49 protein-coding genes and 2 tRNA genes (1 of these 51 only partly in view) are annotated in these 57,483 nt (G+C 64.6%); 23 read left to right on the top strand and 28 right to left on the bottom strand.

What is annotated here, in order from left to right; genetic code table 11:
• A protein-coding gene (gene fdnG, locus ALII_RS0100265) for a formate dehydrogenase-N subunit alpha (RefSeq protein WP_152529491.1) crosses the window boundary here: on the bottom strand, positions 1-2,552 show its 5' portion. Its footprint begins 529 nt before the window's first position; the window shows 2,552 of its 3,081 coding nt (coding positions 1-2,552); the start codon lies at positions 2,550-2,552; its stop codon lies off the left edge, out of view.
• Between the two features lie 199 nt (positions 2,553-2,751).
• Between fdnG and selD the strand changes: the two genes are divergently transcribed.
• Both selD and ALII_RS21445 read left to right on the top strand, forming a co-directional pair.
• A complete protein-coding gene (selD, locus tag ALII_RS0100255; protein ID WP_024585339.1) occupies positions 2,752-3,804 on the top strand; it encodes a selenide, water dikinase SelD in 1,053 nt (350 codons plus the stop codon).
• A 54-nt stretch (positions 3,805-3,858) separates the two neighbouring features.
• The gene (locus ALII_RS21445) at positions 3,859-4,512 is read left to right on the top strand and encodes a hypothetical protein (RefSeq protein WP_024585338.1); all 654 of its coding nucleotides are present in this window, start codon (positions 3,859-3,861) and stop codon (positions 4,510-4,512) included.
• Positions 4,513-4,631: 119 nt separating this feature from the next.
• Here the strand turns inward: ALII_RS21445 and ALII_RS0100245 are convergent, their stop codons facing one another.
• From ALII_RS0100245 to ALII_RS0100215, 7 genes are all read right to left on the bottom strand, one after another.
• A complete protein-coding gene (locus ALII_RS0100245) occupies positions 4,632-5,303 on the bottom strand; it encodes a 4-carboxy-4-hydroxy-2-oxoadipate aldolase/oxaloacetate decarboxylase (RefSeq protein ID WP_201767701.1) in 672 nt (223 codons plus the stop codon).
• Positions 5,303-6,034 (bottom strand): PIG-L deacetylase family protein, encoded by a 732-nt coding sequence (locus ALII_RS0100240; RefSeq protein WP_024585336.1) that lies wholly within the window; start codon positions 6,032-6,034, stop codon positions 5,303-5,305. The genes ALII_RS0100245 and ALII_RS0100240 overlap by 1 nt, the downstream gene beginning before the upstream one ends.
• Positions 6,035-6,047: 13 nt before the next feature.
• Positions 6,048-6,950 (bottom strand): amidohydrolase family protein, encoded by a 903-nt coding sequence (locus ALII_RS0100235; protein WP_244437233.1) that lies wholly within the window; start codon positions 6,948-6,950, stop codon positions 6,048-6,050.
• A 9-nt stretch (positions 6,951-6,959) separates the two neighbouring features.
• A complete protein-coding gene (locus ALII_RS0100230) occupies positions 6,960-8,885 on the bottom strand; it encodes a TRAP transporter fused permease subunit (protein WP_024585334.1) in 1,926 nt (641 codons plus the stop codon).
• An 88-nt stretch (positions 8,886-8,973) separates the two neighbouring features.
• A complete protein-coding gene (locus tag ALII_RS0100225; RefSeq protein ID WP_024585333.1) occupies positions 8,974-9,903 on the bottom strand; it encodes a TAXI family TRAP transporter solute-binding subunit in 930 nt (309 codons plus the stop codon).
• A gap of 42 nt (positions 9,904-9,945) precedes the next feature.
• Positions 9,946-10,602, bottom strand: coding sequence for a TetR/AcrR family transcriptional regulator (locus ALII_RS0100220; protein WP_024585332.1), 657 nt, complete (start codon positions 10,600-10,602; stop codon positions 9,946-9,948).
• A 359-nt stretch (positions 10,603-10,961) separates the two neighbouring features.
• Positions 10,962-11,051 (bottom strand) — tRNA-Ser (locus ALII_RS0100215).
• Between the two features lie 156 nt (positions 11,052-11,207).
• On the opposite strand from ALII_RS0100215, the gene ALII_RS0100210 reads away from it, so the two are divergent.
• From ALII_RS0100210 to ALII_RS0100185, 6 genes are all read left to right on the top strand, one after another.
• Positions 11,208-12,179 carry a glutaminase gene (locus ALII_RS0100210; protein ID WP_051375741.1) on the top strand — a complete coding sequence of 324 codons (972 nt, stop codon included), beginning with the start codon at positions 11,208-11,210 and terminating at the stop codon, positions 12,177-12,179.
• A 5-nt stretch (positions 12,180-12,184) separates the two neighbouring features.
• Positions 12,185-12,931 (top strand): class I SAM-dependent methyltransferase, encoded by a 747-nt coding sequence (locus ALII_RS0100205; RefSeq protein ID WP_024585330.1) that lies wholly within the window; start codon positions 12,185-12,187, stop codon positions 12,929-12,931.
• A 113-nt stretch (positions 12,932-13,044) separates the two neighbouring features.
• On the top strand, positions 13,045-14,505 hold the full coding sequence (locus tag ALII_RS0100200; protein WP_024585329.1) for a deoxyribodipyrimidine photo-lyase: 1,461 nt from the start codon (positions 13,045-13,047) through the stop codon (positions 14,503-14,505).
• On the top strand, positions 14,502-15,842 hold the full coding sequence (locus ALII_RS0100195; protein ID WP_024585328.1) for an FAD-dependent oxidoreductase: 1,341 nt from the start codon (positions 14,502-14,504) through the stop codon (positions 15,840-15,842). Before ALII_RS0100200 ends, ALII_RS0100195 begins: the two co-directional genes overlap by 4 nt.
• Before the next feature lie 8 nt (positions 15,843-15,850).
• Positions 15,851-16,699 carry a DUF1365 domain-containing protein gene (locus ALII_RS0100190; protein WP_024585327.1) on the top strand — a complete coding sequence of 283 codons (849 nt, stop codon included), beginning with the start codon at positions 15,851-15,853 and terminating at the stop codon, positions 16,697-16,699.
• A 26-nt stretch (positions 16,700-16,725) separates the two neighbouring features.
• Positions 16,726-17,979 (top strand): cyclopropane-fatty-acyl-phospholipid synthase family protein, encoded by a 1,254-nt coding sequence (locus ALII_RS0100185; RefSeq protein WP_244437232.1) that lies wholly within the window; start codon positions 16,726-16,728, stop codon positions 17,977-17,979.
• Positions 17,980-18,161: 182 nt separating this feature from the next.
• Here ALII_RS0100185 and ALII_RS0100180 read toward each other — a convergent pair whose 3' ends face one another.
• Entirely contained in the window at positions 18,162-20,138 is a 1,977-nt protein-coding gene (locus tag ALII_RS0100180; RefSeq protein ID WP_024585325.1) for a bifunctional 2',3'-cyclic-nucleotide 2'-phosphodiesterase/3'-nucleotidase, read from the bottom strand.
• A gap of 113 nt (positions 20,139-20,251) precedes the next feature.
• Between ALII_RS0100180 and ALII_RS0100175 the strand changes: the two genes are divergently transcribed.
• Entirely contained in the window at positions 20,252-20,566 is a 315-nt protein-coding gene (locus ALII_RS0100175) for a type II toxin-antitoxin system Phd/YefM family antitoxin (RefSeq protein ID WP_244437230.1), read from the top strand.
• An 8-nt stretch (positions 20,567-20,574) separates the two neighbouring features.
• Positions 20,575-20,982, top strand: coding sequence for a type II toxin-antitoxin system VapC family toxin (locus ALII_RS0100170; RefSeq protein WP_024585323.1), 408 nt, complete (start codon positions 20,575-20,577; stop codon positions 20,980-20,982).
• Between the two features lie 3 nt (positions 20,983-20,985).
• Here the strand turns inward: ALII_RS0100170 and ALII_RS0100165 are convergent, their stop codons facing one another.
• Positions 20,986-21,459 (bottom strand): Lrp/AsnC family transcriptional regulator, encoded by a 474-nt coding sequence (locus ALII_RS0100165; RefSeq protein WP_024585322.1) that lies wholly within the window; start codon positions 21,457-21,459, stop codon positions 20,986-20,988.
• 140 nt (positions 21,460-21,599) lie between these two features.
• Here ALII_RS0100165 and ald point away from each other — a divergent pair, with 140 nt between their 5' ends.
• A complete protein-coding gene (gene ald, locus ALII_RS0100160; RefSeq protein ID WP_024585321.1) occupies positions 21,600-22,715 on the top strand; it encodes an alanine dehydrogenase in 1,116 nt (371 codons plus the stop codon).
• Between the two features lie 122 nt (positions 22,716-22,837).
• Here the strand turns inward: ald and ALII_RS0100155 are convergent, their stop codons facing one another.
• Genes ALII_RS0100155 through ALII_RS0100140 form a run of 4 tightly spaced genes read right to left on the bottom strand, consistent with a single transcriptional unit; the run spans position 22,838 to position 25,982 of the window.
• The gene (locus ALII_RS0100155; RefSeq protein ID WP_024585320.1) at positions 22,838-23,359 is read right to left on the bottom strand and encodes a GNAT family N-acetyltransferase; all 522 of its coding nucleotides are present in this window, start codon (positions 23,357-23,359) and stop codon (positions 22,838-22,840) included.
• On the bottom strand, positions 23,359-24,198 hold the full coding sequence (gene sseA / locus ALII_RS0100150; RefSeq protein ID WP_024585319.1) for a 3-mercaptopyruvate sulfurtransferase: 840 nt from the start codon (positions 24,196-24,198) through the stop codon (positions 23,359-23,361). The genes ALII_RS0100155 and sseA overlap by 1 nt, the downstream gene beginning before the upstream one ends.
• A 12-nt stretch (positions 24,199-24,210) precedes the next feature.
• Positions 24,211-24,951 (bottom strand): alanyl-tRNA editing protein, encoded by a 741-nt coding sequence (locus ALII_RS0100145; protein ID WP_024585318.1) that lies wholly within the window; start codon positions 24,949-24,951, stop codon positions 24,211-24,213.
• Complete coding sequence (locus ALII_RS0100140; RefSeq protein ID WP_024585317.1) at positions 24,948-25,982, bottom strand: cysteine synthase A; 1,035 nt, start codon at positions 25,980-25,982, stop codon at positions 24,948-24,950. Before ALII_RS0100140 ends, ALII_RS0100145 begins: the two co-directional genes overlap by 4 nt.
• Positions 25,983-26,217: 235 nt before the next feature.
• Here ALII_RS0100140 and ALII_RS0100135 point away from each other — a divergent pair, with 235 nt between their 5' ends.
• On the top strand, positions 26,218-26,856 hold the full coding sequence (locus ALII_RS0100135; protein ID WP_024585316.1) for a ChrR family anti-sigma-E factor: 639 nt from the start codon (positions 26,218-26,220) through the stop codon (positions 26,854-26,856).
• Between the two features lie 25 nt (positions 26,857-26,881).
• Positions 26,882-27,709, top strand: a complete 828-nt coding sequence (locus ALII_RS0100130; RefSeq protein WP_024585315.1) for an SDR family NAD(P)-dependent oxidoreductase — start codon at positions 26,882-26,884, stop codon at positions 27,707-27,709.
• Here ALII_RS0100130 and ALII_RS0100125 read toward each other — a convergent pair.
• Positions 27,702-29,012 carry an MFS transporter gene (locus ALII_RS0100125; protein WP_024585314.1) on the bottom strand — a complete coding sequence of 437 codons (1,311 nt, stop codon included), beginning with the start codon at positions 29,010-29,012 and terminating at the stop codon, positions 27,702-27,704. The genes ALII_RS0100130 and ALII_RS0100125 overlap by 8 nt on opposite strands.
• Before the next feature lie 93 nt (positions 29,013-29,105).
• Between ALII_RS0100125 and ALII_RS0100120 the strand changes: the two genes are divergently transcribed.
• Positions 29,106-30,113 (top strand): alpha/beta fold hydrolase, encoded by a 1,008-nt coding sequence (locus ALII_RS0100120; protein ID WP_024585313.1) that lies wholly within the window; start codon positions 29,106-29,108, stop codon positions 30,111-30,113.
• Here ALII_RS0100120 and ALII_RS0100115 read toward each other — a convergent pair.
• The 3 genes from ALII_RS0100115 to ilvA form a co-directional block, all read right to left on the bottom strand.
• Positions 30,110-31,318: an MFS transporter gene (locus ALII_RS0100115; RefSeq protein WP_024585312.1), complete on the bottom strand. Its 1,209-nt coding sequence runs from the start codon at positions 31,316-31,318 to the stop codon at positions 30,110-30,112. The genes ALII_RS0100120 and ALII_RS0100115 overlap by 4 nt on opposite strands.
• 81 nt (positions 31,319-31,399) lie before the next feature.
• Positions 31,400-32,761 carry a DEAD/DEAH box helicase gene (locus tag ALII_RS0100110; protein ID WP_024585311.1) on the bottom strand — a complete coding sequence of 454 codons (1,362 nt, stop codon included), beginning with the start codon at positions 32,759-32,761 and terminating at the stop codon, positions 31,400-31,402.
• A gap of 305 nt (positions 32,762-33,066) precedes the next feature.
• Positions 33,067-34,320, bottom strand: coding sequence for a threonine ammonia-lyase IlvA (gene ilvA, locus ALII_RS0100105; RefSeq protein ID WP_029660038.1), 1,254 nt, complete (start codon positions 34,318-34,320; stop codon positions 33,067-33,069).
• Between the two features lie 113 nt (positions 34,321-34,433).
• Between ilvA and ALII_RS0100100 the strand changes: the two genes are divergently transcribed.
• Complete coding sequence (locus tag ALII_RS0100100; protein WP_024585309.1) at positions 34,434-35,891, top strand: TrkH family potassium uptake protein; 1,458 nt, start codon at positions 34,434-34,436, stop codon at positions 35,889-35,891.
• A gap of 151 nt (positions 35,892-36,042) precedes the next feature.
• Here the strand turns inward: ALII_RS0100100 and ade are convergent, their stop codons facing one another.
• From ade to ALII_RS0100080, 4 genes are all read right to left on the bottom strand, one after another.
• A complete protein-coding gene (gene ade / locus ALII_RS0100095; protein ID WP_024585308.1) occupies positions 36,043-37,851 on the bottom strand; it encodes an adenine deaminase in 1,809 nt (602 codons plus the stop codon).
• Between the two features lie 90 nt (positions 37,852-37,941).
• Positions 37,942-40,110: a TRAP transporter permease gene (locus tag ALII_RS0100090; protein WP_024585307.1), complete on the bottom strand. Its 2,169-nt coding sequence runs from the start codon at positions 40,108-40,110 to the stop codon at positions 37,942-37,944.
• 86 nt (positions 40,111-40,196) lie between these two features.
• A complete protein-coding gene (locus tag ALII_RS0100085; protein WP_024585306.1) occupies positions 40,197-41,177 on the bottom strand; it encodes a TAXI family TRAP transporter solute-binding subunit in 981 nt (326 codons plus the stop codon).
• Positions 41,178-41,276: 99 nt separating this feature from the next.
• Positions 41,277-41,361 (bottom strand) — tRNA-Leu (locus tag ALII_RS0100080).
• Positions 41,362-41,467: 106 nt separating this feature from the next.
• On the opposite strand from ALII_RS0100080, the gene ALII_RS22600 reads away from it, so the two are divergent.
• Positions 41,468-41,635, top strand: coding sequence for a hypothetical protein (locus ALII_RS22600; protein ID WP_161632220.1), 168 nt, complete (start codon positions 41,468-41,470; stop codon positions 41,633-41,635).
• A gap of 2 nt (positions 41,636-41,637) precedes the next feature.
• On the opposite strand, the gene ALII_RS0100070 is transcribed toward ALII_RS22600, so the two are convergent.
• Positions 41,638-42,621 (bottom strand): alpha/beta fold hydrolase, encoded by a 984-nt coding sequence (locus ALII_RS0100070; protein ID WP_024585304.1) that lies wholly within the window; start codon positions 42,619-42,621, stop codon positions 41,638-41,640.
• 128 nt (positions 42,622-42,749) lie between these two features.
• On the opposite strand from ALII_RS0100070, the gene ALII_RS0100065 reads away from it, so the two are divergent.
• The gene (locus tag ALII_RS0100065; RefSeq protein ID WP_024585303.1) at positions 42,750-43,490 is read left to right on the top strand and encodes a competence/damage-inducible protein A; all 741 of its coding nucleotides are present in this window, start codon (positions 42,750-42,752) and stop codon (positions 43,488-43,490) included.
• 67 nt (positions 43,491-43,557) lie between these two features.
• Positions 43,558-44,394 (top strand): universal stress protein, encoded by an 837-nt coding sequence (locus ALII_RS0100060; protein ID WP_024585302.1) that lies wholly within the window; start codon positions 43,558-43,560, stop codon positions 44,392-44,394.
• Here the strand turns inward: ALII_RS0100060 and ALII_RS0100055 are convergent.
• Entirely contained in the window at positions 44,391-45,428 is a 1,038-nt protein-coding gene (locus ALII_RS0100055; protein WP_024585301.1) for a phosphatidylglycerol lysyltransferase domain-containing protein, read from the bottom strand. The genes ALII_RS0100060 and ALII_RS0100055 overlap by 4 nt on opposite strands.
• Entirely contained in the window at positions 45,425-46,105 is a 681-nt protein-coding gene (locus ALII_RS0100050) for a class I SAM-dependent methyltransferase (RefSeq protein ID WP_024585300.1), read from the bottom strand. The genes ALII_RS0100055 and ALII_RS0100050 overlap by 4 nt, the downstream gene beginning before the upstream one ends.
• A 172-nt stretch (positions 46,106-46,277) precedes the next feature.
• On the opposite strand from ALII_RS0100050, the gene gpt reads away from it, so the two are divergent.
• From gpt to ALII_RS0100030, 4 genes are all read left to right on the top strand, one after another.
• Positions 46,278-46,775: a xanthine phosphoribosyltransferase gene (gene gpt / locus ALII_RS0100045; protein WP_024585299.1), complete on the top strand. Its 498-nt coding sequence runs from the start codon at positions 46,278-46,280 to the stop codon at positions 46,773-46,775.
• A gap of 165 nt (positions 46,776-46,940) precedes the next feature.
• Positions 46,941-47,432: an NUDIX domain-containing protein gene (locus ALII_RS0100040; RefSeq protein WP_024585298.1), complete on the top strand. Its 492-nt coding sequence runs from the start codon at positions 46,941-46,943 to the stop codon at positions 47,430-47,432.
• A 76-nt stretch (positions 47,433-47,508) separates the two neighbouring features.
• Positions 47,509-49,107, top strand: coding sequence for an inorganic phosphate transporter (locus tag ALII_RS0100035; protein ID WP_024585297.1), 1,599 nt, complete (start codon positions 47,509-47,511; stop codon positions 49,105-49,107).
• A gap of 758 nt (positions 49,108-49,865) precedes the next feature.
• A complete protein-coding gene (locus ALII_RS0100030) occupies positions 49,866-53,633 on the top strand; it encodes a vitamin B12-dependent ribonucleotide reductase (protein WP_024585296.1) in 3,768 nt (1,255 codons plus the stop codon).
• Positions 53,634-54,354: 721 nt separating this feature from the next.
• Here the strand turns inward: ALII_RS0100030 and ALII_RS0100020 are convergent.
• Positions 54,355-54,633: a GIY-YIG nuclease family protein gene (locus ALII_RS0100020; protein WP_024585295.1), complete on the bottom strand. Its 279-nt coding sequence runs from the start codon at positions 54,631-54,633 to the stop codon at positions 54,355-54,357.
• 584 nt (positions 54,634-55,217) lie between these two features.
• Between ALII_RS0100020 and ALII_RS0100015 the strand changes: the two genes are divergently transcribed.
• Positions 55,218-56,138 (top strand): DMT family transporter, encoded by a 921-nt coding sequence (locus tag ALII_RS0100015; protein ID WP_024585294.1) that lies wholly within the window; start codon positions 55,218-55,220, stop codon positions 56,136-56,138.
• Here ALII_RS0100015 and ALII_RS0100010 read toward each other — a convergent pair.
• Complete coding sequence (locus ALII_RS0100010) at positions 56,135-56,383, bottom strand: ParB N-terminal domain-containing protein (protein WP_024585293.1); 249 nt, start codon at positions 56,381-56,383, stop codon at positions 56,135-56,137. The two genes, ALII_RS0100015 and ALII_RS0100010, sit on opposite strands and share 4 nt — an antisense overlap.
• Positions 56,384-56,489: 106 nt before the next feature.
• Positions 56,490-57,269: an SDR family oxidoreductase gene (locus ALII_RS0100005; RefSeq protein WP_024585292.1), complete on the bottom strand. Its 780-nt coding sequence runs from the start codon at positions 57,267-57,269 to the stop codon at positions 56,490-56,492.
• Positions 57,270-57,483 lie beyond the last annotated feature (214 nt).

Here is a 57,483-nt window from a genome sequence, read left to right as displayed (position 1 = left end):
GGCCCGTCGCGCATCATGCCCCTCGAGAACAGCCGCGACTGCCCCTCCGGGTTCATGATGAACGGACCGACATCGCGCGGGTTCGATGTCGGCGGAATGTCGGGCACGTCGTAGCCCGCCCACTTCTCGCCGTCCCACTCGATGAGCTTGCGCTCGGGGTCCCACGCCTTTCCGTCGAGATCGGCCGAGGCGCGGTTGTAGAGGATGCGCCGGTTGGCCGGCCAGGCGAATGCCCAGTTCAGATAGGCGCCGGTCGCGTCGGGGTCGGAATTGTCCCGCCGCGCCATGTTGTTGCCGTTCTGGTTGTAGCAGCCGGAATAGATCCAGCAGCCGGCGGCCGTGGAGCCGTCGTCTCGCAGCGCGGCGAAGCCCGGCACCTGCTGCCCTGCCTCGACCGTAACCTTGGTCGGATCGTTGGGATCGCGCAGCGTCTCGACGGCATAGCCGTTCAATTCGCGGGCGATCTCGTCCGCCTTCGGGTCGCCCGGATCGGCATAGGGCCAGTGCAGGTTCAGGATCGGGTCGGGGAACTTGCCGCCCTCTTCCTGATAGAGCTGCTTCAGCTTCAGATGTATCTGCGCCATGATCCAGGTGTCGTGCTTGGCTTGCCCCGGCAGGTTCTGCGCCGGCCAGTGCCATTGCAGCCAGCGCCCGGAATTGACCAGCGCGCCCTCGTCCTCGGCAAAGCAGCTCGTCGGGAGCTGATAGACCTCGGTCTCGATCGACGCCGAATCCACGTCGTTGAACTCGCCGTGATTCTCCCAGAAACGGGCTGTTTCCGTCTCCAGCGGGTCCATCACCACCAGATATTTCAGCTTCGAGAGCGACCGCGTGATCTTGCCCCGATCCGGGAACGAGAGCAGCGGATTGAAGCCCTGGCAGAAGTAGCCGAACATCTGCCCCTGATCCATCATCTCGAACGCGCGCAGCACGTCATAGGCCGGCAGGTCGAGCTTGGGCAGATAGTCGTAGGCGAAGCTGTTTTCCGGCGTCGCGGCCGTGCCCCACATCGCCTTCATGAAGGACACGAAGAACTTCGGATAGTTCTGCCAGTAGCTGACCTGGTTCGGTCGTAGCGGCTTGAAGCCGCGGCTCGAAATATAGGTCGGGTAGTCCACTTCCCTTTCGGTCGGGATGTTGAGATAGCCCGGGATCAGGTTCGACATCAGGCCGATATCGGTCAGACCCTGGATGTTGGAGTGCCCGCGCAGCGCATTCATGCCGCCGCCGCGCACGCCGATATTGCCGAGGATCAACTGCAACATCGCCATCGAGCGGATGTTCTGCGAACCCTTGGAGTGCTGGGTCCAGCCCAGCGCATACATCGACGTCATCGTCTTGGTCGGCGTCGAGCATTCCGAGATCATCTCGGCAACCTTCAGGAACTTCTCCTGAGGCGTGCCGCAGATGCGCTCCACCATCTCCGGCGTGTAGATGGCGATATGCTCCTTGAGCATGTTCCACACGCAACGGGGATTTTGCAGCGTCTCGTCCATGACGACGAAGCCGTCCTCGCCGATCTCGTAATCCCAGGTCGCGCGGTCATATTCGCGCTTTTCCGGGTCATAGCCGGTGAAGAGGCCGTCCTGATAGGCGAAGCCCTCCTTGACGATGTAGGCCGCATTGGTGAACGCGTTGACGTAGTCCCACTGCACCTTGTCGTTGTCGATGCAGTATTTGATGACGCCGAGCAGGAACGCGATGTCCGAGCCCTGCCGGATCGGCGCGTAATAATCCGCGACCGAGGCCGAGCGCGTGTAGCGCGGATCGACGACGATGAGCTTGGCGCCGCGGTTGGCTTTCGCCTCCGTCACCCATTTGAAGCCGCAAGGATGCGCTTCTGCGGCATTGCCGCCCATGATCACGACCAGATCCGTGTTCCGAATGTCGGTCCACGAATTCGTCATTGCACCACGACCGAAAGTTGGGCCCAGACTGGACACCGTGGGGCCGTGTCAGACTCTCGCTTGGTTGTCGAAAGCCACCATGCCGGCCGAGCGAACGGCCTTGTAGGTCAAAAACGCGGTCTCGTTCGTCGTCGCGGACGCGGCCAGGAAGCCGGTCGTCGTCCAGCGATTCACCGGAACGCCATCCATGTTGCGTTCGATGAAATTGGCGTCGCGATCGTCCTTCATGTGGCGTGCGATGCCGTCGATCGCCTCGTCCCACGAAATCTCCTCGAAGGCGTTCGAGCCGGGACGGCGAACCTTCGGGTTCATGAGGCGGGTATCGGCCTTGATGAAGTCGAGCAGCGCCGCGCCCTTCGGGCAAAGCGTTCCGCGATTGGTCGGATGATCGACATCGCCCTCGAGGTGGATCGCTTCCGCGGTACCCTGCGTCAGATCACCCTTCGAATAGATGATGACGCCGCAGGCGACGGAGCAATACGGGCAGGTGTTGCGCGTCTCCGTCGTCCCGGCGAGCTTGTAGGGCCGCAGCCCCTCGACGAACGCCGCTTCCGCTTCCCCGAAGCCGAAGGCGCCAAGTGTCGTTGCTGCGACACCCGCGCCCGCGCCCTTCAGAAAGCTGCGGCGTGAGAGTTCCATATTCATGCGGAAGCCTCCTCCCTGCCTGTTCCCGGAATCCCGGATTCATTCTCGCGTGAAACGTTACAGTCGCGCCCAAGTTGTGTCAAAGCACTAAAACATGAGTGTTTTTATCATATTAAATACATCAAAGGTCGGGGATGCACGGCTTTGCTTGAAACGATAAAGGATATGCTTCGAAAGTATGAGACCGAGGAGGTAGAAGATGGACGCCAGCACCGAAAAACCGCGCCTGACCAGTCTTGCCCATGGAGGCGGATGCGGCTGCAAGCTGGCGCCGGCCGTTCTTCAAGATTTGTTGAGCGGGATGCCGAAGGCCGGTCCCTATGCCGGTCTCCTCGTCGGAACGGAGACGGCGGACGACGCCGCCGTCTGGGATCTCGACGGCACCACCTCGATCATCGCCACGACGGATTTCTTCATGCCGATGGTCGACGATCCCCATGCCTTCGGCCGCATCGCCGCGACGAACGCGATCTCCGACATCTATGCCATGGGCGGAAAACCGATCTTCGCGCTCGCCATCGTCGGCATGCCGATCGACAAGATGAACCCGGAAGACATCCGCCAGGTCCTCGCCGGCGGCGCCTCGATATGCGTGGAGGCCGGAATTCCGGTCGCCGGCGGACATTCGATCGACTGCCCCGAGCCCGTCTACGGCCTGGCGGTGATCGGCACCTGCCCGACGGCGCAGGTCAAGCGCAATTCCATGGCGCGGGCGGGCGACGTCCTGATCCTGACCAAGGGGATCGGCGTCGGCATCTACTCGGCCGCGATCAAGAAGGCGGCGCTCGACCGCGCGGGCCTCGACGAGATGATCGCCTCGACGACCCTCTTGAATCGAATCGGACCGGAGCTCGCCGCGGACGAGGCCGTTCATGCGATGACCGACGTGACCGGTTTCGGCATCCTCGGTCACGGCCTCGAAATGGCCCGCGGCTCGAACGCGACGCTCACTCTCGACCTCGCCGCCCTGCCCTTCCTCGACGAGGCCGAGCGTCTGGCGCAGTCGGGTTTCGTGACCGGCGCCTCGCATCGCAACTGGAAGAGCTATGGCGACGAGGTGGTTCTGCCGGACGGTCTCGAAGACTGGCGCCGCCACCTCCTCACCGACCCGCAGACATCGGGCGGACTGCTCGTCGCCGTCGAGCCGGGCAAAGCGGACGCCCTCTTGGCACGCATTCGCGAAGCCGGCTATCCGCGCGCCGCGATCGTCGGCACGGTCGAGGCCGGCGAGCCGCGCCTCGTCGTCGCCTAGCAACGAAATGCGGTTTCGCGTGTTTTACCGGTCACTGATTTATGGAGGAATGGCATGAAACGGTCCCTGTTCGCCCTGCCGCTCGCCGGCGCCATGATGACGGCCTCGCTCGTCTATGCCCAGACGCCGCCGCCTGCCGCCGCGCCGCAGGCCGACCAGACGGAACCCGCCGCGCCCGCCGGCGAAGCCGCCTCGGCCACCACGCAGGACGAGACGCAGCCCGAACGCGGCGACTGCATCGAACCTGCCGGCCAGTCGGCCACCGATGGATCGACCGACGACATGCAGGCGTCGCTCGAAACAGCAGAAGACGCTGACGAGCCTGCTGCCGCAGTGGATTCGCCCGCTACCGAAGCGGATGCACCCGCTGCCGATGATGAGCCGGAACCCGAAAACGCCGCTGGCGAAGAGGCCTCCGCCGAGCAGTCCGAATCCGAAACACAGCCGGTCGCGGGCCCTGACGCCGGCACCGCACCCGGCGGCTCGGGCTCCAGCGGCTGGACCGGCGGTCTCGGCGGCTCCGACATCGGCACCAGCCAGTCGGAAGAGCTTGATTCCTCGCCCCAGCAGGAACACCCAGAGGTCGCCTCCGGCCTCGACCCGATCAGCGGCGAAACCGCCGTCGAAGGACCGCAAGCCCCCGCCCAGCCCGACGAAGACGCCGCAGTGACCCCGACCGCGCCGGACGAAGACGCCGCCGACTGTTGATATCGACGGCAGGCTGACATACGGCAGAAGCTAATCGCCGATCCGGCACTCGGCGCCAACCGGCGTGGAGGCTCCACCAGCGCGCCCTTAAGGTCCTGGAAGTATTTACGACTGCGTCGTCAGATGTACTTCAAGCCCCTTTCAGCAAGCCGCTCGCGCATTCTATAGATATCGAGACCCAGCTCCCCGGCTGCGAGCCGTTGGCGCTTTTCCTCTTCGGCGGCCAAGCGCGCCTCGGCCTTTTTCGCGACCTCTTCGGCCTCGGCGCGGGCGACGACGCAAACGCCGTCATCATCGGCGATGATCACGTCGCCCGGATTGACCAGAGCACCCGCGCACACGACCGGAACGTTGACCGAGCCCAGCGTCTCCTTGACCGTGCCCTGCGCAAAGATCGCCTTCGACCAGACCGGAAAGCCCATCTGCGTCAGGTCCGCGACGTCCCGCACGCCTGCGTCGATGATCAAGCCGCGGCAGCCGCGCGCCATGGCCGATGTCGCCAGAAGATCACCGAAATAACCATCCTCGCATGGGCTGGTCGGCGCGAGCACCAGAATGTCGCCGTCGCGGAGCTGCTCGATCGCGACATGCAGCATCCAGTTGTCACCCGGCGGGGCCGAGATCGTCACCGCGCTGGCAGCGCTGCGCGCGCCGCGATAGATGGGCCGCATATAGGAGGCAAGCAGCCCTTTTCGCCCTTGCGCCTCGTGGACAGTGGCGACGCCGCAGGCGCCCAGCCGCGCGACGATTGCCGGATCGGCCCGCTCGATGTTCTGAACGACGACGCCCATCACAGCTCATCCACGGTGCGCGGAAAGATTGACTGGAAGCCTTCCGCATGGGTCGACTTGCGCCCTCCGGACTGGCCGCCTGAATTACGCATGAAGTGGTTGCCGCGGTTCTGGGCGACGTTTTCGTAATAGTGCCACAGATGTTCCTGGCCCTCCATGCACTGGATCGCGGCCCATTTCTTCTCCCAGACCTGCGAAATGTCGAGGAAGGTGTCGGGCTTCCATTCCATCTGCTCGCTCTGGTGCGGCTCGAACAGATAGACCTGCGGCGCGCCGAGGACTTTCTGACCGGGCTTGTGGCCCCAGGCCTGCGCGATGGCGCGGCATTCCAGCGTCCACTGCGATACGTACATGTGGTCGGTATTGTAAGGGTCGAATTTTGAGTGAGTCAGCATGAACTCCGGCTGCACGGCGCGCATGACATCGACGAGCCGATCCTTCGCTTCGCGCGTCATCTCGAGCGGGTAGTCGCCGAGGTCGAAGAACTGGATGTCGTGCACGCCGAGCGCGCTGGCTGCCTTTTCCGCCTCGCGCCGCCGCTCTGTCTTGACGGTGTCCAGCGTCATGCCGTCCTTCTTCCACAGCTTGGCGCTTTCGCCACGCTCTCCATAGGAAAGGCACACCACCGTGACGTCGTAGCCCTTGTCGGCGTGCAGCGCGATCGCCCCGCCGCACCGCCAGACGAAGTCGGCCGAGTGGGCGCTGATGACGAGTGCTGTCTTGTTGCTCATGAGGCGGTCTCCTTCAAAGAGTCTCGGGCCAGTAGAGGCGCGTCGGGTTGTCGACGAGAAGTTTCTGCATCAGCTCGGGTCGCGGCGCGATGATCTTCAGGAGATCGACCAGCGCCCCGTCATCCGGCATGTGCTTCTTGATGTTTGGATGCGGCCAGTCCGTGCCCCACAGAACCCTGTCGGGAAACTTCTCGACCAGGATGGCACCGAAGATCGCCGCATCCTCGAAGGGCGGCCCGGCGCGGGAAATGCGCTCCGAGCCGCAGACCTTCACCCAGAAGCGCTCGTCCTGCATCAGGTCGAGAAGCAGTTGGAAGGCGGGCTGCTCGGGGCCGGCCGAGGCATCGATGCGGCCCATATGGTCGATCACCATCGGCAATTGCAGCGCGCGCAGGAAGGGCGCAAGGCCCTCGAGCCGATGCGCATCGAAATGCACGACAGCATGCCAGCCGAGCGGGATGATCTTGGCCGTGATCTCGCGGATCGCGTCGAGATCGGCCGGTTTGCCAAGATGCGTGACGAAGTTGAAGCGAACGCCACGCACGCCGCCTTCGTGCAACCGCTCCAGTTCGCTCTGGTCGATGTCGCGCTCGACCATGGCGATCCCGCGATAGCGCCCTTCCCCTGCGGCGATCGCGTCCAGCATGGCCGCATTTTCGGTGCCGTGGCAGCTCGCCTGCACCAGTACCGAGCGCTCGAGCCCGAGATGGCGGTGCAGCGCGAACAGCTTCTCCTTCGGCGCGTCGATCGGCGTATAGGTGCGCTGCGCGGCAAAGGGAAAGCGCGCGGCCGGCCCGAAGACGTGGCAATGCGCGTCGCAGGCGCCCTGCGGCAGCGCGATGTCCGGCTTCTTCGGCTTGGGGTGGAAGGGCAGCGGCTCAGGCGTCATCGATCGTTCCTGCATGTTGTCGTTCATCAGTTGTGTTCAAGGACGGGCGGCGGCGGGGTCCGGCCTGTACGTGCTGCTCATCAGGCGCATGGTCATCACGACGAGGATGACGAGGCCTGCCGCCCGCGCCAGAAGCGTCGTCAGATCATGAGCGTCGACTGGCGAAGGCCATAGAACGAGCAGCGATCCGGCGGCCACGACAGCGCGGTCGAGCCAGCCCATCGGGCGCACCAGCCAGCCTGCGAACGCCACCGAAAGCCCGGTCAGCCCGATCGTGGCGAGCGGGATCGCGAGCCAGATGTTGATGACGTCGTCGCGCAGGAGCAGGCCGGGCATCGTCACGAACAGGAACGGCACGAGGAGCTTCACGAAACCGAGCCGGATCGATTCCACCGCCGTCGCATTGGCATCGGCGCCTGAGATGCTGGCGGCTGCATAGGCGGCCAGCGCCACGGGCGGCGTGATGGCCGAGACGAGGCCGTAATAGAAGATGAACATGTGCGCGACGATCGGATCGATGCCGAGCCGCACGAGCGCGGGGGCGATCAGTACCGCAAGGAGAAGGTACGCCGCCGATGTCGGCAATCCGAGGCCCAGAATGAAGGCGGCGAATGCGGTGAGGATCAGGACCAGCCAGATGTTGGAACCGCCGACCTCGATGATCAGGCTCGAGACCATCAGGCCCATGCCGGTCAGGTTGAGGACACCGATGACGATGCCCGCTGCCGCCACGGCCGCAACGATCGGCAGGATCGACACGAGCGTGGCGCGGCAGATGTCGATCAGCGACATCAGCCCCAGCCGCGTGTTCGCGGCGAACGGGCTGATCGCAAGGGCGATCAGAAGGCAGTAGACGGCCGCGCGTGTGGGCGTCGTGCCGGTCATCAGGAGCGCGATGAGGCCGACCAGTGGCAGAAGCAGATAGCCGCGCGTCTTCAGCGTCTCACCCAGGAACCGAAGGCCGCCCGACATGTCGCGCTCGAGGTTCAGCCGACCCGCTTCAAGGCGCACCGCGACCATCAGGGCAAGAACGTAAAGAAGGCCCGGCACCAGCGCGGCAAGGGCGATCTGGCTATAGGGCACGCCGATGATCTCGGCCATGAGGAAGGCGGCGGCGCCCATGACGGGGGGAAGGATCTGGCCCGCGGACGAGGCGGCGGCCTCGATGGCGCCGGCGGTGACGGGCGTGAAGCCCGTGCGGCGCATCAGGGGAATTGTGAAGGTGCCGGAGGTGACGACGTTGGCGACCGCGCTTCCGTTGATCGTGCCCAGCATGGCGCTCGCCAGCGTCGCCGACAGCCCGGCGCCGCCCTGCACCCGGCCCGTCATGCCGCGCGCGATGTCGACGAAGACCTGGCCGGTGCCCATGCGCATCAACACGTTGCCGAGCAGCGCGAACAACAGGATGTACTCGACCGCAACCCCCATCGGGACGCCGTAGAAGCCTTCGGTCGACAGGAAGAGCGTCGATGCCAGACGCGAGATGTCATAGCCGCCATGCCCGTATTTGCCCGGGATCAGGTAGCCCCAATACGCATAGGCAAGCGCCACGGCGGACAGGATGACCAGCGACCAGCCGATCGTCAGGCGCACAAGGAGCATCACGACGACGAGCGTGGTGACGAACATGATCTCGTCCATGCGCGTGGCGATCGCGCCGCGCATGATGATGTCGAGATAGGACTGGTAGAGATACGGCCCTGGAACGAGGGCGATGAGGGCGAGTGCGTAGAGCAGCGTGCGAACGACAGGCGGGCGCATGCGCAACGCGGCTGCCATCAGGCCTGCGGCAGCCACGACCGAAAGGAAGAGCGAGCGCAAGAGCAGCGCGGTGATGTTGCCGAAGAACGCGCCATGAATGACGAGCGCGGTGGCGGTGATCGCCAGGATGGCGAAGATCACCGAAACGGTCCTGACTTCCATTTCACCGGCACTTTCGGCCGGTTGCCGGAGTTCATCCATTGCTCGAACCATCTCGTCCTCGCTGGTGCTTACGTTTCTTGACAGGTCGGGAAAGGAGCGCGCCCGAACTGGCGGGCGCGCTTGCCAGTTACTGGCCGGCTTCGTCGAAATAGCGCCGGGCGCCCGGATGCAGGTCGATCGGTGCGTCGGTCGCGGTCTCGAGCGCGATCGCCGCGGCCTGCGGATGCACCTGGCCCAGCTCGTCCAGATTGTCGAAGATTGCCTTGGTGATCTGGTAGACCGTCTCTTCATTCGCCGACGTGCTGGTGAAGATCGTGGCCGGATCGTTGATCGCGAGCACGGTTTCGTCCTGGCCGGAATAGGTGCCGGCTTCGATCTCGTAGAACTGGTAGAACGGATACTGCTCAAGCAGCGGCGCGACCGTTTCCTGGTCCACCGAAATCAGGCGCATGTCGCGCTGCGCGCCAAGATCGATCAGCGCCGCCGTCGGCGCGCCGGCCAGGACCACCGTCGCCTCGATCGTGCCGTTAATGAGCGCGGTCGCGCCCTCGGTATAGGACAGGAACTGCGCGTTGCCGGGCTCGAAAACCCCATAGGCCTCCATCAGGCGCTGGACGAGGACGGCCGAGTTCGATCCGGGAGGCCCGAGGTTGATGCGCTTTCCGGCAAGGTCGGACATGGTCTGGATGCCCGTGCTCTCGATCGTCGCGATCTGGAGGACGGCGGGGTAGAGATACGCCATCGCGGCAACATCGAGCGCTTCTTCGAACGGGCCTTCGGCGACCGTCGCCTCGTAAAGCGTCGAGGAGGAGGAGAAGCCGAACGTCATTTGGCCGGCCGCCACGCGACGGATGTTCTCGACCGATGCGCCCGTGACTTCGGCGCGGGCGGTGGTGTCCGGCATGTTCTGATTGAGAAGCTCGGCCATGCCGGCGCCGATGACGTAGAACAGGCCGCCCGTTCCGCCGGTGCCGATGGAAACGCGTTCCGCCGCAACCGACGGCGTGACGAGGCTGAGTGCCAGCCCCATGGCGGCAATTGTCTTCAAGAGTTTCATTTTAGTCCTCCCTGTGTTGAACCGATTGGGTGAAGTGTGCCGTCAGATTGCGCCGGTGCGCGCGTCCTGCGCTGGCGCCAGAGCGAGGAAGGAGGCATGCGCCGCCTCCACGATTTCATCGATCGCGCGCTGGTGGTCGTGACCATCGACGCGCCCATCCGACAGACGGCTGATCCGTTCCGGGTTGATGAGCGCGTAGTAGAGCGAACCCAGCAGGAACTGGCTGCGCCAGATCAGCCCTTCGAGAGGCGCGCCCGGCACGCACTCGCCGATCGCCTCGATGAAGGCACGGCTCGTTGTGTCGAACGCCTGGGCGATGATCGAGCGGGCATCCTCGTTGCCCTCCGCCGACAGGATCGCCCGCATCCGGGTGAACTCGGCACCGCCGCCATCCGAACCGGTCGACGATGAGAAGGCCGGCACCACATAGGCGCGCAGGATCGCGTGCAGCCGGTCGCTGCGATCATGGATACGCCGCGCTTCGCCCAGCAATTCCAACCGTCGCGCGTTCATCGGCGCGGTGCGGCTCTCGTAGATCTCCCGCAGGAGATTGGCCTTGGTGCCGAAATGATAGGTGAGACTTCCCACATTGGCATTCGCCGCCTTGGCGATCTCGCGCATGGAGACGGCGCTGTAGCCATTGCGAGAAAACAGTCGTGCTGCGCAATCGATCAGGTTCTGACGCACATCGCCTGCCATCTCTTCCTCCCATTGACCAACGTCCTTGTACGTTTGTACAAATAATTTGGGCATGTCAACGATGTTAATGAAATGCGGGCTCCTGTGGAATTAAAAGGCAATCTTGAACCACCAGCGCTCTCCGGAGGCTCCAACCCCTGAGCCGGAGAGCGATCATGAGCCGGACGACGGAGCAAATTTTTCCCCGTAAGCGCGCCAGCGAGCTGTGCTGCCGGTGCTGGACGTCCAAGAGCGATTGCGCGGACTGGACGGCTGGACGAGTGGATGCAGAAGGCTAAGGTCGATGCCGGCAAGCATTGACGATCACCGTTGGAGGGAGAACGAATAAAATTCTTATACAGTGATAAGCTGAGGGTTTATGGCGGAGGGAGTGGGATTCGAACCCACGGAGACATCGCTGCCTCGCCGGTTTTCAAGACCGGTGCCTTAAACCGCTCGGCCATCCCTCCGCTGCCGGTGCCAATGTGCGGCAGACGAGGCATTTAGGTGATCCGGCCCGCAGCGGTCAACATCTGCGTTCGACCCTTGCGACACCGGGCGCCGGCGCTATGTTGCCGTTCCTATCGGAACACGGCCGCACTGGTGCGCGGCGCAAGAGGGGCGGCATGACGGTCAGGGGCAAGACGGACATCGACCACGAGCTTTTGAAGAAGGTGGTCGACGGGATCGCGATCGAGATCGGCAATGCGACCGAATGGGGCAAGGCCGCGGATTACATCCCGGAACTCGCCAAGGTCGACACCCGGCAGTTCGGCATCGCCGTCCTGACGCGGGACGGCCAGATGATCGCCGGCGGCGCATCCGACACGCAATTCTCGATCCAGAGCATTTCCAAGGTCTTCGCGCTGACGCTTGCCCTCAAGCTTCATGGCGAGAAGGTGTGGAAGCGCGTCGGCAAGGAGCCGTCGGGCGATCCCTACAATTCCATCGTCGACATGGAGCGACACGAGGGCATCCCGCGCAATCCCTTCATCAATGCCGGCGCACTCGTCGTCGACGACATGCTGCTCGACGGGCGAACCGGCGACGACATTCCCGACACGGTGCGCGACTTCATCGCCGAGATGATCGGTGATGGCGAGATCGGCATCGACGAGGACGTCGTCGCCTCCGAGCATACGTCCGGCTACACCAACAAGGCGCTGGCCAATCTGGCGAAATCCTTCGACAACCTCACCCACGAGGTCGACGACGTGATGCACATCTATGTCCGCCAGTGCGCCGTCGCCCTCTCCTGCAGCCAGCTCGCCCGCGCCGGCCGCTATCTGATGCTCGACCGCGAGGACATCGACGACAAGGTCTCGAAGGAAGACGCCGAGCGCGCGCGTCGCGTCAACGCGATCATGCTGACCTGCGGCCAGTATGACGGCTCGGGCGATTTCGCCTACCGGGTCGGCCTGCCGGCGAAAAGCGGCGTCGGCGGCGGCATCCTCGCCATCGTGCCGAATACGGCATCGATCGCGGTCTGGTCGCCCGGTCTCGACGAAAACGGCAATTCACTTCTGGGAACGCTCGCGCTTGAGCGGCTTTCAAAGCGCATGGACTGGTCGATCTTCGGCGCCATCCGCCGCGTCTGAAAATCATGTCCCTCATCTTCGACCACATCGCCGAGCTGAACTCCGCGCGCCCATGGGGGCGCGTGCTCGACGCGGGGACGGGCATTAACTCGCTGCGCTGGCTTCGCACCCTGCCCGCCGACGATCTGACCGCCGTCACCGGCGCCGACCTGATGGTCCGGCGCATGCGCGATGCGCTCGGCCCCTCGCCCGCGCACGAACGCATCCTCACCGGCAACTGGGCCGATCCGGCGTTTCTCGCCGGAACGACGTTCGACACGGTCGTCGCCGACTATCTGATCGGCGCGATCGAAGGCTTCGCGCCCTATTTCCAGGAAGCGATGATCGCCCGGTTGCGCCAGCTCACGGCGGGCCGGCTCTATCTTGTCGGGCTCGAACCCTATGTGGTGGAAAAGCCGAAGACGCCGGCCGAGGACGTCGTCTTCCGGATCGGCCGGCTGCGCGACACGTTCCTGCTCCTGTCGGGCCAGAAGCCCTATCGCGAGTTTCCGCTGGCATGGATCGAGGAAAGGCTGGCAGCCACCGGCTTTGCCGTCGTCGCCACCAGACGGTTCCCGATCCGCTACCGCGCGCGCTTCGTCAACGCCCAGCTCGACATGTGCGTCAACCGGCTTCACCTCGTTCCCGAAGATCTGCGCCCCTCTCTCGCCGCCCATGTCGAGGCCCTGCGAAAGGAGGCCCTGGCGCTCGAAGCCCGGCTGGACGGGCTGCGCTGCGGCTTCGACTACGTGATCGCCGCCGAACCCCGCTAAGCTGCACATATTTGTGAGTGAAATCGCCCACTTGCGGCGATCCGGTCCGCTCCTGTTCGCGTAAAGGAGAGCATTGCTCGACAATGGCTCGCACAGGACCCGCTTCCCGACCGATGGCATCCAAAGACCCCACATCCGACCGGCCTGCGCTCGTCCTTTTCCGTCATGATTTGCGGCTGGCCGACAATGGCGCGTTGCGCGCCGCCGTCGAGGCCGGCCGGCCGGTGATACCCGTCTTCATCTTCGACGAGATGAGCGAAGGCGTGCGGCCGATCGGTGGTGCGCGGCGCTGGTGGCTGCACCATTCGCTCGAAGCCCTCTCCGCCTCTTTGAAGAAGGCCGGTGTCGAGCTCGTCCTGCGCGCCGGTCCGATGGCGGATGTCGCCGCCGACCTCGTGAAGGAAACCGGCGCCGAAGCCGTCTACTGGAACCGGCGCTACGATCCGCCGGCCATCGCCGCCGACACGGAAATGAAGGCGCGCCTCGTCGAAAGCGGCATCGAAGCGCAAAGCTTCGATGGCCATCTCCTTCACGAGCCATGGCAGGTGAAGACCAAGACCGGCGGATTCTACAAGGTCTACACACCCTTCTGGCGCGCGATGACGGCGCAGATCGACCCCCGCGAGCCGGTCCCGCGGCCGCGCGAGATCAAACCGTCCGCAACGACGGTGAAATCCGAAAAACTCGCCGACTGGAAGCTTTTGCCGGAGAAGCCCGACTGGGCCGGCGGACTTCGCAGGATGTGGCAGCCCGGCGAGGACGGCGCGCATCAGGCGCTCGACGCGTTCCTGTCCGGCCCCATCAAGAACTATGGCGAAAACCGCGACCGGCCCGATTTCCACTCCACCTCGCGCCTGTCGCCCTACCTCGCCCATGGCGAGATCACGCCGTTCCAGATCTGGCACGCGCTCGAAACACGCAGGATCGACGCCGCGCCCGGCGATGTCGAGAAGTTCCGCAAGGAAGTCGCGTGGCGCGAATTCTCCTACCACCTCCTCTTCCACAACCCGGACCTCGGCGCGACCAACTTCAACCGCGACTTCGACGCCTTCGCCTGGAAGAAAGACCCAAAAGCCCTGCACGGCTGGCAGCGCGGCCAGACCGGCTATCCGCTGGTCGATGCCGGCATGCGCCAATTGTGGCAGACGGGCTGGGTCCACAACCGCGTGCGCATGGTCGTCGCGTCCTTCCTGGTCAAGCATCTCCTGCAGGACTGGCGTGCCGGCGAGGCCTGGTTCTGGGACACGCTGGTCGACGCAGACCCGGCGAACAACACGGCGAGCTGGCAGTGGGTCGCCGGCTCCGGCGCCGATGCCGCACCCTATTTTCGCGTCTTCAACCCCATGCTCCAGGGCGAAAAGTTCGACCCCGACGGCAAATATGTTCACGAATTTCTGCCAGAGCTCCAGGGCCTCGAGGGGGGCGATCTGCAGGCGCCGTGGACTGCGTCCAAAGACACACTTTCGGCAGCCGGCGTGAAACTCGGCACCGATTATCCCGTACCTGTCGTCGACCATTCCAAAGCCCGCGACCGGGCGCTTGAAGCCTATCAAGAGATGCGAGGGAATTCATGAACATCGTTCCGATCAGCCGAACGAATGACGGCCGCAAGAAGATCGCCGTCATCGGCTCCGGAATTTCGGGCGCGTCGGCGGCATGGGCCCTGCGCGACGTCGCGGAGGTGACGCTGTTCGAGGCCGACGCCCGCCCCGGCGGCCACACCGCCACGGTCGACATCGACTATGATAGAACGCCCATTTCGGTCGACACCGGCTTCATCGTCTACAACGAGCACAACTACCACGATCTGACCGCCCTCTTCGCACATCTGGATGTCGCCACGCATGCGAGCGACATGGGCTTTTCGCTTTCGCTCGATGGCGGCAAGCTCGAATGGAGCGGCCAGAGCTACGCGTCGATCTTCGCCCAGCGCCGCAACCTCTTTTCGCCGCGCTTTTTGAAGATGCTCGGCGAGATCCTGCGCTTCAACAAGCAGTGCGTCGCCGACCGCGACGGCGGCCGCCTCGCCGGCATGACGATCGGCGACTATCTCGTCGAGCGCCGCTTCTCGCCCGGCTTCCGCGACAATTATCTGATCCCGATGGCCGCCGCGATCTGGTCGACCCCGCGCATCAAGATGCTCGACTACCCGGCCGCCACCTTCGTCAATTTCTTCCAGAACCACCGCCTCATCCATCACGAGCGCCCAATGTGGCGCACGGTCACCGGCGGCGCGAAGACCTATCTGGAAAAGCTGCTCGCCCCGCTTCAGGGCCGCGTCCAGCTCGCGAGCCCCGTCGAGACCATCATCCGCGACGCGCTCGGCGTCACGATCTGGGCCAAGGACGCCGCGCCCGGGCGCTTCGACGCCGTCATCGTCGCCACCCATTCCGACCAGGCGCTCAAGCTCCTCGGCGACGCATCGCCGCTCGAGCAGACGATCCTCGGCGACGTCCACTACCGCCCGAACCGCATCATCCTCCATCGCGATGAGAGCCTGATGCCGCGCCGCCGCATCGCATGGTCGGCGTGGAACTACCTGCGCGCCAGCGGCGACGAGGAAGAGCGCGAGGTCTCGGTCACCTACTGGATGAACCGACTCCAGGGCATCGATCCGGCCAAGCCCCTCTTCGTCTCGCTCAATCCCGCCATTGACCCCGCCCCCGACACGATCTTCGGCGAATGGTCGTACGAACATCCCCAATTCGACGCCCGTGCACTCACCGCACAATCGCGCCTCGACGAAATCCAGGGTGTGCGCCACACCTGGTTCGCCGGCGCGTGGACCGGCTACGGCTTCCACGAGGACGGCCTTCGCTCCGGCCTTGACGCGGCCGTGGCCCTCGGCGCTACCATCCCCTGGCCGCGCGGCGAGACTGGCGTCGCCGAACTGCCGCTGGCCGCCGAGTAGGCGCGATCATGATCCGCAAGGAGCGCATCACCACCATGGAAGCAAACGGCGCGGCGCCCGCCGCCGCCGCATCGCTTTACGCCGGCGAGGTGATGCACGCGCGCATGAAGCCCTTCGCGCACCGCTTCACCTACCGCGTCTTCTCGCTGCTCCTCGATCTCGACCGCCTTCAAGAGGCCGGCCGCCAGTCGGCGCTGTTTTCCGTCGACCGCCCCGGCCTCGTCTCGTTCCACCAGACGGACCACGCCGATCGCGAAGGCGAGACGCTGCGCCAGAAGGCCGACCGGCTTCTCGCCGATGCCGGCCTGCCCGCACGCGCCAGCCGCATGCTGCTCCTCGCCTATCCGCGCATCCTTGGCTACGTCTTCAACCCCATCTCGGTCTACTTCGCCTATGACGCGGACGACGAGCTCGTCGCCCTGATCTACGCCGTCCGCAACACCTTCGGCGAAAGCCACACCTATGTCGCCCGGGTCGAGGACGGCGACCTGACGCAAGCCGGCATCCGGCAGGAGCGCACCAAGATCTTCCACGTCTCGCCCTTCATCGACATGGGCGCGCGCTACCATTTCCGCGTCCTGCCGCCGGGCGAGGTCGTGCGCCTGCGCATCCATGAGACCGAAGCTGGCGCGCCGCTCCTGTCGGCAACCTTCGCCGGAGAGCACCGCGAGCTGACGACGCGCGGCCTTGCGCGCACCCTCTTGCGCACGCCGCTGATGACATGGAAAGTGATCGCGGGGATACATTACGAAGCGCTGAAGCTCTGGCTCAAGGGCGCGCGCTTCCACACGAGCCCGCCACCGCCGAAGCCGGTCAGCTTCCGCGACGAGGCACCGGCTCTGCCGGCCGGAAAATGACGGCCGACGACATGAGGTTGGAGGGAATGGAAGACATCGCGACATTGCAGCCGAAGGCCGATCCCACGGTCCTGACCGAGGCGAATTTCGTTCAGGCAACACGCGGCCTGCCGACCCGCGCCCGCATGGCGCTGAAGGTCGGCATGTCGATGCCGCACGGCGCGCTCACCGTCGAGCTTCCCGACGGCCGCGCCCTGAAAGTCGGCGGCAACGGACCCGGTCCCGACGCTCATGTCCGCCTCAACAACTGGAATCTCGTCGGCCGCGCCTTTTCCGGCGCCACGATCGGCGTTGCCGAATCCTATGTCGATGGCGACTGGGAAAGCGCCGACGTCACCGCCTTCCTCGAACTCTTCGTCGTCAACGAAGAGGCGGGCGAGAAGGTCGCCGGCGGCGCGAACTTCATGCTGACTCTCTTCCAGCGCCTGCGTCACTGGTTTCACCAGAACTCCAAGTCCGGCTCGAAGCGCAACATCTCCGCCCATTACGACCTCGGCAACGCCTTCTACCGGGAATGGCTCGACCCCTCGATGACCTATTCCTCGGCGCTCTACGCCTCCGGCGCGAACGACCTCGAAGGCGCGCAGGCGGAAAAATACCGGGCGCTTGCCCGCGACACCGGGATCGGCCCGAACGATCACGTGCTGGAGATCGGCTGCGGCTGGGGCGGCTTTGCCGAGTTCGCCGCCCGCGAGATCGGCTGCAAGGTCACCGGCCTGACGATCAGCCGCGAACAGCACGACTTCGCCACCGCCCGCATCGCCAAAGCGGGCCTGTCCGACAGGGTCGAAATCAGGTTCCAGGACTACCGCGACGAGACCGGCCGCTACGACCGCATCGCCTCGATCGAAATGTTCGAGGCCGTCGGCGAGAAATACTGGCCGGTCTTCTTCTCCAAGATGCGCGATTGCCTCAAGCCCGGCGGCGCGGCCGGCCTCCAGATCATCACCATCAAGGACGAGATTTTCCCGTCATACCGCGCGCGGCCGGACTTCATCCAGCGCTACGTCTTTCCCGGCGGCATGCTCCCTTCGCCGCAGATCCTGCGCTCCCTTGGCGCCGATCACGGCCTGAAACTCGCCGCCGAGCGCGTCTTCCCGCAGGACTACGCCCGCACCCTCGCCGAATGGCGCGACCGCTTCCACGCCTCCTGGCACAAGATCGTCCCTCTCGGCTTCGACGACCGCTTCAAACGGCTCTGGGAGTTCTACCTCCACTATTGCGAGGCGGGCTTCCGCGCCGAATATATCGACGTCCGCCAGGTCATCTACCAGAAGTAACGGGCCAGAAGACCCCGGCCACCCGACACACGCCCATCGCAGGCTGCGTTGAGATTCGGGTCTGTGCGTGCCGAAAATGGCAGATTTCGAGAACCGGAGCAGAATGTACATTTGGGTACATGAGCACCGGAAGCGCAGAAATCTGCCATTTGCAGGCCGCTCAGGCCGAATATCGGCCCGCCCTAGAGTGTGATGCGATACCGGGCGAACCCGTTCTCGCCCTCGCCTGCCTCCTCGATCGTCACGCCTTCGACCTCGGCCATGAATTCGCGTGCCTTCGGTCCTGTGTCGAACACGACGGTCGTGCCCTCCATCGGCGCAAACGACCAGTTGGCGTCGGCGGCCGGGTTGATCGTGCCTTCCTCGACGATGTAGCGCACGATCACGTCGCGGTTCGTGTCCGGCGCCTCGTAGACCACCTTGTCGGCCGCGATGTCGGGGAAGTTGCCGCCGCCACCAGCGCGGTAATTGTTGGTCGCGACGACGAAGCGCGCTTCAGGGTCGATCGGCTGCCCGTCGAAGGAAAGGTCGACGATGCGGTTTGCCTCCGCATTCACCGCCTCCCCGTCCTTGTTGTATTTCGCCGGCTGCGACAGGTCGATCTTGTAGGTCACCCCGTCGATCACGTCGAAATTGTAGGAGGGGAAGTCCGGGTTGATCAGCGGCGCGTCGCTCGCCCCCGCCTCGACCTGGTTGAACATGCCGGCCGACATTTCCAGCCACTCCTTCACCTGCGCGCCGGTGATCACCACCGCCTGCACCGTGTTGGGGTAGAGATAGAGGTCCGCCACGTTGCGGATCGCCACGTCGCCGGCCGGAACGTCCGTATAGTACTCCGGCCCGCCCCGACCGCCCGCCTTGAACGGCGCCGCCGCCGAAAGCACCGGCAGGTCGGCATATTCGGTCGAAGACAGCATGTCGGTGATGTACCAGATCTGCGCCTGGCTCACGATCTGCACCGATGGGTCGTCGGCGACGAGCGCGAAATAGGAATGGAGCGGCGCCGAGGTCTGGCCGACCGGCGTGCGCACATATTCGATCGTGGCGTCGTGGTCTTCCTGAACCGCCGCCTCGACGTCCGTCTTGCTCTCGACCAGCGGCTTAACCTCGCGTTCCACGCGCTCGAAGATCGGCCGCGCCTCGGACGTCGACGCGACCACCTTCCACGCCTCTCCGTCGCGCTCCAGCATCAGGTCGATGAGGCCGAGATGCGAGCCCCAGAACCCGCCCATCACGCCCGGCTTGCCGCCGATGAGCCCGGCCGAATTGTCGAGCCCTTCGGTCTCCTCGAAATCGGCGCCGGGGAAGACCAGATGCGCATGACCCGTCACGATCGCGTCGATGCCCTCGACGCCCGCGATCAGGATCGAGGCGTTTTCGAGGTTCTCGGCATATTCGGTCGGCCCCATGCCCGAATGCGAAAGCGCGATCACGATGTCGGCGCCTTCCTCGCGGATTTTCGGCACCCAGGCCTCCGCCGCCTTCACCATGTCGCGCGCCTCGACATTGCCGACGAGATGGCGCGAATCCCAGGTCATGATCTGCGGCGGCACGAAGCCGATCAGCCCGACCTTGATCGGATGCTCCTCGCCCGCGCCGTCGACCACCGTCTTTTCCAGGATGATGTAGGGCTCGACCAGAAGATCGTCGTCGAGCGGGCTGTCGGCCAGCGTTCCCCTGGCGACATTGGCGCAAACGAACGGGAAATCGGCCCCGTCCAGCACCTTCTGCATGTATTCGAGCCCGTAATTGAACTCGTGATTGCCCAGCGTCGAGCAGTCGTAGCCGAGCACGTTCATCGCCTTGATGATCGGGTGCACGTCGCCGTCGTTCATGCCGCGCTCATAGGCGTAATAGTCGCCCATCGGATTGCCCTGCAGGAAATCGCCATTGTCGACCAGCATCGAGTTCGTCGCCTCGGCGCGAATCTCGTCGATGATCGTCGCGGTACGCGCAACGCCCATCGTGTCGTTCGGCCGGTCGCCGTAATAATCATAGGGGAACACGTGCACGTGGAGATCGGTCGTCTCCATGATGCGCAGATGCGCCTGGTTGGCTTGCGCCCGCGCCGAGAAGGGATGAAGCGCGATCAGCGCGCCGGCGGCAGCCGACCCTGCAAGAAACGCGCGGCGTGACAGCGGGTGAAGCGTGGCGGACATGGGGTTCTCCGTCTGAAGATTTTCGTTGGTCGAATGACGACGCCGCGATTTGAACGTCGCAAGAACCGCTAGTCCAGCAATTTTTGGTGACGGGGGAATGACGAGGCGCAATCTTGCAACTCGCGCTGCCGGCAATTAAACTAGTCTCCAGACTAGTCAGGATGATACTCATGAAGAGCTGGCCCGTTCAGGATGCAAAGGCTCGTTTCAGCGACCTGTTGGCGACAACCGTAAAGGAAGGCCCGCAGATGGTGACCCGCCGCGGCGTCGACATGGCGGTCATGGTGCCTATCGACGAATGGAAGCGACTGACCGGCGCCGCGCCACGCACGCTGAAGGAACTTCTTCTAGCCGAGCAGCCGCGTTTCGATTTCGAGATTCCGGAGCGCGGCCAGGGAAATTGGCGCAAGCCTCCGCATTTCGAATAAGACGCGCGATGTACCTTCTTGATACGAACGTCATTTCAGAGACGCGTCGGCTGCGCCCGCATGGCGCAGTCTTGTCGTGGCTGGAATCGGTCAATAATTCTGCACTTCACATTTCGGCGGTTTCGGCTGGAGAAATCCAATGGGGCATCGAACTCACTCGCCAGCGCGATCCGGCCAAGAGCGAGAGCCTCGACGTCTGGCTTGAAGAGATACTTCGAACGTTCAACGTCCTGCCTATGGACGCCCAAACCTTTCGTATTTGGGCGCAATTGAAGCTCGGACGGTCCGCGACGCTGTACGAAGACGCGATGATTGCTGCGACTGCAACGGTTCATGGGTTGACCGTCGTCACCCGCAACACACGAGACTTCCAATCATTCGCTATCGAGACATTCGACCCCTTTGTAGCAACCTGATCGTCACGCCAGTTCCGGATCGATGCCCATCGTCGTCCGGTCGATCACCTCGCGCAGCGCGAAGGACGAGTTGATCTTGGTCACGTGCGGCATCGCCGTCAGCCAATCGCGGTGTATGCGCTCATAGTCGGCGAGGTCCTTCGCTGCGATGCGCAGGATGTAGTCGTATTCGCCGGACATCAGATGGCACGACAAGACGTTCGGGCAGCGCTTCACCGCGCTCTCGAAATCGGCCAGCGTCTTTTCGAACTGGCCGGACAGCGAGATGTGCACGATCGCCGTCATCTTGTGGCCGAGCGCGGCGTTGGAAAGCCGCGCATGATAGCCGCGCACCACGCCGTTCTTTTCCAAGATGTCGAGGCGGCGCGAGCAGGCCGATTGCGACAGCCCCACCTTGTCCGCAAGCGCAGCGTTCGAAATTCGCCCCTCCGCCTGAAGCGTCTCCAGAATGGCGACATCCGTCTTGTCGAGCTGCATCATTCGCAGGAATCACCTATTTTCGTGCGCAAGGCGCAACGATACGCCGTTTCGCCATGATTCCGCAATCGTCGCCGCAAGCCCGTTCGACGCTTCCGGCCTTAGACTCGCGCGCAATTCAGGGACAGAGGAGAACTCCCATGCGCGTCGGTTGCCCGAAGGAAATCAAGAACCACGAATATCGCGTCGGGCTTACCCCCGGTTCGGTGCGCGAATACATCGCGCACGGCCATGACGTGATCGTGGAAACCGGCGCAGGCGCGGGCATCGGCGCCGACGACAACGCCTACCGAGCTGCCGGCGCGACCATCGCGAAGACCGCCGCCGAGGTCTTCACCAAGGCCGACATGATTGTGAAGGTGAAGGAGCCGCAGCCCTCCGAATGGGTGCAGCTTCGCGAAGGTCAGATTCTCTACACCTATCTCCACCTCGCGCCCGATCCGGAACAGACCAGGGGCCTGATCGAATCCGGCGTCACCGCCGTCGCATATGAGACCGTGACCGACGATCGCGGCGGCCTGCCGCTCCTCGCGCCGATGTCGGAAGTCGCCGGTCGCCTGTCGATCCAGGCCGGCGCGACGGCGCTGCAGAAGGCCAATGGCGGCCGCGGCGTTCTTCTGGGCGGCGTTCCGGGCGTTCTGCCGGGCAAGGTCGCGGTCATTGGCGGCGGTGTCGTCGGCCTTCATGCGGCCAAGATGGCCGCCGGCCTCGGCGCGGATGTCACCATCCTCGACCGCTCGCTGCCGCGCCTGCGCCAGCTCGACGACATTTTCGGCGGCCGCGTCCACACCCGTTTCTCCACCGTCGAGGCGCTCGAGGAAGAATGCTTCTCGGCCGACATCGTCGTCGGCGCGGTCCTGATCCCCGGCGCAGCGGCGCCGAAGCTCGTCACCCGCGAGATGCTGTCCGGCATGAAGAAGGGCGCGGTTCTCGTCGACGTCGCGATCGACCAGGGCGGCTGCTTCGAGACGTCGCACGCCACGACCCATGCCGATCCGACCTACGAGGTCGACGGCATCATCCATTATTGCGTCGCCAACATGCCCGGCGCCGTGCCGGTCACCTCAGCCCACGCGCTCAACAATGCGACGCTGCATTACGGCCTGCAGCTCGCCGATCGCGGCCTCAAGGCAATCCTCGACGACAAGCACCTGCGCAACGGCCTCAACGTCCACAAGGGCCGCATCACCAACGCGCCGGTGGCCGAGGCGCTCGGTTACGAGATGGTCGACGTCCAGAAGGCACTCGCCGCCTGATCCTCTTCGCTGCGGACCCTCCTCCCCCGCAGCGATGCATCGGACCGAAACCTGGTATCCAGCATTCGGCCATCCGATGTCCTCGAAGCCCGCCGATCGCAAGATCGGCGGGCTTTCGCATTTCAGTTCCAGGGCTCGACGTCTTCCTCGTCGAAGCCGAATGGAGCAAACCCCATGCGCTGGTAAAGCTGGAGTGCGCGCGGACTGTCCAGCGTGTTGGTGTGGATCGTCACCTTAGCTGGATCGTGATCCCACGCAGCATGAATGCCCTCGGACAGGAAGAACTTAGCCAGTCCCCGCCCCTGGAATTCCGGCATCAGGCCGAAATAGAGGATTTCCGCCTGATCGGGTTTTTGCGAAAGGTCGAGCTCGCAGAACCCTGCCGGGCATCCATCGACATAGAGCACCTCGATCTGCGTTTCCGACGAGCGGATGATCCCAAGAAGTTCGTCGTCCGGCGTTTCCCGGCGCAGCATCCAGTGATGCGGCTTGCCGACCTCGCGATAAAGATAGCGGTAGAACGAGACCGGCATCTCGCGGGCACGCATCAGCGCGACGCGCTGGCCGTGCGGCATGGCTATGCGTGCCGCCGGCCGTTCGGTCATTTCGAGATGGGTGATCCGCGCTTTGAGCCGGCCCGCCATCACCCGGTCTCGACAGGGGTGTCCGATCGCCCGCCCCACTCGGTCCACGATCCGTCATAGAGCTTGTTGTCGGTATGCCCGACCGATTCGAGCGCCAGCGTGATGACCGCCGCCGTCACGCCTGAGCCGCAACTCGTTACCACCGGCTTTTCGAGATCGACGCCCCTGTCCTGAAGAAGAGCCCGCAACTCGTTGACCGGAAGAAGCTTTCCTTCGCGCGACAGCCCCGACGCAGGCACGTTCACCGCGCCCGACATGTGCCCGCTGCGCACGCCCTGGCGCGGTTCGGGGTCCGTCCCGACGAACCGCCCCGCCGGCCGCGCATCTGCGATCTGACCGTTGCCCACCAGCGCGCGCATGTCGTCCAGCCGTGCCACGCGCGCCTCGTCGAAATCCGTATCGAAGAAGCTCGGCGCGATCTTCGTCGGTTCGTCCGTGACCGATCGGCCCTCCTCCTTCCAACGGTCGAAACCGCCATCCAGAACAAAGACTTGCCTTGCGCCCATGATTCGAAACATCCACCAGACGCGCGGCGCGGAAAACATGCCCGGCCCGTCATAAACGACGATGGTGTCATCTGCAGAAATGCCCATCGAACCGGCGAATTGGCCGAAGACGCCCGGCGACGGCAAGGTGTGGGGCAGTTCACTGTCCGGCTCGACCACGAGGTCCTGGTCGAAGAACACCGCGCCGGGAATATGGGCGGCATCGTACTCTTTTCTTGCATCGCGTTTTTGCGCCGGCAGATACCAGGAGGCATCGACGATCGCGACGCCAGGAGTCCCGATTTTGCCTTCAAGCCAGTCGAAATCGACGACAAACGGGCTCGTTTCCATCAGTTTTCACCTCGTTTACGCTGGCAATGGACCGAAACGGAGCCGGAATCGGCGGTTTTCGCGGCCTTTTTTCTCGATTTTTCCGACATGAATCGCGCCGATCTCGCCCAATGAGCGCACATGCGTGCCGCCGCAAGGCTGGCTGTCGATACTGCCGTTTTCGCCGATCAGCACCAGCCGGATTCGACCCGATCCGGTCGGCGGACGCACGTTCTTCGATTTCACCAGCGATGGGTTCGCCGCCAGCTCGTCATCGCCGATCCAGCGGGTCGAGACGGGGTGGTCGGCGGCGATCAGCTCCTGCAGCCTCGCCGTCACCTCTTCCTTGGTGAAGCCGGCATCGGGCAGGTCGAAATCGACGCGGCTGTCCTCCTCGGACACGGCCGCGCCGGTGATCGGATAGGGGCAGATGACGGTGAGCAGATGGCAGGCCGTGTGCATCCGCATCAGCCTGTGGCGCCGCTCCCAGTCGATCCGAAGCGTCACCGCCTCGCCCGCCTCCAAGGCTGGCTGGCCGAGCGCCGGAAGGTGGATGATCTCCTCCTTCGTCTCGCCGGTGATCGTGCCGGCGATCTCAACCGCCTCGCCACTGGCGCGCAGGATGCGGCCGGTGTCGCCCGGCTGGCCGCCGGATGTGGCGTAGAAGATGGTGCGGTCGAGGAGAATGCCGCCGCGCTCATTGACCCAGACGACCTGCGCATCCGCTTCACGCAGATAGGAGTCGTCGCGAAACAGCGCTTCCGTCATCGCCATCAGGCGACGTCCTCGAACGGCACGTCGATCTTGCTCTCGCTTTCCATCCAGCCCGGCACCGGCAGGTTCTTGCCACGCAGGAAGTCCGGGTTGAACATCTTCGACTGGTAGCGCGTGCCATAGTCGCAGAGGATCGTCACGATCGTATGGCCCGGCCCCATCTCCTTGGCGAGGCGGATCGCGCCGGCGATGTTGATGCCGGATGAGCCGCCGAGGCACATGCCCTCTTCCTGCACGAGGTCGAAGACGATCGGCAGCGCCTCGTCGTCCGGCACCTGATACGAGAAATCGGGCTGGAAACCTTCGAGGTTCGCCGTGATGCGGCCCTGCCCGATGCCCTCGGTGATCGACGAGCCTTCGGATTTCAGTTCGCCATTCGTGTAATAGGAATGAAGCGCCGCGCCGAGCGGATCGGCAAGCGCGATCTTGACGCCGTTGGACTTCATCCGCAGCCCCGCCGCGACGCCTGCCAACGTACCGCCGGTGCCGACGGCCGAGACGAACCCGTCGACCTTGCCCTCGGTCTGGTTCCAGATCTCGATAGCCGTCGTCTCGATATGGCCGTCGCGATTGGCGATATTGTCGAACTGGTTCGCCCAGATCGCGCCGTTCGGCTCGCTCTTCGCAAGCTGCTCCGCCAGGCGTCCCGAGACCTTCACGTAGTTGTTCGGGTTCTTGTAGGGCACCGCCGGAACCTCGATCAGTTCGGCGCCGAGAACGCGCAGCGCGTCCTTCTTCTCCTGGCTCTGCGTGTCGGGAATGACGATGACCGTGCGGTAGCCAAGCGCCTTGGCGACGACGGTCAGCCCGATACCGGTATTGCCGGCGGTTCCTTCGACGATGACGCCGCCCGGCCGCAGCAAGCCCTTCTTCTCCGCATCGCGGATGATGAACAGCCCCGCGCGGTCCTTGACCGACTGGCCCGGATTCATGAACTCGGCCTTGCCCAGAATGGTGCAGCCGGTTTCCTCCGACGCGCGCTTGAGCTTGATCAGCGGCGTGTTGCCGATGACGTCGATGACTGAACGGTCCATGATTGATCCTTAGAATTGCTGCCCGCGAAACTAGAAACCCTGCGGAAAGCTTTCAAGGACGGAATTTCGCGTCCGACGCCATCCGTCGAAAAACTGTTCGCGCCTGCCGCAATGTCGACCCGAAACAGTGATCCGGATTGCGCTTAGGGCCGTATCTTGGGAAAACAAGCGGAATATCCGCAGCTTGAAGAGTCGGGAGCCGAATTGAACCAGGGCAACGCAGTCGGGGCTTGAAATGACCGCAGAAACCATCGAGACGATCGACGCGCTGATGGCGCGTTACGCAGCGGGCACGCTGCCCTACCCGGCTCACATCCTCGTCCAGTCGCATCTCGAGATCACCAGCATCAATCGCGACCTCGTCGCCGGCCTCGAAGAACTTGCATCCGATGCGCTGCAGGAAGCCGAGCCGCAGCCGATATCGGATCGCGCCCAGCGCCTCACCTCCATCTTCGGCAGCGCCCCGCCGGCCGATGCGATCCGTCATCGCTCCACCAGCATCTTCCCGGCAGCACTGCGCGATTTCGTCGGCTTCGATGCCGACGAGGTGCCGTGGCGCACCAAGATGCCCGGTTTTCGCGAATACGACATGGATGTCGACGGCTGTCATGCAAGCCTGTTCTGGATCAAGCCCGGCCGCAAGATTCCCGCCCATACCCATGAGGGGCAGGAACTGACGCTGGTTCTCGACGGCGCCTTTACGGACATTTTTGGTCGCTACGGACGCGGCGACATCTCGGTCGCCAACGAGGCGATCGACCACCGCCCGATCGCGGAGAAGGAGCGTCCCTGCATCGGCTTTGCGATCACCGACGCGCCGCTGCGCTTTACCGGCCCGCTCGGCCAGCGACTGACTGACATTCTGGGCGCCTGATCCCGTCAACCGAAGGTCCTTGCCGATGACACTCTACCGCGCCCGCCCCCAGGACGGCGTCGCCTGGATCACCGGCGCCTCGACCGGCATCGGCCGGCAGGTCGCGATCGATCTCGCGCGCGAGGGCTATGTCGTGGCCATCACGGCGCGCGACGAGGAAAAGCTGGTCGAGGTGTCGCATGCGGCAAGCGGGCTCTCCGGCCGCATCGTGCCGATGGTTTGCGACGTCACCGACGCGGACGCCATGGAGCGAACCGTCCAGCGCATCGAGCGCGAACTTGGACCCATCGTCCTTGCGGTCTTCAATGCCGGTACCTATTCGCCGACCATCGGCGAGCGGCTGGAAGTCGCGAACTTCCACGGCACCTTCACGGTCAATCTCTACGGCGTCGTCAACGGCCTCGTCCCGGTGGCCGACCGAATGCGCGACCGCGGCTTCGGCCAGATCGCGATCACCGGTTCGGTCACCGCCTATTTCGGCCTGCCCTCCGCCGCCGCCTATGGCGCGACCAAGGCGGCGCTGAACAGCATGGCGCGTAGCCTGAAATACGATTTCGACAAGCAGAACATCCGCATCCAGATGTTCAATCCCGGCTTCGTCGCGACGCCCCTGACCGCAAAGAACAAATTCCCGATGCCCGCCTTGATGAAGGTGGAAGATGCCGGCGCGCGCTATGTCGAGGGACTGAAGACCGGCGGGTTCGAGGTCTCGTTCCCGCGCCGATTGTCCTATGTTCTCAAGGCGTTCGGCTACCTTCCGGATTCTCTTTATTATCGCCTCGTCAAGCGCGTGACCGGCTGGGACAAGCGTCGCGTCGCCTCCGGCAAGGACAAGCGCCGCACGGTCAACTGACCGCCTCGATCCGCGACCGCAATCCCCGCTGCGTCGTCTCGTCCAGCGGAAAATTCCACATCAGGCCGATCGCCGCGAGCTTGAGCGCCACCGGCACCCACGCATAGGTGACGGCAAGCGCGGCCAGCGCCCGCGCATCATTGTCGCCGCCCGCTTCGAAGCCGAAGAATTGCAGCAGCGGAAAGGCGAGCCCGACCGCGAGCGCCAGCGAAAGCTTGGTCGCAAGGCTCCACGCGGCGAAATAGAGCCCCGAGCGCTGCTCGCCCGACGCGGCCGTGTCGACGTCGATGACGTCCGCCTGGATCGCCGCCGGCAGTGCGAGGTCGAAGCCCAGCGTCAATCCCGTCGCGACCGACAAAGCCGCGAATGCAAGCCAGTTGCCCTCCCCGATCAGGGGCGCGAAGGCGAAAACGGCGCAGGTGAAGAGCATCGCCACGCACCACGCGCGGTGCTTTCCGAACCGCCGCGCGGCCGCCAGCGCCAGCGGCATTCCGGCGATGCCGGCGAGGAAATAGACGAACAGCAGCGGCCCGCGCATTTCGGGCAGGCCGAGCCGGTCGGAGACGAAATAGAGGAAGAGCGTCGCGGGAATGCCGTTGGCGAGCCCGTTGATGAGAAACGCAGCAATCAACCGCAGGAACGGCCCATTGCGCCCCATGTGGAGGAGACCGTCGCGCAGATCGAGCCGCGTACGCGAATATTCGCGTGGCTCGGGCACTCGCCAGACGGTGAGCCCGCCCAGCGCCAGCAGCAGGACGGCGACGACGATTCCGACGACGGCAAGGCCGTGCAGCCCCCCTGCGCTTTCCATCCCAATGGCGAAGGGCAGCGCGATGGCGAGAAGCGTGCCGACAAGCGTGAACCCCTCGCGAAAGCCCGCCACCCGCGCCCGCTCGCGATAGTCGCCGGCCATCTCCGCGCCCCATGAGGTCAGCGGAATGATTGCCGCCGTATAGCCCAGCGAAAGCACGGCGCCCCAGAAGACCAGATGGCCCGGACCCGCATCGACGGGCGGCCAGAACAGCATCAGCGCGGCAAGCGCCGCAATCGGCAGCGAGGCGAGAAACGTCGCCCGCCGCCGCCCCATGGACGGCCGCCAGCGATCCGCCATCCAGCCGACCAGCGGATCGTTGAACGCATCGAACAGCCGCACAAAAAGCAGAGCCGCCCCGACGGAGGCCAGCGAAAGCCCGAGCGTTTCCGAATAGAAGGTCGGCACGATGATGTAGAGCGGCAGGGTCAGCGCCGCGAGCGGGATCGCGGGCAGCGCGTAGAGGACAAGGCGGGATGCCTTCAGGGTCATGACGGGCTTTCAGGCGGCAGGAACTGTTGATGTTTACGCCGAAAAGGCACATTCGGTTTCGATGGCAGAAGCATACGCGACGAGGCAGGTGGGATGGCGAAGGCAGGGCCGGGCAAGCAAGGCAGGCGCGGGATGTGGGCGATCCTCGCCGTATTTCTTCTGACCGCAATCGGCGCCGCGGCATTTCTAGCCGGCCCACGCGTCGCCGTCGACACGACCATCCGTTTCGATCTGGCAACGATCGGCGAGGATGTCGAAGCCTATCTGGCCGGCCGCGAGCGCGACGTGCCGAACCTGCGCGACGGCGTCGGCAAGGAAATCGTCTGGGCGTTCCCAACCTCCAAGGCCCGCACGCCGCTCGCCATCGTCTACATTCACGGCTTTTCCGCCTCGAGCGGCGAGATCCGCCCCGTTCCCGACGAGATCGCATCGCGCCTCGGCGCCAACCTCTTCTTCACCCGCCTCACCGGTCACGGCCAGGACGGCGCGGCAATGGCGACGGGAAGCGTCAACGCCTGGGTCAACGACTACGCCGAGGCGATCGAGATCGGTCGCCGGCTCGGCTCACGCGTCGTCGTCGTGGCCACCTCCACCGGCGCCGGCCTTGCGACCTGGGCCGCGACGCAGCCCGAACTGTCCGAAGATGTCGCAGCCCTCGTCCTCGTCTCGCCGAACTACCGCATCCGCGCGGCGGGCGCCTCGCTCCTGACCGGTCCATGGGGTGGGCAGATCGCGCGCCTTGCCAGCGGCGCCGAGCGCCAGTTCACGCCGCGCAACGAGGCGCATGGCAGATTGTGGACCCCGCGCTATCCGACCGAGGCGATCCTGCCGATGGCCGCGCTGACGAAGCTCGCGCATGATGCACCGGTCGAGGAGATCGGCATCCCGGCCTTCTTCGTCTATTCGGCGGGCGACCGGATCGTCGACGCCGAGGTGACGGCCGACATCGCCGCGCGCTGGGGCGCGCTTTCGGACAGCCTGTTGATCGAAAGCTCCGGCGACCCGCAGAACCACGTCATCACCGGCGATGCGCTTTCGCCGCAGACCAACGAGCTCATCATCGAGACGAGCGTCAATTGGCTGCGCGAGAACGCGCTTTAGGCCGTGGCGAGTTTCGTGCGCTCGGGCCGTGCATCTCGCACGAACAGATAGACGAACAGCGAGATCGCCAGCATCGCCGCATAGAAGGCGAAGAGCGCAGCATAGCCCGATTCCGGCTGGCCCGTGACCGCATTGGCCGAGACGATCGGCCCCGTCGCGAATTGCATGACGCCGACGCCGCCGATGGAGAAGAAGTTGAGAAGCGTCACGCCGCGCCCCGTCAAATGCGCCGGCAGGAAGGCGCGGCCATGCGCCATCAGAAGGCCGTAGGCAGCGCCAGTCACGCCTATCAGCACGAAGATGATCGTCGTCTGGGCGATGCTCGTGACGGGGTTGAGCGCGAGATAGACGAGAACGGCAAGGCTGAGCGAATTGCCGACGATCGCCACCCATTTGCGCGTGCGGAAGATCGTGTCGAGCGGCCCGTAGATGAACCCGCCCGCCACCATCGCCAGCGCCATGAAGAGCGTGACCTGTCCGATCATCAGCGCATCGGCGCCATAGACGTCGGAGAGATAAGGGCCGGCCCAAAGGCCGCGGATGCCGGCTGCGGCGGCGTAGTTGATGGCGGTCAGCGGAAACAGCGCCCACAGGACCTTCAGTTTGAAGAGTTCGAGATAGCCGGAGAAACCCGCCCCCGCCGCAAAGCTCGCGTCGCGATGCGGATCGCGCAGGAACACCATGATGGCGCAGGCGGTCAGAAGCGTGACGACGCCAAGCCCCATCATCACCGGACGCCAGCCGAATGCGTCGGCGGCAGTCGCCAGCGGCGAGGCGCCGACGACATTGCCGAGCGACCCGAAGGCGACGAGCCAGGAGGTGAGGATCGCAAGGCGCGCGGTCGAATAGGTATGGGCGAAGATGAAGACCGAGGCCATCAGCACCGGCGCGCAGCCGACGCCGATCAGCGCCATGGCCGTGATCACCATCCAGGGCTGGGTTGCGAAAGCGAAGAGAAACGCCCCGCCCCCGCCGCCGATGGCGAGCAGGACGGCGGCCGTTCGCTTGGGGCCGTATTTGTCGAGGCACACGCCGACCACGAACTGCATCGCCGAGAACGATGCGAACCATGCGCCCGAGGCGAGCGACAGGTCGGTATTGGTCGCCCCGAGCTCGGACCCCAGAACCGGTGTGAGGACCGCCAGAAAGGAGCGGTAGAATTGCGACAGCACATAGGCGATCGCAAGAGCGGCCAAGCCAGCCATGAAGCGTTTCCCGTCGACATTTATTGGTACGGCCAAGGGGCCGACGGGAAACGGATTAGTTGATTAACGCGTTAGGCGCAATCAGGCAGCGCGGCGCGAACCGCCGCCATTGCTTGGGCCACGGCGCTTGGCGCGGAACGGGCGCTTCTGGCCCTCCGCCGGCTTGCCGGAGCCCTGGCCGAAGCCGGGTTTGCGGCCCTGGCGCGGCTTGCCGTTGGCATTGGCCGGACGGCGATTCTCGCGCTCTTCCGGCAAGGGTTCGGACTTGCGCTGAACCGGGTCGGCCTGGCCGAGATGGTCGGCCGCGATCGGCAGCTTCATGCGGATGATCTTCTCGACCTGACGCAGCTTGGAGCCCTCGGAAGGATCGCACAGCGTGATCGCGATGCCGTCCGCGCCGTTGCGGCCGGTGCGGCCGATGCGGTGGACGTAGCTTTCAGCCTCGTCCGGCAGGTCGAAATTCACCACATGGGTGATGTTCGGCACGTCGATGCCGCGCGCGGCGATATCGGTCGCCACGAGAATGCGAACCTCGCCGTCGCGGAAGCCGTTCAGCGCGCGCTGGCGGGCGTTCTGCGACTTGTTGCCGTGGATGACGGCCGCCTCGAAACCATCACGGACGAGATCGCGGGTCACGCGGTCGGCGCCGTGCTTGGTGCGCGCGAAGATGATGACGCGCGACATCGCGTCGTCCTTCAGCATCGTCGACAGGACGTCGCGCTTCTGCTTCAGGCGCGCCATCACGACGCTCTGGTGGATTTCGGCGGCCGTCGTGCCCTGCGGCGCGACTTCGACATGGACCGGGTCCTTGAGGATGCCGCGGGCGAGCTGCTCGATCTCGTTCGGCATGGTCGCCGAGAAGAGCGCAGTCTGGCGCTTGGGGTGCGTCGCGCGGGCGATCTTCTTGACGTCGTTGATGAAGCCCATGTCGAGCATGCGGTCGGCCTCGTCGAGGACGAGCCAGCGCGTCTCGGAGAGCACGATCTCGTTCTGGCGAACGAGATCGGTCAGGCGGCCCGGCGTGGCGACGAGAATGTCGACGCCCTGCGCCATGCGCTTGACCTGGCCGCCGCGCGACACGCCGCCGAGCACGAGGCTGGTCGAGATGTGGAGGCCCTTGGAGATGGCGCGAATCGTCTCTTCGATCTGCACGGCGAGCTCGCGCGTCGGCGCGAGGATCAGCGCGCGGCAGGTCTTCGCCTTGCGCTTGTCGCCGAGCGCGGCGATGTGCTTGAGGATCGGCAGCGCAAAGGCGGCCGTCTTGCCGGAACCGGTCTGGGCGACGCCCAGAATGTCCTTGCCGGCGATCTGCGCGGGAATGGCCGCAACCTGGATCGGCTTTGGCTCCACGAACCCGGCACGGGCAGCGCTTTCGAGCAGCTTGCCGTCGATGCCGAGGGGGCCGAAACCGCTGGTCGTGGTAGTCTGGTTTTCAGTCGTCAAAACAGTCTTCTTTCTGGCGCGCGGCGTTGGCCGGGCGCAAAATTCGATGCCGCAGGGCGCAACCTGCGTGCGATATGTCAAAATGGGATCGACAAGGCGGCGAACCCTAAGGTCCGCGCGGCTGCGCTGTCGTCGCCGCGGTCATCCGCGGGCTTGCCTTGCAAACGAGCAAGACAAAGACGCAACCAGTCCGTATTCGGGAAAGCCGGAAAGTCCGGCCCAAGCGCCTCGTGCGGCTCATATGGGCCTGTTCGCTGCCAAATGCAACCGAAACTTGCTGCGGTGCAAAAACAACAGGGTTGTGTTTAGATTATGAGGCCGGCGATGGTCTCATTGTCGGTGATGTCCTGATAGGTCCAGCCCGCTGCCTCGAACTTTTCCGCGAGAACCGCGAAATTCGCCGGGTTCTTCGTCTCGATGCCGATCAGGACCGAGCCGAAATTGCGCGCCGACTTCTTCAGATACTCGAACCGGGCGATGTCGTCTTCGGGGCCGAGCAGGTCGAGGAAGTCGCGCAATGCGCCGGGCCGCTGCGGAAAGCGGAAGACGAAGTATTTCTTCAGCCCCTCGAAGCGCAGCGCCCTCTCCTTCACGTCCGGCAGGCGCTCGAAATCGAAATTGCCGCCAGATACGACGAGCACGATTGTCTTCCCCGCGATCTCGCTCGGAGCAAGATCCTTCAGTGCGTCGATCGCCAGCGCGCCGGCAGGCTCCAGCACCACGCCCTCGACATTCAGCATCTCGATGATCGTCGCGCAGATGCGGTTTTCCGGGATGCGGGTCACGTCGTCCGGGACAAAGTGCGACAGTGCGGCAAAGTTCGCTTCGCCGATCTCCGCTACAGAAGCGCCATCGACGAAATTGTCGACCTGCGGCAACCGCACGCGCCGACCTTCGGAGAGGCTCGAATGAAGGCTCGACGCGCCGACCGGTTCGGCAAACAGGAACCGCGTGCCGGCATCGGCAAGATAGCGCGTGACGCCCGCCGCAAGCCCGCCCCCGCCGACCGGCAGCACGATCAGCTCTGCGCGCACGCCGTCCGGAAGCTGCGCCTCGATCTCCTGCGCGACGCTCGCCTGCCCCTCGATGATGTCTTCATGGTCGAAGGGCGGCACCATCAGGCCGCCGGTCTCGGCCGCGAACGCCTGCGCGGCGCGATAGCAGGCGTCGAAATAGTCGCCGGTCAGACGGATTTCGACGAACTCGCCGCCGAAGAGCCGCGTCTTGTCGATCTTCTGCTGCGGCGTCGTCACCGGCATGAAGATGACGCCACGCTTGGCGAGGTGCCGGCACACATAGGCAAAGCCCTGCGCGTGGTTGCCGGCCGAGGCGCAAACGAACACCTCCGGCCCCGCCCCCGCTTCCAGCACCTTGCGGAAGAAGTTGAACGCACCACGGATCTTGTAGGATCGCACCGGCGACAAATCCTCGCGCTTCAGGAATATCCGCGCGCCGGTTTTCTTCGACAGATACGCGTTTTCCTGCAGCGGCGTCTCGGGAAAGAGCGCGCGCATGGCGTCGGCTGCCAGTCGAACGTCGGCTTTGAAGTCACGGTGCAAAGGCTTCGGACCTTCCTGCGGTCTTTGTCTGTTGGCGCGTCCGCCGCGCTATTGCATATTCGGTGCGCGGAAGCCACTGTCGCGCCGCTTCAAGGGGTCAAGTCGGGGAAGACGTGCAGTATCTCGCCATTCGCACCGCGATCCACATCGCGGCGATCTTCGCCATCTACCTGTCCCTCGCCATGTTCATACCGGCCGGCGTGGACCTTTATTTCGGCAATGAGGATTGGCAGGTCTTCGCCTTCTCCGCGGTCCTGACCGGCGGGCTGGCACTGGCCGTCGCGGCCGCGACGCAGGGGCGCCCGCCCGTTCTTTCCGCACGCTTCGGCTTTTTCGTCGTCAATTTGCTCTGGCTGACCACCTGTACCGTCGGCGCCATCCCGTTCCTCACATCCTCGCTGGAGATATCGCTGACCGACGCGGTTTTCGAATCGGTTTCCGGCATCACGACCACCGGCGGAACGGTTCTGACCGGTCTCGATTCCCTGCCGCCCGGCATTCTGATATGGCGTTCGCTCCTGCAATGGATCGGCGGTCTCGGCGTCATCGCGCTCGGCCTCTTCGTCCTCCCTTTCCTCAATGTCGGCGGCGTCTCCTACTTCAAGATCGAATCCTCCGACATCTCGGACCGGCCCTTCGAGCGCTTCTCGACCTACACGACGAGCCTGATCGCCATCTACGTCGCGCTCACCGTCCTCTGCGCGATCTGCTATGCGGGCGCCGGCATGAGCGGCTTCAACGCGATCAACCATGCGCTGACGACCATTTCGACCGCGGGCTTTTCGACCCACGACGCCTCGATGGCGTTCTACGACGACAATCTGCCGGTGCTGTGGATCGCGACCGTCTTCATGTTCATCGGTGCCCTGCCCTTCGCGATCGTCATCCTGCTCTTCACGCGCGGGCGCATCGAATCCCTGCGCGATCCGCAACTGCGCGTCTTCGCCGGCTACGTGCTCATCTTCATCCTGGCGGTGACGATCTATGTGCGCCTGTCGAGCGACATCGCCTTCGTCGATGCGCTGACGCATTCGGCCTTCAACTTCATGTCGATCATCACCACGACGGGATATGCGAGTTCGGACTACACCGCCTGGGGCCCGTTCGCCTTCGCCTGCGCCTTCGTCGCCATGTTCCTCGGCGGCTGTTCGGGCTCGACGACGGGCGGCATCAAGGCCTACCGGTTCCTGATCCTGTTCGAACTCGTGCTGAACGGCCTGCGCCGCCTCGTCTATCCCAACACCGTGCAAAGCGTGCGCTACGGCGACCGCCCGGTCGACGACGCCATGCAGCGCGCCGTCGTTCTCTTCATCGCCTCGTTCTTCATCCTGTGGCTGATCACGACGATCCTCCTGTCGGCGACGGGTCTCGATTTCATCAGCGCCATGTCGGGCGCGCTGACGGCGCTCACCAATGTCGGCCCCGGCCTCGGCGACGTCATCGGCCCGGTCGGCAACTTCGCGACCATCCCCGACACCGCCAAATGGATCATGGCCATCGCCATGCTCATGGGCCGCCTCGAAATCCTCGCCGTGCTGGTGGTCTTCACGCCGATCTTCTGGAACAGGTAGGGGAAGAGTCCTCTTGGCGGACCCCCACCCTGTATCCCTCCCCACAAGGGGGAGGGAGGGCACCAGCGTTGTGCTGACTTTTCAGCCAGGCGCCGCATTGGGCGTAAGAACTGCGCGCCCGCGACTCCGCCTCGCGCCGACCCCGCCCGCCCTAAACGAACAATTCCACCTGCTCAAACGTCCTGACATCCACCAGTCCCTGGTCGGAAATCCGCAACTCCGGAATCACCACCAGCGCCAGGAGCGAGTGCTGCATGTAGGCGTTGTTCAGGACGCAGCCGACCTCGCGCATTGCCGCCGTCAGCTTCGCCGCCTTCTCCGCCACGATCTCCGCCCGCTCATCCGACATCAGCCCAGCGATCGGCAGTTCGACCAGCGCGAGTTCCCGACCCTCCGAGATCAGCACCACCCCGCCGCCGACCTCGCCGAGCCGGTTCGCCGCCAGCGCCATGTCGGCCTTGTTGGTGCCGACGACGATCATGTGGTGGCTGTCATGCGCCACTGTCGAAGCCATCGCGCAGGGTTTCTTGTAGCCGAACCCGGAGACGAGCGCGTTGACGACGCTCCCCGTCGCCCGGTGCCGCTCCACGAGCGCGATCTGGCAGACGTCGTTGGCGCCGTCCATCGCCACCAGCCCGTTCTCGATCGGCATATCCATCTCGAGCGCCCGCGTCGGCGCCTGGTTCTCGATGACGCCGATCACCCGCGCCCGCACCGAATTCGCCCCCTCCGGCGCCTTGATGTCGAAGTCCGCTGCGGCAAGCTGCCTGCCGAGCTTGACCGTCTGCTTGGCCTCGGCCGGATAGGGATAAGGCTCGATTTCGGCAACGAGCCGGCCATGCTCGGCAAGCAATCGGCCGCGTCCGTAGACCTGGTCGATCGCGAGCGCCGAAAGGTCGGAGACGATCAGGAAATCTGCGAGCCGGCCCGGCGCGATCGAGCCGATCTCGCGCTCGATCTTGAAGTGCTGCGCGGTATTGAGCGTCGCCATCTGGATCGCGGTGACCGGCTTCAGCCCCTGCGCGATCGCATGGCGCACCACACGGTCCATGTGGCCCTCCTCGACCAGCGTGCCCGAATGACAATCGTCGGTGCACAGGATGAAATTGCGCGGGTCTAGCCCTGACTCGGTCACCGCCTTGACCTGCTCGGCCACGTCGTACCATGCCGAGCCGAGCCGCAGCATCGCACGCATGCCCTGCCGCACGCGGGCGATGGCGTCTTCGGCGCGCGTACCCTCATGGTCGTCCTCCGGCCCGCCGGCGACATAGCCGTGGAAGGCAGGGCCGAGGTCAGGCGAGGCATAGTGCCCGCCGACGGTGCGGCCGGCCTTCATCGTCTCGGCGATCTCGGCCACCATCTTGGGGTCGTTCGCCGAAACGCCCGGAAAATTCATCACCTCGCCGAGCCCGATGATGTTTTCCCAGGTCATCGCCTCGGCGACGTCCTTCTCGTCGAGCGTTGCGCCCGGCGTCTCCAGCCCCGGCGCCGACGGCACGCAGGACGGCATCTGCACATGGACGTTGACCGGCATCGCCATCGCCTCGTCATGCATCAGCCGCACGCCCTTAAGGCCGAGCACATTGGCGATCTCGTGCGGATCGATGAACATCGAGGTCGTGCCGTGCGGAATGACGGCGCGGCAGAACTCGGTGACCGTCACCATGCCGCTCTCCACATGCATGTGCGCGTCGCACAGCCCCGGCACGAGATAGCGCCCGGCCGCGTCGATCACCTGCGTCCCCTCGCCGATCGCGTGGCTCGCATCGGGCCCGCAATAGGCGAAGCGCCCGCCGGTGATCGCAAGGTCGGTCCCCGCGATGATCTCGCCCGAATAGACGTTCACCCAGCGCCCATTGCGGATGACGAGATCGGCCGGCTTGCGCCCCGTCGCGACGTCGACGAGCGTGGCGGCCATCTCGTGCCAGGGACGCGGTTTGTTGAATCTGGCTGACGACATCTGGCTGAATCTCCGTTTGAGCCGAATGTGCCAAGCCGCTGGACGGAAAGCCAGAATGCTTTCCGTCCAGCCATGCGAAAACTGTTTCGCCTAATCCGCGCCGCGCGCCAATGTCCGCGGCTCCACCACCCGCTTCTGGTAGAGGAACAGCGCGCCGCCGACGGCAAAGCCGATCAGGTCGGACGTCCACCCGCCCTTGATCATCGCCAGCGCCCCGAACATCAACAGGATGCGCAGCACCACGTTCAGCGGTCCGAAGAACCAGCCGATGACCGCCGCCGACAGGAGATAGATGCCGATCGTCGCCGTCACGAAGACGTGGAGGATGTCGATCCATTCGCCCTGCATCAGCATCTCGGCCGAATAGAAGAACATGAACGGCACGACGAAGGCCGCAAGCCCGATCTTGAAGGCCTCGACGGAGGTCTTCATCGGGTCCGACCGCGCGAGCGCCGCGCCCGCATAGGCGGCCAGCGCCACCGGGGGCGTGATCGCCGACATCACCGCGTAGTAGAAGATGAAGAAATGCGCGACGAGCGGCTGGATGCCGAGCTGGATCAGGCCCGGCGCAAGCACCGATGCCGCCACCGCATAGGCCGCCGTCGTCGGCATGCCCATGCCCAGGATGATCGAGACGCACATGGCGAAGAACAGCGCAATGAGCTGGTTCTGCTCGGCAAGGGCAAGAAGCACGGCCGAAAAGCGCGTGCCGACGCCCGTCAGCGCGATCACTCCGACGATGATGCCCGCCGCCGCGCAGACCGCCACGAGCTGCAGCGACATCTTGGCGGCGAGTTCGAAGGCGTAGAGGATCGCCCGCGGGCCCATCTTGTTGGGCGTGAGCCACGAGACGACGGCCGCCGCGATCATCGCCAGCGTGCCGGCGCGGATGACCGAATATCCGGCGAAAAGCGCGTAGATGAGGATGACGATCGGTATGAACAGATAGACCTGCCTCAGCAGCTTGCCGAACTGCGGCAGTTCCGAACGCGGCAGGCCCTTCATGCCCTTCTTGGTCGCCTCGAGATCGACCATGAAATAGACCGAGGCGAAATAGAGGATCGAGGGGATGATCGCCGCGATGACGATCTCGGTGTAGGGGATGCCCGTGATCTCGGCCATGATGAAGGCGCCGGCGCCCATGATCGGCGGCATGATCTGCCCGCCGGAGGACGCAGCGGCCTCGACCGCGGCCGCCGTCTGCGGCTTGTAGCCGACCTTGCGCATCAGCGGGATCGTCAAGGACCCGGTCGAGACGACGTTGCCGGCGGACGTGCCGTTGATCGTGCCCATCAGACCCGATGCGAAGACGGCGACCTTGGCCGGCCCGCCCCGCGCCTGGCCGGCGGCGGCAAAAGCGAAATTGACGAAATACTCGCCCACTTTCGAGGCCTGAAGGAAGGCTGCGAAAGTCACGAACAGGATGATGTAGGTCGACGAAATGGCCGTCGTCGGCCCGAGAATGCCCTGGTCGGTGTAGACATAGGTGAAGAAGCGCGAGACCGAATAGCCGCGATGCTGCAGGAAGCCCGGCAGGAACGGTCCGACGAAACTGTAGAGGATGAAGACGCCGGCGATGATGACCAGCGCCAGCCCGGCAAGGCGGCGCGTCAGCTCGAGGATCAGGATGACGCCGGCGATCGATGCCCACATGTCGGCCGGCTGCGCCATGCCGGTGCCGGCGCGAAGGCGCAGCGCACCTGCATTGTAGATGATGTAGAGGCAGACCGCACCGGCGGCGACGGCGAGGAGCACGTCGGCCAGATTGATCCGGTCTTCGGCGGGGTCGGAAAAGAACCAGCCATGGACGACGGCGAGAATGGTGCCGACGAGGAGGGGAATGCCGAAGGTCTGGAACGCGAAGGCAGGCGGCGCGGCTTCACCCGTCGTCCACCAATTGCCCCAAGCGACCAGCATGCAGAACGTGCCGTAGAGGATGCCGGCGGCCGCGCCGAGGAGCACCACCAGCCTAAGCGGATTGCGCCTCGCGGGACCGGCGTCCTTGGTGACGCCATGTGCGGAATAGAGCAGGAAACCGATCGCGAGACCGCCCGCGACATGGATAAGCCGGTAGGTCCACGTCTCCAGCGGGTAGAGGTTCATCACCGCGATGTGGAAGACCGTGTAGGCGATGCAGGCCGCGACCACCAGCCAGTGCATGGCTCCCCGGAAAAGCCGCTGGTTGTAGCTTTGCGGCTCGATGTCCACGCCTTCGGCGAGGTTGACCGTCTCTGGCGATGCCGTGTTCGTCTGCGTCATGATATCCCTCCCCGAGGACACCTGTCAGATGGCAAAAGCCCCGGCGGCGCGGATGCGCAACCGGGGCATGCAAGGCGCGAAGGCGATCAGTCCTTCAAATTGTCGGGCACGGTGATGCCCTGCTCCTCCAGATAGCGCACGGCGCCGGGGTGATAGGGCATGAACGAGTTCTTGTCCCAGTTCTCCGTCAGCGTCTCGGACGAGGTGGCATGGATCTGCATCATGCGCTCGTTGTTCTCGAGAACCAGCTTGGTGATCTCGTAGGCGAGGCTCTCGGGCATGTCCTTGTGAGCGATGGCGAAATTCCACAGGCCGACCGTGGGCTGGTCGTAATCGTGACCCTGATAGGTGCCGGTCGGAATGGTGAAGGCCGCCATCTCCGGATGCGCTTCGAGGATCTGCGCAAGCTCTTCCTCGTTGAAGCCGAACATCTTGACGTCGTTTTCGGCAGCGAGCTGCGCGAAGGCCGAGATCGGAACGCCGGCCGCAAACGCGAACGCGTCGATCAGCCCGTCCTTCAACTGGCCGCCTGCATCCGAGGCGCCGGCGAAGGACACGTTTGCATTGACACCAAGCGTCTCCATGAAGCGCGGCCAGTAGGTGCCGGGCGTGCCGCCCGCCGGGCCGACGCCGACGCGCTTGCCATCGAGGTCGGACACGGATTCGATGCCCGAATTGGCCAGAACGACCACCTGGAACGGCGTCTGATACATCGGGAACAGGGCACGGATGTCTTTATGCTCGACGCCAGGCGCCAGTTCGCTCTCGCCATTCCACGCTTCGAGCGCCGGTCCCATCGTCACGAGGCCGATCTGGTGATCGCCGGTCTGCACGAGCGTCACGTTCTGCACCGGGCCGCCTGTCACTTCGCCGGACGCGTTGATGCCGAGGCTTTCGGAGATGAAGCTCGCCATGCCGTTGCCGTAGATGAAGTAGGTGCCGCCCTGGCTCGCAGTGCCGATCGTCAGATCGTTCGGCCAGTCGGCGCGGTCGTCCTGCGCATAGGCCACCGAGCCCGCGAACGCGACCGAAACGGCCAACGCGATGGAACGTGTGAGTGTCAGCATAGATCATCCTCCCTGATTTTTTCTTGGTCGCTACGTTTGTAACGATTGAAACCCGGGCGGCAACCGATTTGGCCTAAGACTAAAGTCTAAGTTGTGAATTGGTGCGGGCGGCGGGACTCGAACCCGCACGGCCATGGCCTCCGGATTTTAAGTCCGGTGTGTCTACCGGTTCCACCACGCCCGCGCGCTACGCTTCTGTCCCGCTTTGGGGCGAAGCGTCAAGCGGTGGCCTTGCCGTGGCCCGCAGGCTCGGCTATCGCCACGCAGATGCAATCGAAACGAGGCAGACGATGACCAAGCTCATTGCCGCCGTCCTGGCGACGGCCCTTCTGGCCGGCTGCGGGGCCGGGACCCCGATGCGCGTGGAATCGCGCGGAGGCCAGAGCGACGAGGTGCGCGCCGCCGAAATGCGCGCGGCATCGGTCCGCCTCACACAGCGCTCGCGCGGCGCAGACTGAAATCAGGCAGACGCCGGGTCGCGCTGGAACGCCCGCCCGGCGATGCGACGGATGAACGCCACGACCTGGCCCGTCACGGCATATTGCGGCATGTGGCCGATCCCTTCGGCGATTTCAAGATCGAGGCCGGCGACCTTGTCGCGCATCGACAGGCCGTGCCGGCGATAGTTCAGCACCCGGTCCTTGTCGCCGAAAAAGATGCCGATCGGCAGGTCGAGTTCGTCGTAGCGCGCCTCGAACTCCTTGAGGTCGTGCCTGAGCGCGACGAGATCGGTCGAGGTCGCATAGATGTGGCTTGGCCGCATGCCCGCGAGCGCGCCGCCCGCGACGGCGAAATCGGCCGGCGGCTTTTGCGGGCCGAAGACGAAATCGAGCGTGCGCGGCGCATTGCGCGCCGATGTCGGCACCGCCACCGTATTGGCGATCAGCCGCCGCAGCAGCGGGTTGGGAATGTGCAGCGGCGCAAATTCCGGCGGTACCTCGGAATAGTGATGCGTGAGCGGTGAGATAAGCGCCAGCCCGCTGATTTTGCCCGGATGACGCAGCGCCGTGGCAAGCGCGATCGCCCCGCCCAGCGAGTGTCCGACAATCAGCGGCCGGTCGAGTTTCATCGCGTCGATGAAGTGCGCGATGAAATCGGCCTGTTGCGAAAGGCGCCCGTCGCCGCGCGGCCGCGTCGAGTATCCCGAACCCGGCCGGTCGATCGCGATCAGCCGGTAATCCTCGCCGAACTGCTCCATCAGCGGTCGGCGCATGTGGTGCAGATGCCCGCCGAGCCCGTGGATCATCAGGATCGGCCGCCCCTGCCCGCTCTCGACATAGTGAACGTCGTGCCCGTCGACGGTGATGCGCTTGCCCGCCGCCGGCACCAGCTTTTCGGCCTGGCGGGAGATGCGCCGGGTGACGTGCATGAAGAAGCCGGTGACGAGAAGGAGGACGACGACGGCCGTCACCACCAGCCAGAACAGAACCGAAATGAAACCCATGCGCCTCTCCTGAATCGAGCCGCATTTAGGACCTCGCCCCCTCGACGGCAAAGAAAAAAGCGGCAGCGCATCGATTGCCTGCGCGCGGGACAGGGCTTAATCGATACGGGAAACGCATCGGGACCGACATGAGCGAAATCATCACCGCCGCAATGATCGTCATCGGAGACGAGATCCTGTCGGGCCGCACCAAGGACCGCAATATCGGCCACCTCGCCGACGTGCTGACCGCGATCGGCATCGATCTGAAGGAAGTGCGTATCGTCGCCGACGAGGAGGCCGCGATCGTCGAGGCGGTCAATGCGGTGCGCGCGCGCTACACCTACGTCTTCACCACCGGCGGCATCGGCCCGACGCATGACGACATCACGGCCGATTCCATCTCCGCCGCCTTCGCCGTTCCCTGCGGCTACGACGACCGCGCCTTCGCCATGCTTGAATCGCATTATGCCGCGCGCGGCATGGAGTTCACCGAGGCCCGCCGCCGCATGGCGCGCATGCCGCAGGGCGCGACCCACATCGACAACCCGATCTCGATCGCGCCCGGCTTCGTCATCGGCAATGTCCACGTCATGGCGGGTGTCCCCGCGATCTTCCAGGCCATGCTCGACAATGTCGTCCCGACGCTCAAGGGCGGCACCAAGCTCCTCTCCGGCGCCGTCCACTGCCCGCATGGCGAGGGCACGATCGGCGGCCCGCTCGGCGAGATCCAGAAGCGCCATCCCGAGACGATCATCGGCTCCTATCCGAAATACCAGGACGGCTCCTTCTGGACCGAACTCGTGGTGCGCGCGCGCGATCCGCAGAAGCTCGACGCCGCGCTCGCGGAAGTTCGCGCGATGGTCGAGGGTATTTCAGCGAAAGCTTGATATCGATCGAGGCGGGGCGCATCATAGGTGGCCTATCGGTTTGCAATGCAACCCATGGGAGGCTTGGATGAGCTACAAGACGCTACTCGCTGTCCTTCAGGACGAAACCGACGCCCGCCGCGTGCTCGACTGCATCGCGCCGCTTGCCGAACGATTTTCCGCCCACGTCATCGGCGTCCATGCCGAGCCGCTTCCGGTGCCCTACGCGACGCCGATGGGCTTTCCCGACGCAGACTTCATGGTCACCAGCAGCGAGACCAACAAGGAACGCTCCGAGGCGATGCGCCAGATGTTCGACGGGCGCATGTCGCGCTCGGGCCTTTCGGCCGAATGGCGCGCGCTGGAGAGCTTTTCGGGCGACAGCGCGATCTCCTCGCTCGAAAGCGCCCGCGCGGTGGACCTGATCGTGGTGCAGCAGCGCGACCCGTCCTCGCATCTGCCCGGCACCAATGTCGACGCGCTCCTGCTCCAGACCGGGCGCCCGGTGCTCTTCGTGCCCTATGCGATGCCGGTCGACACCCGCTTCGAGACGATCCTGGTCGGCTGGAACGGCACGCGCGAATCCACCCGGGCGGTATTCGACGCCCTGCCCCTGCTCACCACCGCCCGCCAGGTCGAGGTGTTCACCGTCGATCCCGACCGCTATGGCGGCCATGAATCGATGACGGCCGGCGGCCAGATCGCGGCGGCCCTGTCGCGCCATGGCGTGCGGGTCACGGTCCAGAGCCAGCACAAGTCGGAACTGACCCATGGCGAGGCGATCCAGAACCGCGCCGTCGAGCTCGGCGCCGATCTTCTCGTCACTGGCGCCTACAGCCAGTCGAAGCTGAAGGAATTCTTCTTCGGCGGCGTGACCAAGTCGGTGCTGGATTCGATGCCGACCGCGACCTTCATGTCGCGTTAAAACGCCTTGGACAGCCGCATCAGCGCAATGAAATGCGCGAAGGGCGAGCCTGCGTTCCAGGCAAGATAGCGCGGCTCCTCGCGGCCGTGGAACCGCCGCTTGAACGCGGCATGGCCGGCAAGGTTGAACACCTTGCGGTTGACCGCGCCGGACCTATAGAGCCGCTGCAGCATCGCGCGGAACGCCGCGCTTTCGGCAAAGCCGCTCGGCTCGACGTCGCAGAGCGGCGACAGGCCGAGCATCAGCACTTGCTTGCCTTCAGCCTTGAAGACGTCCGCGGCCCGCTTCGTCAGCCCGATCTCGGCATGCGAGGTCGTGTCCGGCAGCTTGCGCTTGAATGCGGTCAGATAGCCGATCACCTCGCCATCGCGGCAGATCGGGTCGAAATAGACGAGGCAGCCGACACGTCCGTCCGGCTCGATCAGCACGAAGCGGCGCATCATCGGCCCGCCCGCTTCCGGCAGCGGCCGGTTGAGAAACGCCATCTCGCGCTTTTTCACGATGCGCGAAGCCCGCCAGCGCTCCGAAAGGTCGCGGATCATCGCCTCGGCGCCCTCGACCTCCTCGGCCTCGGCGATGCGATAGCCCTTCTTCTCCAGCCAGCGCTCCGAATAGCGCACCGTCTCCTTGCGCTTGCCGGAAAAATCGTAGGTCTGAAGATCGAGCGCGCTGTCGATGCCCATCATGGCGACCCTGTAGCCGCGCCCGGCAAGGTGCTGCGCCGTCTCGCGGCGGATTTCGGCAAAGACGGGCGTCTTCGCGGCATCAACGAAGGCGTCGAGCAGCCGCGCCCGGTCCTGCGGCGCGCAGACCGGATCGCCGAGCGCGATCAGCGAGCCCATCTTCGCAGAATGCGCGATATAGCCGCGCGCGTCGCCGAAATGGCGAAGACCGGTCTGCACCGCCGTCGAATAGGCGAGCGAGAAATCGCCATGACGGGAGACAAGCGCAAGCCGTTCGCCTTCGCTCAACGGCGCTTCGGGCAGGTCGGCGAGCTTGCGGTCGAGAAAGCGGTCGATCAGCTTGCGGCTCATGCCGACGCCTCCGGCTTCGCGAAGACCAGCGTTCGGTAGAGCGCGGGACCGATACCCAGCAGCCGGTGGTCATGGAACGCGACCTGGCGGAAACCGAGCCGCTCGACGTGCGGCCGGTAGTCGTAGATCGGATGCTGCGAGGCGAGCCCGAGCAGCCAGAAGAAGCTGAGCCCGAACTTGAGATAGAGCCAGGCGAGAGGCCCGAGCGGACCCGAGGGCGGCGCCATGTCGGCGATCATCAAATGGCCGCCCGGCCGCACATAGGTCGCCGCCTTGGCGAGCACGACCGGCATGTCGTCCGGCCCGAAGACATTGAAGAAGTAGTTGCCGCAGACCGCATCGAAGAGCGGTTCCGAGTCGAGTGCCAGCGCATCGCCGGCGATCAGCTCGGCCGTCAGCCCCTTGCGCGCCATGCGCCGGCGCAGCCTTTCGATCATGCGCGCGGATAAATCGATGGCCGTCACCCGCGCTCCCGCCCGCGCAGCCGCCACCGCATCCTCGCCAGAGCCCGCGCCGAGATAGAGCACCCGGTCACCGGTCTTGAGATAGGCGAGTTCGGCCTGCTTTGCGCGGCGGATCAGCCCGAAGGAATAGAGATTGGCCAGCGTCTCGTAGATGCCGGCGACCGCATCGTAATTGCGGCTCTTGATCTTCTTTTCGGCGATGGGTGCATGCACGCGTGTCGCTGCCTTTCGCGGATCGATCTGGAGTGGCCTTCTATCGCGGGCGGGTGAACTGGCACAACCGCAAGGCGCGAGTGCGGCAAAATGCTTGCCAAGCGCTGTTGAATACGTCTAATTCCGCGCGCATTCCGCCTTTTCAAGCCGCCGCGCCCGGAGTGCCCGCAAAATGTCCCTGCCCGAAAAAGCCTTTCCCGTCTCCTGGGATCAGTTCCACCGCGATTCCCGCGCGCTCGCCTGGCGCCTGTCCGGCATCAACGCCAACTGGCGCGCCATCGTGTGCATCACGCGCGGCGGGCTCGTTCCTGCCGCCGTCATCTCGCGCGAGCTCGGCGTGCGCCTGATCGAGACGGTCTGCGTCGCCTCCTATCACGACTACACCGAACAGGGTGAGCTGAAGGTCCTGAAGGAGATCAACCCGGCGCTGCTCGAGAACGAGGGCAAGGACGTGCTGATCATCGACGACCTGACCGACACCGGCAAGACCGCCGCCATCGTCCGCGCGATGATGCCGAAGGCGCATTTCGCCACCATCTACGCCAAGCCCAAGGGCCGCCCGCTCGTCGACACTTTCGTAACGGAAGTATCGCAGGATACGTGGATCTATTTTCCTTGGGATCTGGGGTTCACCTATCAAAAGCCGATCGCCGAAGGCCACCTCGGCTAGCCGAACCGAAAGCGAAGCGAAACCGGGCGAAACTTGCGCGGACCTTGCGTTTCATCGCAAGAAGCCCCATTTTGGTGCGGTCTCCACGGAGAAAAGGCTTTGAAACTCTCGACTTGAGGAGGATACTCCTTGAGTTGGCAAACGAATCGGACTCGAAACACGACTATGTTCCTCACCCGCCAGACACGCGCGAATGTTGCCGAACGGCTTCGTCGGCTGATCGGCGGTTTGCCTTGCCGCACCCAGGTGGCCGCCCTGCCCTTCCGACGCTCGGACGACGGCTATGAGGTCATGCTCATCACCAGCCGCGGCACCGGCCGCTGGGTCATCCCCAAGGGCTGGCCCGAAGGCGAGGAAGATTTGTGGCATGCCGCCGCGCGCGAGGCCGACGAGGAAGCAGGCGTCGCCGGCGAGATCGAACGCGATGCGCTCGGCCGCTTCTACTATGCCAAGCATCTTGCCCGCGGCCGCGAGTGGCGTTGCGAGGTTCTCGTCTATCCGCTCGAGGTCAAGGACGTGGCCGACAAGTGGCGCGAGAAGAAGAAGCGCCGCCGGCGCTGGTTCCCGGTTCAGGACGCCGCCCGCCTCGTCAACGAGCCCGGTCTTGCCGAGCTGATCGCCAAGTTTGGCGCTCATCCCCGAAAATCTGCCGCCTGACGGTCGCATTTCCTCGTCATATGGGCTAGCCGGCTAACGGGGATCATCCTCGCGCCGCAAAAGCTCTGGATTGACGATGGCCGACACGACGATACGCAAGGACACGCTCGACAAGGATCTGGACAAGCTGGTCCATGTCGAGGAAGCGACGAGCGTCGTCGCGCGCGGCCTCGTCGCACCCGGCCTGTCGCTTCTCTTCCTGGCGATGAGCGCCGTCTTCGCCGCGCTCTACGTCTTCGACGAACCGCGCGCGGTGCTGATCGTCGTCGCTGCCGTCCTCGGCGGTTACATGGCGCTCAACATCGGCGCCAACGACGTCGCCAACAATGTCGGTCCCGCCGTCGGCGCCAAGGCGCTGACCATGGGCGGCGCCATTGCGATTGCCGCGATCTTCGAGAGCGCCGGCGCGCTGATCGGCGGCGGCGATGTCGTCAACACCATCTCGCGCGGCATCATCGACATTTCCTCGGTCGGCAGCCCCGAATTCTTCATCCGCGCCATGATGGCGGCGCTGATCTCCTCGGCGCTCTGGATCAACCTCGCCACCTGGATCGGTGCGCCTGTCTCGACGACGCACTCGGTCGTCGGCGGCGTCATGGGTGCCGGCATCGCGGCGGCAGGCATGTCCGCCGTCAACTGGCCGATGATGGGCGGCATTGCCGCAAGTTGGGTCATCTCGCCCCTTCTCGGAGGAGCCGTCGCGGCCATTTTCCTCGCCTTCATCAAGGAAGCGATCATCTACCGCGAGGACAAGATTGCCGCCGCGCGCCGCTGGGTTCCGGTCCTCGTCGGCATCATGGCCGGCGCTTTCGCAACCTATCTGGCGACCAAGGGCCTGGGTCGTCTCGTCGATTTCTCCGGCCTGCACCTGCTGCTGATCGGCATCGGCTCGGCAATCCTCGCCTGGCTCTGGTCGCGCATCCATGTGCGGCGCCAGTCCGCCGGCATGGAAAATCGCAATCAGTCGCTGCGCAAGCTCTTCAACATCCCGCTGATCTGCTCGGCCGCCCTCCTCTCCTTCGCCCACGGCGCCAACGACGTCGCCAATGCCGTCGGCCCCCTCGCCGCGATCGTCTACACCGCCGAGGCCGGCTCGGTTGCCTCCTCTGTCACGATCCCGCTCTGGGTCATGGTCATCGGCGCCTTCGGCATCTCGCTTGGCCTCGTCCTTTTCGGCCCCAAACTCATCCGAATGGTCGGCGAGCAGATCACCAAGCTCAACCCGATGCGCGCCTTCTGCGTCTCGCTGTCGGCCGCCATCACCGTCATCGTCGCCTCCTGGTTCGGCCTGCCGGTCAGCTCCACCCACATCGCCGTCGGCGCGGTCTTCGGCGTCGGCTTCTTTCGCGAATGGTACACCGCCAACTCACCCCGCCGCCGCCGCTACATGGAGCGCAAGAACGCCCTCCACCGCGCAGCCCGGGGCCAGCTCGCCGAGGACCAGGCGAGCGAAGCCTCGAGCCCGTTCGACGGCAATGGCAATGGCAATGGCAACGGCATCCCCGATGCCGACCGCGACCTCGACGCCGCCCCCGTCTCGACCGAGGAAGCCAAGCGCCGCCGCCTCGTGCGCCGCGCGCACGTCTCCACCATCGTCGCCGCCTGGGTCACCACCGTCCCCGCCGCCGCGCTGCTATCGGCGATGATCTTCCTGGCGTTGAACGCGCTGGCTTGAACCGAGCAGGCACGGCGCCCTACGATCGCACCCCCACCCTTCATCCCTCCCCACAACGGGGAGGGAGTCGCCGGCGTCGCGCCCTTCCTTCAATCCGGGCTCGAGGGTGACAGAGAAATCACCTCGTTCACGCCCTCCCTCCCCCTTGTGGGGAGGGATAAAGGGTGGGGGTACGATGCCGCCAGCCGACCTCTCCAACGCAAAAACCACAGCCAAGCGCGGCTTGCTCTTCTCCCCGTTATCCACACCGGTCCCCACAATATCTAGCGGTCGGCTAACGATCGTAAACGATCCCTTGACGCTCCGACCCGAGTCGCGTTGTTATGATCCTCGTGCGCTCTTTTGGGTTGCACCGAGGCGGGTTTCTTCGGGGTCGGGGTTTTCCTGTAATTGGTTGGATGCAAGTCGGAACGGCGCAAGTCAGCGCCGCGCCGGGCGGGTTTCGGTGCGCAATTTTTCTGCGTTCTGGGTTCGGAATTTTTGATCGTAAACACTATATTTAGTGTTGCAGCGTCAGAGTAACCCAAGATAGAGTTGGGTTCTGGTTTTCGGAATCGGGATACGGGGCAAGCCTCGCCGGTTCGCAAAGCGAGCATGAAGCCCGCGACGAGGATCGGCCAAGCGTAGGATTTTCAAGCGTTTTCGAGGGAACGGGCTTTGGCGCGCGGGGCGTCGGCCGGATGCGGAAATCGGGTTCTTGCGGCAATCGCCCGGCGGCGGCGCAGAACCACAACATATAGACGATGGGACAACACACGATGCGTATCGAACGTCGCTTCACCAAGCCCGGCCAGTCGGCCTATGCGGAAGTCGAATTCCGCAAGGCGGTCAGCGAAATCAAGAACCCGGACGGCTCCATCGTCTTCCGCCTGGCCGACATCGACGTGCCGGCGCAGTTCTCCCAGGTCGCCAGCGACATCCTCGCGCAGAAATATTTCCGCAAGGCCGGCGTGCCCGCGCGGCTGAAAAAGGTCGAGGAAAACGACGTCCCGTCCTTCCTCTGGCGCTCCGTCGCCGACGAAGCCGCCCTCGCCGCCCTGCCCGAGAACGAGCGCTACGGCTCCGAGACCGACGCCCGTCAGGTCTTCGACCGCCTCGCCGGCACCTGGACCTACTGGGGCTGGAAGGGCGGCTATTTCGCCTCCGAGGAAGATGCATCCGCCTTCCGTGACGAGCTCGCCTACATGCTCGCCACCCAGCGCGTCGCGCCGAACTCGCCCCAATGGTTCAACACCGGCCTCCACTGGGCCTATGGCATCGACGGCCCCGGCCAGGGCCATTATTACGTCGACCCGTTCACCGGCAAATTGACCAAGTCGAAGTCCTCCTACGAGCACCCGCAGCCGCATGCTTGCTTCATCCAGGGCGTCGGCGACGACCTCGTCAACGAAGGCGGCATCATGGATCTTTGGGTCCGTGAAGCGCGCCTGTTCAAATACGGCTCCGGCACCGGCTCCAACTTCTCCTATCTGCGCGGCGAAGGCGAGAAGCTGTCGGGCGGCGGGCGCTCGTCCGGCCTGATGTCCTTCCTCAAGATCGGCGACCGCGCCGCCGGCGCCATCAAGTCGGGCGGCACCACCCGCCGCGCCGCCAAGATGGTCGTCGTCGACGTCGACCACCCGGACATCGAGGAATATATCGACTGGAAGGTGAAGGAGGAGCAGAAGGTCGCCTCCCTCGTCACCGGCTCCAAGATCGTCAAGCAGCACCTCGCCGCCATCATGAAGGCCTGCGTCAACTGCGAGGCGGACAATGGCGACTGCTTCGACCCGGCCAAGAACCCGGCGCTGAAGCGCGAGATCAAGGCCGCGAAGAAGAACTTCGTGCCCGAGAACTACGTCAAGCGCGTCATGCAGTTCGCCCGCCAGGGCTACACCGCGATCGAGTTCAAGACCTACGACACGGACTGGGATTCGGAAGCCTATCTCACCGTCTCGGGGCAGAATTCCAACAATTCCGTCTCGCTGAAGGACGACTTCCTGCGCGCCGTCGAGAACGATGCCGACTGGAACCTGACCGCCCGCAAGGATGGCAAGGTGATGAAGACGCTGAAGGCGCGTGATCTTTGGGAGAAGATCGGCCATGCCGCCTGGGCGTCCGCCGATCCGGGCCTGCACTTCAACACCACGATGAACGACTGGCACACCTCGCCGGCCGCGGGTCCGATCCGCGCCTCGAACCCGTGCTCGGAATACATGTTCCTCGACGACACGGCCTGCAACCTCGCCTCGATCAACCTGCTCCCCTATCGCAATCAGGACGGCACGATCGACATCGCGGCCTACGAGCACACGGTCCGCCTGTGGACCATCGTCCTCGAAATCTCGGTGATGATGGCGCAGTTCCCGTCGAAGGAAATCGCGCGCCTGTCCTACGAGTACCGCACGCTCGGCCTCGGCTACGCCAATATCGGCGGCCTCCTGATGACCTCCGGCATTCCCTACGATTCCAAGGAAGGCCGCGCCATCGGCGGCGCGCTGACCGCGATCATGACCGGCGTCTCTTACGCGACCTCGGCCGAAATGGCCGGCGAGCTCGGCGCCTTCCCGGATTACGAGCGCAACGCAGACAACATGCTGCGCGTCATCCGCAACCACCGCCGCGCGGCCCACGGCCTCTCGGATGGCTATGAGGGCCTGTCGGTCAATCCCGTGCCGCTCGTCGCGGAGGATTGCCCGCATGCGGACCTGATCGAGCACGGCAAGCTTGCCTGGGACAACGCGCTGGCGCTCGGCGAAAAGCACGGCTACCGCAACGCGCAGGTCTCCGTCATCGCGCCCACCGGCACGATCGGCCTCGTCATGGATTGCGACACGACCGGCATCGAGCCCGACTTCGCGCTGGTCAAGTTCAAGAAGCTCGCCGGCGGCGGCTACTTCAAGATCATCAACCGCGCCGTTCCGGAAGCCCTTCGCACGCTCGGCTATTCGGAAAGCCAGATCGCCGAGATCGAGGCTTACGCGGTCGGCCACGGCAATCTGAACCAGGCGCCCGGCGTCAACCCCGGCTCGCTCAAGGCCAAGGGCTTCACCGACGAGAAGATCGCCGCGCTCAACGCCGCGACGGCGCAGGCCTTCGACATCAAGTTCATCTTCAACCAGTGGACGCTCGGCGCCGACTGGCTGAAGGAGAATTTCGGCTTCACCGACGAGCAGCTCTCGGACTTCTCCTTCGAGCTCCTGCCCGCGCTTGGCTTTTCCAAGAAGGACATCGAGGCCGCTAACATCCATGTCTGCGGCGCGATGACCCTCGAGGGCGCACCGTTCCTGAAGGACGAGCACCTGCCCGTCTTCGATTGCGCCAATCCCTGCGGCAAGATCGGCAAGCGCTATCTGTCGGTGGAAAGCCACATCCGCATGATGGCGGCCGCCCAGCCCTTCATTTCGGGCGCGATCTCCAAGACCATCAACATGCCGAACGACGCGACGGTGGAGGACTGCAAGGAAGCCTACATGCTGTCGTGGAAGCTGGCGCTGAAGGCCAACGCGCTCTACCGCGACGGTTCCAAGCTCTCCCAGCCGCTCAACGCCTCGCTCATCGCCGATGACGAGGACGAGGCCGACGAGCTCATCGAGGAGCTGATCGCCGCGCCCGCCGCCCAGCAGGCCGCGATCGTCACCGAGAAGATCGTCGAGAAGATCATCGAGCGCGAAGTCCGCTCGCTGCGCGACAAGCTGCCGAACCGCCGCAAGGGCTACACCCAGAAGGCGGTCGTCGGCGGACACAAGGTCTATCTGCGCACCGGCGAGTTCGACGACGGCCGCTTGGGCGAGATCTTCATCGACATGCACAAGGAAGGCGCCGCCTTCCGCGCGATGATGAACAACTTCGCCATCGCCATCTCGATCGGCCTGCAATATGGCGTGCCGCTGGAGGAGTATGTGGAGGCGTTCACCTTCACCAAGTTCGAGCCGGCCGGCATGGTCCAGGGCAACGACGCGATCAAGAACGCGACGTCGATCCTCGACTACGTCTTCCGCGAGTTGGCTGTCTCCTATCTGGAGCGCGGCGACCTCGCCCATGTCGACCAGTCGGACTTCTCCAACACGGCGCTCGGCAAGGGCATTTCCGAAGGCAAGGCCACGCCCTTCTCGCGCGGCCTGACCCGCGGCGCCTCGCCCCTGAAGGTCGTCTCCGGCTCGTCCGACCCCAAGGGCTCGGCCACCGGCGTGCCCGCCGCCGCCCGCCCGGCAACGGCCTCCTACGCCTCCAACGTCCGCTCGATCTCCTCGGGCAACGCCGCCCTCGCCCTCAAGACCGAAGGCGCCACCGCCTTCAAGCGCGACTACGAGGAACGCGCAGCCGAACTCGCCGAGGAAATCGCCGAAGACACCACCGCCCTCTTCACCGACGCGGCAGCCGAAGAAGCCACCGAAGCCAAAGCCCTCGCCGCCCAGCGCCGCGCCAAGTCCATCATGCAGGGCTACACCGGCAACATGTGCACCGAATGCCAGAACTTCACGATGGTGCGGAATGGCACGTGTGAGAAGTGCGATACGTGCGGGGCGACGAGCGGGTGTAGCTGATTGTGAACAACTGAACTTTAGCGTGCAGGATGGATTGTCCTGCACGTTTTCGCATACTAGAACAAAAGGAGAAAGTTTACTCTAAAGGATATTCTTGGAAGCGGGAGGTACTATGCCCAAAGCGAAGCCTGGGTCGCCGGAACCGAATAAACTTCCACGGGCTAAAACAGTAAGCGTAAGCCAGGCCGATTTTCCTGCGCACACGCTTGAAGATGCAACAGCGGTTGCGAAGGCGTTGTTCGAAAACTATGCCGGTGGTCCCGTCGCACCGCACAACGTCGCAATCGCAATGCAACTAAACCCGACAGGTACACAATGGCGGATGATTTCGAGCGCAGCACTTTCGTTTGGGCTTATAACTGGTGGTTGGAGTGCTGAGCGTATCGCACTCACTCCGTTGGGGCGGACAATTCTAGCGCCAACAATCGAAGGCGCAGACCTTGAAGCCAAAAAGCAGGCCCTCCTAACGCCCAAGATTTTGGGCGATTTCTTTAGGAAATATGATCGGAATAGGCTGCCAAAGGACAACATCCTAGTCGAAAGTGGCTTACCCCGCGAAAGGTCCGCTCATTTTCGTGATCTCCTTGTAAAGAATGGGTACTTTTGCGGAGTAATTAGGGATACCTCCGGCGGTGGATTTGTTGCGCTGGAACTTGATCCCCTTAATGGGCATTCGACCCCCGATCGGGACCAGCGCGAAAGTGATCACAAGGATAGCGCTTTACCTCCCGATCAGCTCATTCCAGTCCGGATTCATCTTCTCAATCAGCTCAATCTTCCACTGTCGCGGCCAGCGCTTGAGAGACTTCTCCCGCTGGATGGCATCGCGGATGTCGAAATGCTCCTCGTACCAGACGAGCCGGTGCGCCCCGTAGCGCGCCGTAAAGCGCGAACCGCCGCCACCGCGATGCTCCGGCACCCGGCGTGCGAGGTCGTTCGTCACGCCGATATAGATCGTGCCGCCCTTCTGGCTGGCGAGGATGTAGACGAAGCCGGTCATGGCGCGAAGCTAGCATTGACAACCCGAAAAACTTATCCCCCTCCGCCCAACCTCCCCCATACTCCCTCCCATCGTCCTCATGGGAACCGGTGCGCACCGGGTATCGGGAGGGCGGCGATGACCTCCCCCTGACGGGTGTCGGAACCTGTCAGGCACGTGAGGGGTGAGGAGTGGTCGGCCGAAGGCCGAGAAAAAGCCAACGATTTGGCTTTTTCAACGACGAACGGCCGGAGCCATAGCGTAGGCCGAACAGGCCGGCGTGGTCGCTCGATCATGCGGGAAAAGCCGCGGCGGATGCGATCTTCGGACCGTTCCGCTGTGACCGGCCGAGAGCCAGACAGCCATCGGCGGGGTGCGCGGGTTCGCGCCACTCACAATACCAATCGGAAGGCACGGCCCGCGCGCCCCGCTTCCCGTTCTTTGACAATGGCCGGATGCCGAATGGCAGGCGCGGCGATGACGGAACGCGGCCCCGCGCCGCTGGCCCAAGCCCTGCCACTTTAAGGCGCAGCGCATTGCTGGTACGTCTCGCCGAAATCTCAAACCTTCGCGCCGCCGGCGGTGCGACGAGCCGGACAGCCCCATTGAGCCAGCCGAAATCCCCCGCATCCGACCCGCGCGCCGGCATGTTCTACATGATCGCCACCTGCGCGGTCTTCGCGGTCCAGGACGGCGTCTCGCGGCACGTCGCCGAAAGCGTCAGCGTCTATATGGTGGTCATGCTGCGCTTCTGGTTCTTCGCAGCCCTCGCCATCATGTGGGCGGCGCGCTCGGCCGGCGGTCTGGCGGCGGCGACGCGCACCGCGTTTCCGAAGCTTCAGGCGCTGCGGGCGGTCCTGCTGATCAGCGAAATCTGCCTCATCATGTTCTCCTTCGTCGGCATCGGGCTGATCGCCACCCATGCGGTCTTCATCTGCTATCCGCTCATCATCGCGGCGCTCTCGGTGCCGTTCCTGGGCGAAAGGGTCGGCTGGCGGCGCTGGTCGGCGATCATCGTCGGCTTCGTCGGCGTGCTCGTCATCATCAATCCCGGCGCGTCGGTGCTGACGCCGTGGACGCTGGTGCCGCTCGCCTGCGCGACCCTCTTTGCGGGCTACAGCCTCCTGACGCGCTATGTCGCGCGCAAGGACAGCGCCAATGTCAGCTTTTTCTGGACGGGCGTCTTCGGCGCGATCCTCATCACGCCGCTCGGCCTGTGGCACTGGCAGGCGATCGCGCCCGCCGACGCCGGCTGGATCGGCGCGCTCTGCCTGCTGGCGATCACCGGCAACTGGCTGCTCATCAAGGCCTACGAAGTCGCCGACGCGTCGAGCGTCCAGCCCTTCACCTATTTCCAGTTCCCGTTCGTCTCTGCGGTCGGGCTGCTGGTCTTCGGCGAGGCGCTGAGCATCAACCTCGTCATCGGCGCGACGATCGTCATGGCCGCCGGGCTGTTCACTCTGTGGCGCGAGCGCGTCAAGCGCGTCACAGCGGCAGAGCCCGCGGTGCCGGCCGACCGGCCCTAGTGCCGCCGCGCCTGCACGAGATAGGCGTCGATCGTGGTTTCGCCGAGAAATTTCATCGCCTCGAGCCGGTGCAGTCCCTCGACCAGGACGTAGCGTGCCCCGTCCTCGCGCACCTGGATCGGCGTCTTCAACCCGTTCTCGAGAATGTCCTCGGCCAGCACCCGCGCCGTCGCGGGATGAAGCGTCTTCTTGCGCGCCGTCGGCACATAGACCGCGTCGATCGGGACGGGCTTGGAACGCAGCATGAGGCCTCCTTGCGGGCGCGGGGCGATGCCCGACTAGATCAGGTCGCCCCCGGCGCGGCAAGGTGCGGGAATGGATGCGGCCACATCGGGCCGCATCCGCATGGCGTCAAAGCGTCGCGTTAATGGCGCCGCCGTCGAGCAGGATGTTCTGTCCGACGATATAGCCCGCATAGGCACTGCAGAGGAACGCGCAGGCCGCACCGAACTCCTCGGTCGTGCCGAACCGGCCGGCCGGATTGGCGGAATAGGCGTCCTCGCGGGCCTGGTCGACCGTGATGCCCTTCTGCTTCGCCGTGTTGTTCATCAGCGATTCGATGCGCGCCGTCTCGTGCTGCCCGGGCAGAAGATTGTTGATCGTCACGCCGTGGCGCGCGACCTGGCGTGAGGTGCCGGCGACAAAGCCGGTGAGGCCGCTGCGCGCCGCGCCCGAAAGGCCGAGTGCCGGGATCGGCGCCTTGACGGAGCCGGAGGTGATGTTGACGATCCGCCCCCATTTGCGCTCGATCATGCCCGGCAGGACGGCGGTGATGAGGTGGATCGGCGTCAGCATGTTGGCGCGGATGGCGTTCTGCCATTCATCCTCGCCCCACTCGCTCCAAACGCCGGGGGGCGGACCGCCTGCATTGTTGACGAGGATGTCCGGCGCCGGCGCCGCCTCGAGCAGCTTGGCGCGGCCCTCCGGCGTCGTCACGTCTGCCGCGACCGTCGTCACCTTGACGCCATAACGCTCCGCGATCTCGCCCGCAGTCTTCTCCAGCGCCTCGGCAGAGCGCGCATTGAGCACGATGTCGACGCCCGCCTCGGCCAACTTCTCCGCCGACCCGCGCCCGAGCCCCTTCGACCCGCCGCAAACGATGGCCGTTCGGCCCCTGATTCCCAAGTCCATCTCGTCGTCTCTCCCGCTTCGCAGTCACAGCAATCGCTTCACCCTCCCCTAAAAAGGAAGATGCACACGTGCATTATACCGCCCACGCCCCGAAGCCTACCCCGAGTGCCTGCAATTAGAGGCAAAAGCGCAGAGCCCAAACGCAAAAAGCCGCCCTTTGGGGCGGCGTGTCGGTGTTGTTTTGTTCTTGAGTTTGGTTGCGGGGGCAGGATTT

It is taken from the genome of Aliihoeflea sp. 2WW, from assembly GCF_000497755.1.
GTDB lineage: Bacteria > Pseudomonadota > Alphaproteobacteria > Rhizobiales > Rhizobiaceae > Aliihoeflea.
The sequence above is the reverse complement of the archived record's forward strand: the minus strand, read 5'-3'. Positions and strand labels throughout refer to the sequence as shown.

Bases quoted from the DNA above. Each gene is read 5' to 3' on its own strand.
- selD (WP_024585339.1), top strand. From the start codon at position 2,752: ATGGACGCCAGCACCGAAAAACCGCGCCTGACCAGTCTTGCCCATGGA.
- ALII_RS21445 (WP_024585338.1), top strand. From the start codon at position 3,859: ATGAAACGGTCCCTGTTCGCCCTGCCGCTCGCCGGCGCCATGATGACG.
- ALII_RS0100245 (WP_201767701.1), bottom strand. From the start codon at position 5,303: ATGGGCGTCGTCGTTCAGAACATCGAGCGGGCCGATCCGGCAATCGTC.
- ALII_RS0100240 (WP_024585336.1), bottom strand. From the start codon at position 6,034: ATGAGCAACAAGACAGCACTCGTCATCAGCGCCCACTCGGCCGACTTC.
- ALII_RS0100235 (WP_244437233.1), bottom strand. From the start codon at position 6,950: ATGAACGACAACATGCAGGAACGATCGATGACGCCTGAGCCGCTGCCC.
- ALII_RS0100230 (WP_024585334.1), bottom strand. From the start codon at position 8,885: ATGGATGAACTCCGGCAACCGGCCGAAAGTGCCGGTGAAATGGAAGTC.
- ALII_RS0100225 (WP_024585333.1), bottom strand. From the start codon at position 9,903: ATGAAACTCTTGAAGACAATTGCCGCCATGGGGCTGGCACTCAGCCTC.
- ALII_RS0100220 (WP_024585332.1), bottom strand. From the start codon at position 10,602: ATGGCAGGCGATGTGCGTCAGAACCTGATCGATTGCGCAGCACGACTG.
- ALII_RS0100210 (WP_051375741.1), top strand. From the start codon at position 11,208: ATGACGGTCAGGGGCAAGACGGACATCGACCACGAGCTTTTGAAGAAG.
- ALII_RS0100205 (WP_024585330.1), top strand. From the start codon at position 12,185: ATGTCCCTCATCTTCGACCACATCGCCGAGCTGAACTCCGCGCGCCCA.
- ALII_RS0100200 (WP_024585329.1), top strand. From the start codon at position 13,045: ATGGCATCCAAAGACCCCACATCCGACCGGCCTGCGCTCGTCCTTTTC.
- ALII_RS0100195 (WP_024585328.1), top strand. From the start codon at position 14,502: ATGAACATCGTTCCGATCAGCCGAACGAATGACGGCCGCAAGAAGATC.
- ALII_RS0100190 (WP_024585327.1), top strand. From the start codon at position 15,851: ATGATCCGCAAGGAGCGCATCACCACCATGGAAGCAAACGGCGCGGCG.
- ALII_RS0100185 (WP_244437232.1), top strand. From the start codon at position 16,726: ATGGAAGACATCGCGACATTGCAGCCGAAGGCCGATCCCACGGTCCTG.
- ALII_RS0100180 (WP_024585325.1), bottom strand. From the start codon at position 20,138: ATGTCCGCCACGCTTCACCCGCTGTCACGCCGCGCGTTTCTTGCAGGG.
- ALII_RS0100170 (WP_024585323.1), top strand. From the start codon at position 20,575: ATGTACCTTCTTGATACGAACGTCATTTCAGAGACGCGTCGGCTGCGC.
- ALII_RS0100165 (WP_024585322.1), bottom strand. From the start codon at position 21,459: ATGCAGCTCGACAAGACGGATGTCGCCATTCTGGAGACGCTTCAGGCG.
- ald (WP_024585321.1), top strand. From the start codon at position 21,600: ATGCGCGTCGGTTGCCCGAAGGAAATCAAGAACCACGAATATCGCGTC.
- ALII_RS0100155 (WP_024585320.1), bottom strand. From the start codon at position 23,359: ATGGCGGGCCGGCTCAAAGCGCGGATCACCCATCTCGAAATGACCGAA.
- ALII_RS0100140 (WP_024585317.1), bottom strand. From the start codon at position 25,982: ATGGACCGTTCAGTCATCGACGTCATCGGCAACACGCCGCTGATCAAG.
- ALII_RS0100135 (WP_024585316.1), top strand. From the start codon at position 26,218: ATGACCGCAGAAACCATCGAGACGATCGACGCGCTGATGGCGCGTTAC.
- ALII_RS0100130 (WP_024585315.1), top strand. From the start codon at position 26,882: ATGACACTCTACCGCGCCCGCCCCCAGGACGGCGTCGCCTGGATCACC.
- ALII_RS0100125 (WP_024585314.1), bottom strand. From the start codon at position 29,012: ATGACCCTGAAGGCATCCCGCCTTGTCCTCTACGCGCTGCCCGCGATC.
- ALII_RS0100120 (WP_024585313.1), top strand. From the start codon at position 29,106: ATGGCGAAGGCAGGGCCGGGCAAGCAAGGCAGGCGCGGGATGTGGGCG.
- ALII_RS0100115 (WP_024585312.1), bottom strand. From the start codon at position 31,318: ATGGCTGGCTTGGCCGCTCTTGCGATCGCCTATGTGCTGTCGCAATTC.
- ade (WP_024585308.1), bottom strand. From the start codon at position 37,851: ATGTCGTCAGCCAGATTCAACAAACCGCGTCCCTGGCACGAGATGGCC.
- ALII_RS0100090 (WP_024585307.1), bottom strand. From the start codon at position 40,110: ATGACGCAGACGAACACGGCATCGCCAGAGACGGTCAACCTCGCCGAA.
- ALII_RS0100085 (WP_024585306.1), bottom strand. From the start codon at position 41,177: ATGCTGACACTCACACGTTCCATCGCGTTGGCCGTTTCGGTCGCGTTC.
- ALII_RS22600 (WP_161632220.1), top strand. From the start codon at position 41,468: ATGACCAAGCTCATTGCCGCCGTCCTGGCGACGGCCCTTCTGGCCGGC.
- ALII_RS0100070 (WP_024585304.1), bottom strand. From the start codon at position 42,621: ATGGGTTTCATTTCGGTTCTGTTCTGGCTGGTGGTGACGGCCGTCGTC.
- ALII_RS0100065 (WP_024585303.1), top strand. From the start codon at position 42,750: ATGAGCGAAATCATCACCGCCGCAATGATCGTCATCGGAGACGAGATC.
- ALII_RS0100060 (WP_024585302.1), top strand. From the start codon at position 43,558: ATGAGCTACAAGACGCTACTCGCTGTCCTTCAGGACGAAACCGACGCC.
- ALII_RS0100055 (WP_024585301.1), bottom strand. From the start codon at position 45,428: ATGAGCCGCAAGCTGATCGACCGCTTTCTCGACCGCAAGCTCGCCGAC.
- gpt (WP_024585299.1), top strand. From the start codon at position 46,278: ATGTCCCTGCCCGAAAAAGCCTTTCCCGTCTCCTGGGATCAGTTCCAC.
- ALII_RS0100040 (WP_024585298.1), top strand. From the start codon at position 46,941: ATGTTCCTCACCCGCCAGACACGCGCGAATGTTGCCGAACGGCTTCGT.
- ALII_RS0100035 (WP_024585297.1), top strand. From the start codon at position 47,509: ATGGCCGACACGACGATACGCAAGGACACGCTCGACAAGGATCTGGAC.
- ALII_RS0100030 (WP_024585296.1), top strand. From the start codon at position 49,866: ATGCGTATCGAACGTCGCTTCACCAAGCCCGGCCAGTCGGCCTATGCG.
- ALII_RS0100020 (WP_024585295.1), bottom strand. From the start codon at position 54,633: ATGACCGGCTTCGTCTACATCCTCGCCAGCCAGAAGGGCGGCACGATC.
- ALII_RS0100010 (WP_024585293.1), bottom strand. From the start codon at position 56,383: ATGCTGCGTTCCAAGCCCGTCCCGATCGACGCGGTCTATGTGCCGACG.
- ALII_RS0100005 (WP_024585292.1), bottom strand. From the start codon at position 57,269: ATGGACTTGGGAATCAGGGGCCGAACGGCCATCGTTTGCGGCGGGTCG.